At 66.4% G+C, this 57,150-nt stretch carries 56 protein-coding genes and 1 pseudogene (2 of these 57 running past the window's edge); 17 read left to right on the top strand and 40 right to left on the bottom strand.

All coding sequences use genetic code 11. The features are described from left to right. Positions 1-1,127: the 3' portion of a sialidase family protein gene (locus tag EV191_RS14665; RefSeq protein WP_132877594.1), read on the top strand. 64 nt of this gene lie to the left of the window's left edge; only the last 1,127 of its 1,191 coding nucleotides appear in the window; the start codon falls outside the window, past its left edge; its stop codon occupies positions 1,125-1,127. A gap of 51 nt (positions 1,128-1,178) precedes the next feature. Then, the gene (gene rfbA / locus EV191_RS14660) at positions 1,179-2,060 is read left to right on the top strand and encodes a glucose-1-phosphate thymidylyltransferase RfbA (RefSeq protein WP_132877593.1); all 882 of its coding nucleotides are present in this window, start codon (positions 1,179-1,181) and stop codon (positions 2,058-2,060) included. Between the two features lie 15 nt (positions 2,061-2,075). On the opposite strand, the gene htpX is transcribed toward rfbA, so the two are convergent. Genes htpX through EV191_RS14645 form a run of 3 tightly spaced genes read right to left on the bottom strand, consistent with a single transcriptional unit; the run spans position 2,076 to position 4,307 of the window. Then, positions 2,076-2,945 (bottom strand): zinc metalloprotease HtpX, encoded by an 870-nt coding sequence (htpX, locus tag EV191_RS14655; RefSeq protein ID WP_132877592.1) that lies wholly within the window; start codon positions 2,943-2,945, stop codon positions 2,076-2,078. Positions 2,946-2,993: 48 nt separating this feature from the next. Continuing rightward, a complete protein-coding gene (locus tag EV191_RS14650; protein WP_132877591.1) occupies positions 2,994-3,791 on the bottom strand; it encodes a siderophore-interacting protein in 798 nt (265 codons plus the stop codon). A gap of 54 nt (positions 3,792-3,845) precedes the next feature. After that, positions 3,846-4,307 carry an Lrp/AsnC family transcriptional regulator gene (locus tag EV191_RS14645; protein ID WP_132877590.1) on the bottom strand — a complete coding sequence of 154 codons (462 nt, stop codon included), beginning with the start codon at positions 4,305-4,307 and terminating at the stop codon, positions 3,846-3,848. Positions 4,308-4,381: 74 nt separating this feature from the next. Here EV191_RS14645 and ddaH point away from each other — a divergent pair, with 74 nt between their 5' ends. From ddaH to EV191_RS14625, 4 genes are all read left to right on the top strand, one after another. Then, positions 4,382-5,272, top strand: a complete 891-nt coding sequence (gene ddaH / locus EV191_RS14640) for a dimethylargininase (protein WP_132877589.1) — start codon at positions 4,382-4,384, stop codon at positions 5,270-5,272. 103 nt (positions 5,273-5,375) lie between these two features. Continuing rightward, positions 5,376-6,167 carry an enoyl-CoA hydratase gene (locus tag EV191_RS14635; protein WP_132877588.1) on the top strand — a complete coding sequence of 264 codons (792 nt, stop codon included), beginning with the start codon at positions 5,376-5,378 and terminating at the stop codon, positions 6,165-6,167. Positions 6,168-6,357: 190 nt separating this feature from the next. After that, positions 6,358-8,259 carry a 2-oxoacid:acceptor oxidoreductase subunit alpha gene (locus EV191_RS14630; RefSeq protein ID WP_132877587.1) on the top strand — a complete coding sequence of 634 codons (1,902 nt, stop codon included), beginning with the start codon at positions 6,358-6,360 and terminating at the stop codon, positions 8,257-8,259. Then, positions 8,256-9,320 (top strand): 2-oxoacid:ferredoxin oxidoreductase subunit beta, encoded by a 1,065-nt coding sequence (locus EV191_RS14625; protein WP_132877586.1) that lies wholly within the window; start codon positions 8,256-8,258, stop codon positions 9,318-9,320. Before EV191_RS14630 ends, EV191_RS14625 begins: the two co-directional genes overlap by 4 nt. Positions 9,321-9,327: 7 nt before the next feature. On the opposite strand, the gene EV191_RS14620 is transcribed toward EV191_RS14625, so the two are convergent. The 19 genes and pseudogenes from EV191_RS14620 to EV191_RS14530 all read right to left on the bottom strand — a co-directional run bounded on the left by EV191_RS14620 (position 9,328) and on the right by EV191_RS14530 (position 31,893). Beyond that, positions 9,328-10,593 (bottom strand): cytochrome P450, encoded by a 1,266-nt coding sequence (locus EV191_RS14620; RefSeq protein WP_132877585.1) that lies wholly within the window; start codon positions 10,591-10,593, stop codon positions 9,328-9,330. A 73-nt stretch (positions 10,594-10,666) separates the two neighbouring features. Further along, on the bottom strand, positions 10,667-11,902 hold the full coding sequence (locus tag EV191_RS14615) for a sunset domain-containing protein (RefSeq protein ID WP_132877584.1): 1,236 nt from the start codon (positions 11,900-11,902) through the stop codon (positions 10,667-10,669). Between the two features lie 246 nt (positions 11,903-12,148). Continuing rightward, positions 12,149-13,195, bottom strand: coding sequence for a polyprenyl synthetase family protein (locus EV191_RS14610; RefSeq protein WP_424565467.1), 1,047 nt, complete (start codon positions 13,193-13,195; stop codon positions 12,149-12,151). Positions 13,196-13,441: 246 nt separating this feature from the next. Continuing rightward, the gene (gene nuoN / locus EV191_RS14605) at positions 13,442-15,025 is read right to left on the bottom strand and encodes an NADH-quinone oxidoreductase subunit NuoN (protein ID WP_424565466.1); all 1,584 of its coding nucleotides are present in this window, start codon (positions 15,023-15,025) and stop codon (positions 13,442-13,444) included. Positions 15,026-15,041: 16 nt separating this feature from the next. After that, on the bottom strand, positions 15,042-16,598 hold the full coding sequence (locus tag EV191_RS14600; RefSeq protein ID WP_132877583.1) for an NADH-quinone oxidoreductase subunit M: 1,557 nt from the start codon (positions 16,596-16,598) through the stop codon (positions 15,042-15,044). Then, a complete protein-coding gene (gene nuoL / locus EV191_RS14595; protein ID WP_132877582.1) occupies positions 16,598-18,508 on the bottom strand; it encodes an NADH-quinone oxidoreductase subunit L in 1,911 nt (636 codons plus the stop codon). Before nuoL ends, EV191_RS14600 begins: the two co-directional genes overlap by 1 nt. Before the next feature lie 13 nt (positions 18,509-18,521). Then, positions 18,522-18,821 carry an NADH-quinone oxidoreductase subunit NuoK gene (nuoK, locus tag EV191_RS14590; RefSeq protein WP_132877581.1) on the bottom strand — a complete coding sequence of 100 codons (300 nt, stop codon included), beginning with the start codon at positions 18,819-18,821 and terminating at the stop codon, positions 18,522-18,524. Beyond that, entirely contained in the window at positions 18,818-19,717 is a 900-nt protein-coding gene (locus EV191_RS14585; protein ID WP_132877580.1) for an NADH-quinone oxidoreductase subunit J, read from the bottom strand. Before EV191_RS14585 ends, nuoK begins: the two co-directional genes overlap by 4 nt. Further along, positions 19,714-20,274 carry an NADH-quinone oxidoreductase subunit NuoI gene (gene nuoI, locus EV191_RS14580; protein ID WP_132877579.1) on the bottom strand — a complete coding sequence of 187 codons (561 nt, stop codon included), beginning with the start codon at positions 20,272-20,274 and terminating at the stop codon, positions 19,714-19,716. The genes EV191_RS14585 and nuoI overlap by 4 nt, the downstream gene beginning before the upstream one ends. Continuing rightward, complete coding sequence (gene nuoH / locus EV191_RS14575; RefSeq protein ID WP_132877713.1) at positions 20,261-21,592, bottom strand: NADH-quinone oxidoreductase subunit NuoH; 1,332 nt, start codon at positions 21,590-21,592, stop codon at positions 20,261-20,263. The genes nuoI and nuoH overlap by 14 nt, the downstream gene beginning before the upstream one ends. Before the next feature lie 5 nt (positions 21,593-21,597). Further along, entirely contained in the window at positions 21,598-24,111 is a 2,514-nt protein-coding gene (locus EV191_RS14570; RefSeq protein WP_132877578.1) for an NADH-quinone oxidoreductase subunit G, read from the bottom strand. After that, on the bottom strand, positions 24,108-25,418 hold the full coding sequence (nuoF, locus tag EV191_RS14565; RefSeq protein WP_132877577.1) for an NADH-quinone oxidoreductase subunit NuoF: 1,311 nt from the start codon (positions 25,416-25,418) through the stop codon (positions 24,108-24,110). The genes EV191_RS14570 and nuoF overlap by 4 nt, the downstream gene beginning before the upstream one ends. Next, positions 25,415-26,200, bottom strand: a complete 786-nt coding sequence (gene nuoE, locus EV191_RS14560; RefSeq protein WP_132877576.1) for an NADH-quinone oxidoreductase subunit NuoE — start codon at positions 26,198-26,200, stop codon at positions 25,415-25,417. Before nuoE ends, nuoF begins: the two co-directional genes overlap by 4 nt. Further along, positions 26,197-27,513, bottom strand: a complete 1,317-nt coding sequence (locus EV191_RS14555) for an NADH-quinone oxidoreductase subunit D (RefSeq protein ID WP_132877575.1) — start codon at positions 27,511-27,513, stop codon at positions 26,197-26,199. The genes nuoE and EV191_RS14555 overlap by 4 nt, the downstream gene beginning before the upstream one ends. Then, complete coding sequence (locus EV191_RS14550) at positions 27,510-28,274, bottom strand: NADH-quinone oxidoreductase subunit C (RefSeq protein WP_132877712.1); 765 nt, start codon at positions 28,272-28,274, stop codon at positions 27,510-27,512. Before EV191_RS14550 ends, EV191_RS14555 begins: the two co-directional genes overlap by 4 nt. Before the next feature lie 199 nt (positions 28,275-28,473). Further along, a pseudogene (locus EV191_RS14545) lies at positions 28,474-29,019 on the bottom strand (NuoB/complex I 20 kDa subunit family protein); the annotation flags it as partial. Next, positions 29,010-29,381 carry an NADH-quinone oxidoreductase subunit A gene (locus EV191_RS14540; protein WP_132877573.1) on the bottom strand — a complete coding sequence of 124 codons (372 nt, stop codon included), beginning with the start codon at positions 29,379-29,381 and terminating at the stop codon, positions 29,010-29,012. The pseudogene EV191_RS14545 and the gene EV191_RS14540, both read right to left, overlap by 10 nt. Before the next feature lie 469 nt (positions 29,382-29,850). Continuing rightward, positions 29,851-31,134: a geranylgeranyl reductase family protein gene (locus tag EV191_RS14535; RefSeq protein WP_132877572.1), complete on the bottom strand. Its 1,284-nt coding sequence runs from the start codon at positions 31,132-31,134 to the stop codon at positions 29,851-29,853. Between the two features lie 75 nt (positions 31,135-31,209). Further along, positions 31,210-31,893 (bottom strand): demethylmenaquinone methyltransferase, encoded by a 684-nt coding sequence (locus EV191_RS14530; RefSeq protein ID WP_132877571.1) that lies wholly within the window; start codon positions 31,891-31,893, stop codon positions 31,210-31,212. 176 nt (positions 31,894-32,069) lie between these two features. On the opposite strand from EV191_RS14530, the gene EV191_RS14525 reads away from it, so the two are divergent. Beyond that, positions 32,070-32,900, top strand: coding sequence for an inositol monophosphatase family protein (locus EV191_RS14525; RefSeq protein ID WP_132877570.1), 831 nt, complete (start codon positions 32,070-32,072; stop codon positions 32,898-32,900). Positions 32,901-32,910: 10 nt separating this feature from the next. Here EV191_RS14525 and EV191_RS14520 read toward each other — a convergent pair whose 3' ends face one another. Then, positions 32,911-33,387 (bottom strand): DUF3592 domain-containing protein, encoded by a 477-nt coding sequence (locus EV191_RS14520; RefSeq protein WP_243658963.1) that lies wholly within the window; start codon positions 33,385-33,387, stop codon positions 32,911-32,913. Positions 33,388-33,441: 54 nt separating this feature from the next. After that, on the bottom strand, positions 33,442-34,941 hold the full coding sequence (locus tag EV191_RS14515) for a M1 family metallopeptidase (RefSeq protein ID WP_132877569.1): 1,500 nt from the start codon (positions 34,939-34,941) through the stop codon (positions 33,442-33,444). A gap of 155 nt (positions 34,942-35,096) precedes the next feature. On the opposite strand from EV191_RS14515, the gene EV191_RS14510 reads away from it, so the two are divergent. Beyond that, positions 35,097-35,882, top strand: a complete 786-nt coding sequence (locus tag EV191_RS14510) for a LamB/YcsF family protein (protein ID WP_132877568.1) — start codon at positions 35,097-35,099, stop codon at positions 35,880-35,882. A gap of 96 nt (positions 35,883-35,978) precedes the next feature. Here EV191_RS14510 and menD read toward each other — a convergent pair whose 3' ends face one another. Continuing rightward, on the bottom strand, positions 35,979-37,751 hold the full coding sequence (gene menD, locus EV191_RS14505) for a 2-succinyl-5-enolpyruvyl-6-hydroxy-3-cyclohexene-1-carboxylic-acid synthase (RefSeq protein ID WP_132877567.1): 1,773 nt from the start codon (positions 37,749-37,751) through the stop codon (positions 35,979-35,981). 203 nt (positions 37,752-37,954) lie between these two features. Here menD and EV191_RS30100 point away from each other — a divergent pair, with 203 nt between their 5' ends. Both EV191_RS30100 and EV191_RS14500 read left to right on the top strand, forming a co-directional pair. Next, a complete protein-coding gene (locus tag EV191_RS30100; protein WP_165912957.1) occupies positions 37,955-38,125 on the top strand; it encodes a hypothetical protein in 171 nt (56 codons plus the stop codon). Positions 38,126-38,159: 34 nt separating this feature from the next. After that, positions 38,160-39,032 (top strand): 1,4-dihydroxy-2-naphthoate polyprenyltransferase, encoded by an 873-nt coding sequence (locus EV191_RS14500; RefSeq protein ID WP_132877566.1) that lies wholly within the window; start codon positions 38,160-38,162, stop codon positions 39,030-39,032. Positions 39,033-39,073: 41 nt separating this feature from the next. Here the strand turns inward: EV191_RS14500 and EV191_RS30095 are convergent, their stop codons facing one another. The 3 genes from EV191_RS30095 to EV191_RS14490 all read right to left on the bottom strand — a co-directional run bounded on the left by EV191_RS30095 (position 39,074) and on the right by EV191_RS14490 (position 40,602). Then, positions 39,074-39,607: a hypothetical protein gene (locus tag EV191_RS30095; protein WP_165912956.1), complete on the bottom strand. Its 534-nt coding sequence runs from the start codon at positions 39,605-39,607 to the stop codon at positions 39,074-39,076. 173 nt (positions 39,608-39,780) lie between these two features. After that, a complete protein-coding gene (locus tag EV191_RS14495) occupies positions 39,781-40,107 on the bottom strand; it encodes a DUF4229 domain-containing protein (protein WP_132877565.1) in 327 nt (108 codons plus the stop codon). A 9-nt stretch (positions 40,108-40,116) separates the two neighbouring features. Beyond that, positions 40,117-40,602 carry an Lrp/AsnC family transcriptional regulator gene (locus EV191_RS14490; protein WP_132877564.1) on the bottom strand — a complete coding sequence of 162 codons (486 nt, stop codon included), beginning with the start codon at positions 40,600-40,602 and terminating at the stop codon, positions 40,117-40,119. A 182-nt stretch (positions 40,603-40,784) separates the two neighbouring features. Between EV191_RS14490 and EV191_RS14485 the strand changes: the two genes are divergently transcribed. Next, entirely contained in the window at positions 40,785-41,012 is a 228-nt protein-coding gene (locus EV191_RS14485) for a BldC family transcriptional regulator (protein WP_132877563.1), read from the top strand. 96 nt (positions 41,013-41,108) lie between these two features. Further along, positions 41,109-41,300, top strand: a complete 192-nt coding sequence (locus EV191_RS14480) for a hypothetical protein (protein WP_132877562.1) — start codon at positions 41,109-41,111, stop codon at positions 41,298-41,300. Positions 41,301-41,586: 286 nt separating this feature from the next. Here the strand turns inward: EV191_RS14480 and EV191_RS14475 are convergent, their stop codons facing one another. From EV191_RS14475 to EV191_RS14460, 4 genes are all read right to left on the bottom strand, one after another. After that, entirely contained in the window at positions 41,587-42,873 is a 1,287-nt protein-coding gene (locus tag EV191_RS14475; RefSeq protein ID WP_424565465.1) for a MinD/ParA family ATP-binding protein, read from the bottom strand. A 316-nt stretch (positions 42,874-43,189) separates the two neighbouring features. Next, complete coding sequence (ccsB, locus tag EV191_RS14470; RefSeq protein WP_132877560.1) at positions 43,190-44,209, bottom strand: c-type cytochrome biogenesis protein CcsB; 1,020 nt, start codon at positions 44,207-44,209, stop codon at positions 43,190-43,192. Beyond that, complete coding sequence (gene resB / locus EV191_RS14465; RefSeq protein WP_424565459.1) at positions 44,209-45,819, bottom strand: cytochrome c biogenesis protein ResB; 1,611 nt, start codon at positions 45,817-45,819, stop codon at positions 44,209-44,211. Before resB ends, ccsB begins: the two co-directional genes overlap by 1 nt. Next, positions 45,816-46,589 carry a cytochrome c biogenesis CcdA family protein gene (locus EV191_RS14460; protein WP_132877559.1) on the bottom strand — a complete coding sequence of 258 codons (774 nt, stop codon included), beginning with the start codon at positions 46,587-46,589 and terminating at the stop codon, positions 45,816-45,818. The genes resB and EV191_RS14460 overlap by 4 nt, the downstream gene beginning before the upstream one ends. Positions 46,590-46,738: 149 nt before the next feature. On the opposite strand from EV191_RS14460, the gene EV191_RS14455 reads away from it, so the two are divergent. Genes EV191_RS14455 through EV191_RS14435 form a run of 5 tightly spaced genes read left to right on the top strand, consistent with a single transcriptional unit; the run spans position 46,739 to position 50,612 of the window. Next, positions 46,739-47,227 carry a hypothetical protein gene (locus EV191_RS14455; protein WP_132877558.1) on the top strand — a complete coding sequence of 163 codons (489 nt, stop codon included), beginning with the start codon at positions 46,739-46,741 and terminating at the stop codon, positions 47,225-47,227. Continuing rightward, a complete protein-coding gene (locus tag EV191_RS14450) occupies positions 47,224-48,447 on the top strand; it encodes a putative T7SS-secreted protein (protein ID WP_132877557.1) in 1,224 nt (407 codons plus the stop codon). The genes EV191_RS14455 and EV191_RS14450 overlap by 4 nt, the downstream gene beginning before the upstream one ends. Positions 48,448-48,450: 3 nt before the next feature. Then, complete coding sequence (locus EV191_RS14445; protein WP_132877556.1) at positions 48,451-49,113, top strand: hypothetical protein; 663 nt, start codon at positions 48,451-48,453, stop codon at positions 49,111-49,113. Then, positions 49,106-50,014, top strand: coding sequence for a hypothetical protein (locus EV191_RS14440; RefSeq protein WP_132877555.1), 909 nt, complete (start codon positions 49,106-49,108; stop codon positions 50,012-50,014). The genes EV191_RS14445 and EV191_RS14440 overlap by 8 nt, the downstream gene beginning before the upstream one ends. 25 nt (positions 50,015-50,039) lie before the next feature. Further along, entirely contained in the window at positions 50,040-50,612 is a 573-nt protein-coding gene (locus tag EV191_RS14435; RefSeq protein WP_132877554.1) for a YbaB/EbfC family nucleoid-associated protein, read from the top strand. Here EV191_RS14435 and EV191_RS14430 read toward each other — a convergent pair. The 8 genes from EV191_RS14430 to EV191_RS14395 all read right to left on the bottom strand — a co-directional run. Beyond that, positions 50,609-51,199 (bottom strand): TlpA disulfide reductase family protein, encoded by a 591-nt coding sequence (locus EV191_RS14430; RefSeq protein ID WP_132877553.1) that lies wholly within the window; start codon positions 51,197-51,199, stop codon positions 50,609-50,611. The genes EV191_RS14435 and EV191_RS14430 overlap by 4 nt on opposite strands. Further along, positions 51,196-51,801, bottom strand: a complete 606-nt coding sequence (locus tag EV191_RS14425; RefSeq protein ID WP_132877709.1) for a histidine phosphatase family protein — start codon at positions 51,799-51,801, stop codon at positions 51,196-51,198. The genes EV191_RS14430 and EV191_RS14425 overlap by 4 nt, the downstream gene beginning before the upstream one ends. Before the next feature lie 20 nt (positions 51,802-51,821). Then, positions 51,822-53,144, bottom strand: a complete 1,323-nt coding sequence (hemL, locus tag EV191_RS14420) for a glutamate-1-semialdehyde 2,1-aminomutase (protein ID WP_243658962.1) — start codon at positions 53,142-53,144, stop codon at positions 51,822-51,824. Positions 53,145-53,181: 37 nt separating this feature from the next. After that, the gene (locus EV191_RS14415) at positions 53,182-53,613 is read right to left on the bottom strand and encodes a hypothetical protein (RefSeq protein WP_132877552.1); all 432 of its coding nucleotides are present in this window, start codon (positions 53,611-53,613) and stop codon (positions 53,182-53,184) included. A 12-nt stretch (positions 53,614-53,625) separates the two neighbouring features. Next, positions 53,626-54,069: a DUF3093 family protein gene (locus EV191_RS14410; protein WP_243658961.1), complete on the bottom strand. Its 444-nt coding sequence runs from the start codon at positions 54,067-54,069 to the stop codon at positions 53,626-53,628. 12 nt (positions 54,070-54,081) lie between these two features. Further along, positions 54,082-54,606, bottom strand: coding sequence for a hypothetical protein (locus EV191_RS14405; RefSeq protein ID WP_132877551.1), 525 nt, complete (start codon positions 54,604-54,606; stop codon positions 54,082-54,084). Between the two features lie 95 nt (positions 54,607-54,701). Continuing rightward, positions 54,702-55,676 (bottom strand): porphobilinogen synthase, encoded by a 975-nt coding sequence (hemB, locus tag EV191_RS14400; RefSeq protein WP_132877550.1) that lies wholly within the window; start codon positions 55,674-55,676, stop codon positions 54,702-54,704. 75 nt (positions 55,677-55,751) lie between these two features. Next, positions 55,752-57,150, bottom strand: partial view of a bifunctional uroporphyrinogen-III C-methyltransferase/uroporphyrinogen-III synthase gene (locus tag EV191_RS14395; protein ID WP_132877549.1) — the 3' portion only. The gene runs 131 nt beyond the window's last position; the window shows 1,399 of its 1,530 coding nt (coding positions 132-1,530); its start codon lies beyond the right edge, outside the window; the stop codon is at positions 55,752-55,754.

The raw sequence follows: 57,150 nt of genomic DNA, 5'->3' as shown, positions 1-57,150 counted from the left end.
ACCCAGTCGCGGCTACCGGTACACCCGAAGCAGCGGATGAGACGGTGCGCGCCGGCGCCTCCGGTGAGCTGCTGCACGAGGGCCAGGGCCGCTACCCTCGGCTGGTTCGCCTGGAACACCAGCCCATCGGTAATGGGCGGATTCTCGCCACGGTGAACAGCAGGGACGGCGAGGGCGACTACAGCCCGATCTATGAAAGCCGTGACGAGGGCGAGAGCTTCCGGAAGGTCGGCGAGGTACGCGATCCGGAGGGCCCGAACGGCCAGTGCTGCGCCACGCTCTACGAACTGCCCCAACAGGTGGGCGAGCTGCGGGCGGGAACCCTGCTGTGGGCCGCCAGCATGGGTCAGCGAGCGGGCGACAATCGGCGAATCGGCATCAAGGTGTGGCAGAGCACCAACCGCGGCCGCACCTGGTCCTTCCTGTCCGAAGTGGACCGGTCGGGTAACCACGACGGCAAGTGGGAGCCGGAGTTCAACGTCGATGCCAACGGCGTGCTGTGGGTGCACTACGCCGATGAGACGGATGCGCCGCAGTACAGCCAGATCCTGGTCCGCAAGGCTTCCACGGACGGGGTGAGCTGGGGCGAGCGCCGCGACACCATGCGGGTGGCACCGGATCCGCTCCGGCCAGGTATGCCGATCGTGCGCAAACTCCCGGACGGCCGCTACTACATGTCCTATGAGATCTGCAACCTGCCGGACCATGCCTGTGGTTCGTACTTCAAGATCTCCGCCGACGGCGCGAACTGGGGCAGCCCCCAGGAACACGGCACCAGGGTGCAGACGCCGAACGGCCGGTACTTCCAGCACGCGCAGACCATCTCGCTCGCGCCCGGCGGCCGCAACGGCACGCGTATCCTGCATATCGGCCAGATCTACACGGAGAGCGACGGCAAACCCGCGCCGGGTAACGGTCAGATGATTCTGGCCAATGACAACTTCGGCAGCGGCGAATGGTACGAGGTCCAAGCACCGGTACATGTGCCGAAACCGCGCAACGACACCTGCCCGAATTTCAGCTCAACCCTGCTGCCGGTCGACAATGGGGAAAACATCCTGCAGATTTCAGCAGACTTCGACTCGGATGGGGTATGCAAGGCATACTTCGACAAGGGTCCCGCCTGACCGGCATACCGCACGGCGCGGTCGACGGGCTATCGGCCTGGGAGGGGCTTCGTGAAGGGAATCGTGCTGGCTGGCGGCAGCGGCACGCGGCTGCATCCGATCACCCAAGCGGTATCGAAACAGCTGCTGCCGGTCTACGACAAGCCAATGATCTACTACCCGATCTCGGTGCTGATGCTCGCCGGGATCAGGGACATCCTGATCATCTCCACTCCTACCGACCTGCCCAACTTCCGCCGCCTACTGGGCGATGGCACGCAGTTGGGGCTGCGACTTGCCTATGCGGAGCAACCCCAACCGAACGGCCTTGCCGAAGCATTCCTGATCGGCGCGGATTTCGTCGCCGATGACGACGTCGCACTGGTCCTTGGCGACAACATCTTTTACGGGCAGGGCTTTTCCACCATGCTGCAGGAGCAGGTTTCCACTTTGGATGGATGCACCCTGTTCGGGTATGCGGTGAAGGATCCGCGCCGGTACGGCGTCGGCGAAGTGGATACCGATGGGCGGCTCGTCTCGATCGAGGAGAAGCCCGCGAATCCCAAGTCCAACAAGGCAATTACCGGGCTGTACCTGTACGACAGTTCGGTTGTGGACATCGCGCGTGGCCTGCGCCCCTCGGTACGCGGCGAACTGGAGATCACCGACGTCAACCAGCACTATCTGACACAACGGCGGGCAAGCCTGGTGAACCTCAGTCGTGGCTTCGCCTGGCTGGACACCGGTACGCATGATTCGCTACTCGAGGCCGCGCAGTTCGTCCAGGTACTCGAGCATCGCACCGGGGTGCGTATCGCCTGTCTCGAGGAAATCGCGCTACGGATGGGATTCATCGACGCGGACTCCTGTTTCGCCCTTGGCTACAAGTTGGCGAAGTCCGGCTACGGCGACTACGTGATGTCGGTAGCCCGCGCGGCTGGCGCCAACGGCTGAGTCTGGTGCTCGCGCTCAGCCGAGCGGTCCGCGCCGGGCCATCTCCTCGAGCCGCCGGATGCGGTCCGGAATCGGCGGGTGGGTGGAGAACAGTCGCGACATCTGCTCGCCAGGCCGGAACGGATTGGCGATCATCAGGTGTGACTGGGAAAGCACCTTCGGTTCCGGGGCAAGTGGTGCGCGCTGTGTTCCGTGCTCCAACTTGGACAGTGCGGAAGCCAGCCCAAGTGGATCGCCCGTGAGTTCCGCGCCGGACTGATCGGCCTGGTACTCGCGGGACCTGCTGACCGCCATCTTCACGACGCCCGCGGCAACCGGGCCGAGCAAGGCGAGCAGCAGCGCGGCGATCGGGCCAGGACCATCGCGGTTGGCCCCGCCGAACATACCCGCGAACATCGCCAGGTTCGCCAGCACGCTGACCACGCTCGCGAGTGCGCCGGCGACACACGAAATCAGAATGTCCCTGTTGTACACATGGGATAGTTCATGACCGAGCACCGCGCGCAGTTCCCGCTCACTCAACAGATCGAGGATCCCTGTCGTGCAGCAGACCGCGGCGTTGCGCGGGTTCCGTCCAGTGGCGAACGCGTTCGGTGCCTGCGTTGGGCTCACGTACAGCCGGGGCATCGGCTGCCGCGCGGTGGTCGCCAGCTCGCGCACGATCCGGTACATCGCGGGCTGCTCCGCTTCGGACACTGGCCGTGCGCGCATCGCGCGAAGCGCGAGCTTGTCCGAGTTGAAGTACGCGTAGCCGTTCATCGCCAGCGCGATCGCCAGCCCGATGAACAATGCCCCGGTGCCGAACGGCGCGCACGCCAGTACGATCAGCCCGCTCAGCCCCCCGAGCAGCAACGCTGTCTTCAATCCGTTGTAGTGCTTGTGCACGGTCGAAACGCCTCCGAGTAAACGACTCGCAACCCACAAGAACAACGGTTAACCGGGTTGCGTGGTTCCACGGCGCCAGTATGCGGTGGGTCGCACCCGATCCCGCGGCAAGCCGCATTCGGTCAGCAGATAGCTACGCAACGCTCGTACCTGCTCCTGCTCCCCCGCCACCCACACCTGCGGTGCCTCGGCGGGCAGCCCTTCGGCTCGTAGGGCCGCGAGCAAGGTGTCCCCCCGGTCCCGCTGAACCCAGGTAATCGCCACATCAGCCGAGCTGGCCAGCTGCTGCCGTTCGGCGGCATCCTCGATCTCCGCGTACACCCGCACCCGCAGCCCGGCCGGCAGCTCGTCGAGAATCGCGCCGATCGCCGGTAACGCGCTCTCGTCACCGAGCAGGACCAGCGCTTCCGCCTGGTGATCCGGCTCGAACGCCGGCGATGGACCCACGAAGATCAACTCATCGCCAACCTCTGCCCTGCGCGCCCATTCCGCGGCTGGCCCGCCATGGTCATGCAGCACGAAGTCGATATCTATCTGGTGCCGCACGGGATCGTGCCGGCGGATCGTGTAGCTACGCATGCTCGGACGGATGCTGGACATTCGCTGGCGCGCGGTCTCCAACGTGAGTGGCTCGGGCAGCTCGGTACCTGGCGGGTAGAAGTACAGCATCACGTGCTGATCGGTGCCCGGACCCGCGAAATCGGCGAGTTCCGGCCCGCCGACGGTGACCCGCGCCATTCGGGGCGTTACTCGAACCACGCTGAGTACTGGTAGTCGCCACAGTTTCGTTGGCTGGCGCCTCGCCCTCGTCCTGATCCGGGCGCCGGGGTTCGCTCGCACGTTCATCACTGGCAATCCTTGCTCGCCGGCTACCGGTCGGGCAACGCAGGTCCGGTATCGCTACTGATCCGCCGGCGCGCGAGTTGGCTCTGGTGAACGTTCCAGCAAGGTGGAAAGCACCACCGTGGACACCGTGCGGTCGATGATGTCCACACCACGCAGGCGTTCCAGTGCGGTCTCCAGGTGGTGGATATCGCCGGCGCGCAACTGCACGATCGCATCGGCCGCGCCGGAGACGGTGTAGGCGGCTACCACCTCCGGCAGCGGCTCCAGGCTTGCCCTGATCCGCGCGGGCGCCACGTTGCCCCTGCAGTGCACCTCGACGAAAGCCTCGGTGCCCCAGCCGAGCGCTTCGGGGTTGACCACGGCGGTGAACCCACGGATCACGCCCGCGTCGAGCAGCCGGTCAACGCGCCGTTTGACCGCGGGTGCGGACAGGCCGACGCTCGATCCGATCTCCGCATAGCTCGCTCGCGCGTTCGCCACCAGGCACGAAACGATTCGCTGATCTAGAGGATCCATACGCAACATTTTGCCGGATAACCCGCAATGTACGACCGTTGAAGGCCACATGATCCTGGCCATACATTCGAACCATGACGTCGATCATCGATGCCCCGCGCACCGAAGCCCAGCCGGCTACGCCCGGTGAGCCCAGCACCCGTCGCTACTTGATGTGCCCGCCCACCTATTTCACCGTCGAGTACTCGATCAATCCGTGGATGAACCCGGATCAGCCGGTCGACGTCGAGCTGGCGATGGCGCAGTGGCAGCGGCTGCGGGACACCTACCAGCAGCTCGGGCACACCGTTGACGAGATCGAGCCGCAGCGCGGGCTGCCGGATATGGTTTTCGCCGCCAATTCCGGCACGGTGATCGACGGCCGGGTGCTCGGCGCCAGGTTCCGCGCGGACGAGCGGGCGCCGGAGGCCGAATACTACCGGCGGTGGTTTGTCGAGCAGGGCTATCGCGAAGTGGTGATGCCGGAGGCCGTGAACGAGGCCGAAGGCGATTTCGTGTGGACCGGCGGCCTGCTGCTCGCCGGATACGGTTTCCGCACCGATAAGGCGGCACACGACGAAGCGCAGGAGGTGCTCGGCGTTCCGGTGGTCTCGCTGCGGCTCACCGATCCGCGCTACTACCACCTGGACACCGCGTTGTTCGTGCTGAACGACGACCCCGTGCGGCCGCGTATCGCCTACTTCCCGGACGCGTTCTCCGCCGGCTCGCGGCGGGTGCTGCGCCGGCTGTTCCCGGACGCGGTGCTGGCCAGCGCGGCCGATGCCGCCTGCCTCGGGCTGAACGGGGTCAGCGACGGCGAGCACGTGGTGCTGCCAGTCGAAGCGACCGAGCTGGCCGAGCAGCTGCGTGCGCGGGGTTATCAGGTACTGCCCGTAGACATCTCTGAGCTGCGCAAAGCGGGCGGCGGACCGAAGTGCTGCACGCTCGAACTGCGCGCCGCACGCACCTCCGATAACCACGTTTAGCCCGCTGAACGCGCGCCCGAATCAACGTTCAGCCCGCTAAACGCGTGTTCTGATCAACGGTTAGCCCGCTGAACGTGGGCGGGACGCATGCCAGGATGCCGGGATGGACTCGGTACACATCGAGCGATCGGGCGCGGTGGCGGTGCTCACCGTGCACGCGCCAGATACGCGCAATGCACTGACCCTCGAGCTATCCGCGCAGCTCGCCGACGCGGTCACTACCTGCGAAACGGATCCTTCGGTACACGCGATGGTGGTCACCGGCACCCCGCCGGCGTTTTGCGCGGGCGCCAATCTCGCCGCGCTCGGCACCGCGACCGAGGACGGCCTGCGACGCATCTACGCGGGCTTCCTCGCGGTCGCGGACAGCTCCCTGCCTACGATCGCCGCGGTCGGCGGGCCCGCGGTCGGCGCAGGGCTGAATCTCGCGCTCGCCTGTGATGTGCGCCTCGCCGGAACGGACGCCCGGTTCGACGCGCGCTTCATGAAGCTGGGTATTCATCCGGGCGGCGGGATGACCTGGATGCTGCAGCGCGCGGTAGATGCCCAGACCGCCGCCGCGATCACCCTGTTCAGCCAGGTCATGGACGCGGACGAGGCCTACCGCGCTGGCCTGGCGCACCGCGTGGTGTCCGGCACGCACGGCGAGTTGCTGGACGGCGCGATCGAACTGGCCGCCGGCGCGGCCGCCGCGCCACGGGAACTGCTGCGCACCACCAAGCGGACGATGCAACACACCCGGACGTTGCCTGACCACGACGCGGCGGTCCGGCTCGAGCTCGCCAAGCAGGTGGAAACCCTGAACTCGCCGGAGTTCACCGAGCGCCTTGCCCGGCTGCGCGCCAGCACAAGCTCGGCCGGTCAACAGGACTCGCCGGCAACCAGACCCGACTAACCAAGCGGATCAGCCACACTTGATCGGTACGTAAACCGGTTCGGATTGTGACCTGTACCGCTTTCCCAGACAGTGACACGCCGAACGCTTAACTTCGAAGTAGGTCTAACATCAAAGGATGGCCTAACCAAGGCTGGCCTTACCGCAGGATAAGCAAAGGCGCAGCGAGAGAAGAGGGATTCGCGAGCCGATGAGTACCAATGTCGACGGCGGCCAGTCGGTAGCCGTCAGCGACGTACGCAAGGTCGACCGTGTCGTTATCCGGTTCGCTGGGGACTCCGGAGACGGTATGCAACTCACCGGAGACCGGTTCACCTCCGAGGCGGCGGCGTTCGGCAACGACCTGGCGACACTGCCCAACTTTCCGGCGGAGATCCGCGCTCCACAGGGCACGCTGCCTGGCGTTTCCAGTTTCCAGCTGCACTTCGCCGACTACGACATTCTGACCCCAGGCGATCGGCCAGATGTGCTCGTCGCGATGAACCCAGCCGCGCTGAAGGCGAATATCGGGGACGTCCCGCATGGCGGGACGGTCATCGTGAACACCGACGAGTTCAACAAGCGGAACCTGGCCAAGGTCGGCTACGAGTCGAATCCGCTCGAGGATGACTCGTTGGACAAGTTCCAGCTGCACCAGGTCGCCATGGGCACGCTGACCCAGGGTGCACTCGCCGATACCGGGTTGGGCAAGAAGGACGCCGACCGGTGCAAGAACATGTTCGCGCTGGGGCTGCTTTCCTGGATGTATCACCGGCCGACCGAGGGCACCGAACGGTTCCTGCGGGAGAAGTTCGGTAAGAAGCCCGAACTGGCCGAGGCGAACATCCTCGCGTTCCGAGCCGGCTGGAACTACGGCGAGACGACCGAGGCGTTCTCGGTCACCTACGAGGTCGCGCCAGCCAAGCTGGCGCAAGGTACCTACCGGCAGATCACCGGCAACACCGCGCTGGCTTACGGCGTGGTCGCCGCCGGACAGCAGGCAAAGCTACCGGTGCTCGTCGGCACCTACCCGATCACGCCGGCAAGCGATGTGCTGCATGAGCTGAGCAAGCACAAGAACTTCGGGATCCTGACCTTCCAGGCCGAGGACGAGATCGCCGGGATCGGCGCCGCGCTCGGCGCCAGCTATGGCGGCGCGCTCGGCGTGACCTCCACCTCTGGCCCCGGTGTCGCGCTGAAGTCGGAAACCATCGGGCTCGGCGTGATGACCGAGCTCCCGCTGGTCGTGATCGATGTGCAGCGCGGCGGGCCGTCCACTGGATTGCCGACCAAAACCGAGCAGGCCGATCTGCTGCAGGCGATGTTCGGCCGCAACAGCGAATCGCCAGTGCCGATTGTGGCGCCCTGCTCGCCGGCGGACTGTTTCGATATCGCACTCGAGGCGACGCGGATCGCCCTGACCTACCGGACGCCGGTCCTGCTGCTCTCCGACGGCGCGATCGCGAACGGCTCGGAGCCGTGGCTGATCCCGGATGTCGCGGACCTGCCGGACCTTTCGGTGCGGTTTGCCACCGAGCCGAATGCGCCAGACGGTTCGGGCGAATTCTGGCCCTATGTGCGCGATCCGGAAACGCTGGCCCGCGAATGGGCTATTCCCGGCACCGCCGATCTGCAGCACCGCATTGGCGGGCTGGAAAAGCAGGACGGCTCGGGCAATATCTCGTACGACCCGGATAACCACGACAAGATGGTTCGCCTGCGGCAAGCGAAGATCGATGGCGTCACGGTGCCGGACCTGACCGTCGATGACCCCAGCAATGGCGAAGCACGCGTGCTCGCGCTCGGCTGGGGCTCGAGCTTCGGCCCCATTGGCGCAGCCTGCCGCCGGGTACGGGCGCGCGGTATGCCGATCGCACAGGCGCATCTGCGTCACCTCAATCCACTTCCGGCGAACCTCGGCGACGTACTCGCCAGCTACGACCGGGTCGTCGTGCCGGAAATGAACCTGGGCCAGCTGGCATTGCTGCTCAGGGCCAGGTACCTGGTGGACGTAGTCAGTTACACCAAGGTCGCCGGCCTGCCGTTCAAAGCCGAAGAACTGCAAGGCGTATTCACCGATATCGTCACCGGAGCCAAGGAGACCAAGGCATGACCGCGATCGACCTGGGCTTGCCCCAGCTTGGCGGGCTCGCCGACGTGCCGACCACCGACGAGCCGCAGAAAGCCAAGGACTACAAGTCCGACCAGGAAGTTCGCTGGTGTCCGGGCTGCGGCGACTACATCGTGCTGAACGCGGTGCAGGCGTTCCTTCCTGAGCTGGGCCTCAAACGCGAGAACATCGTCTTCGTCTCCGGCATCGGCTGCTCCAGCCGCTTCCCGTACTACCTGAACACCTACGGGATGCACTCGATTCACGGGCGTGCGCCGGCAATCGCCACCGGGCTCGCGGTGACCCGCCCCGATCTGAGTGTCTGGGTCGTCACCGGGGATGGGGACGCGCTTTCGATCGGCGGCAATCACCTGATCCACACGCTGCGCCGCAACGTGAACCTGAAGATTCTGCTGTTCAACAACCGGATCTACGGATTGACCAAGGGGCAGTACTCGCCCACTTCCGAGGAAGGCAAGGTCACCAAGTCGACCCCGATGGGATCGCTGGACCATCCGTTCAATCCGATTTCCCTGGCTCTGGGCGCGGAAGCGACATTCGTAGCGCGCGCGTTGGACTCGGACAAGAAGGGGCTGACCGAGGTGTTGCGGCAGGCTGCCGAGCATCGCGGTAGCGCGCTGGTCGAGATCTACCAGAACTGCCCGATCTTCAACGATGGCGCGTTCGATGTGCTGAAGGATCGCGATGAGGCGGCGCGGCGGATCATCCCGCTGACCGACGGCGAGCCGATCCGGTTCGGGCCGGATGGCGAGTACGGCGTCGTACGGTCGGGTTTCGGCGGGCTGGACGTCGCGAAGGTCAGCGAAGTCGGCGAGGAAGGGCTCGTGGTACACGACGCCACAACGGACGACCCGACGTATGCTTTCGCGCTGTCCCGGCTTGGCGACCAGGCGCTCACGCATACCGTTACGGGCGTATTCCGCAACGCGCCGCGCACGACCTACGACGACGCGGCAAGGGCGCAGACCGCACAGGCTGCCGAGGCCAAACCGGCTGACCTGCAAAGCTTGATCCGCGGCAACGACACCTGGACGGTCAGCTAGTTCGCGTTCAGCGGGCTAACCGTTGAAATACCGAAGGGTTGAGCTGGTAGCGGATCGGCAGGTACTTGAGGCCGCCCACGAACGTGGTGACCACCTGCCGCGGTTCGCCGGCCAGCTCAATGTCGCGTAGTCGCGGCAGCAGCGCGGCGAACAGCGACCGCGCCTCCATCCGAGCCAGCGCGGCACCTAAGCAGTAGTGCACACCCGTACCGAAGGCGAGGTGCCGATTCGGGTTACGCGCGATGTCGAACGTGAACGGATCCTCGAACACGTCCTCGTCCCGGTTCGCCGAAGGATAGGAAAGCAGTACCGACTCCCCAGCATGAATCCGCACATCGCGCAGGCTGTAGTCCTCGACCGCGGTACGCATGAACGACTTCACCGGGGTGACCCAGCGGATCATCTCCTCGACCGCGGTCGGCAACAGCGCCGGCTCCGCGCGAAGTTTGGCCAGCTGCTCCGGATGTGTCAGCAAGGCGTGCAGCCCGCCGGCGATGCTGGAACTGGTCGTATCGTGCCCTGCCGTTGCCACGATCACGTAGTACGAGGCGGCATCCAGATCGCTCAGGTACTCGCCGCCTGGCGCCGCATTGGCGATCGCCGAGGCGAGATCATCGGTGGGCGACTGCCGCCGCGCCCGAGTCAACTCGTTGAAATAGTTGAAGAAATCCATCAGCGGCGCCATCAGGTCGGCCTGCGACTCGCCCCGCCGACGGTCCGGATCGGCCCCACCAAACAACTCCTGGGTCAGTTGCAGCATCCGCGGGAAATCGCTCTCCGGCAACCCGAGCAATGACAGGATCACGTAAAGCGGGTAGTGCACCGCCACATCAGCGACGAAATCGCATTTCCCGCCGAGCTCGGCCATCCGATCCACATAGTTCGCCGCGAGCTCATCGACCCGCAGCTGAAGTTTGCGCATTGCCCTGGGGTTGAACCAGTCCGCGCCGATCGCCCGGTAAACCTTGTGATCCGGATTGTCCATGTGTACCAGCGAACGGATGTACTCACCTTGTTGCTCGCGAAGATCATCCATCTCCTTGCGGGTAAGTACCGAACGCGGCGAGTTCCGGAATATTTCGTGGTTACGCTCGACTTCCTGGACATCCGCATGTTTGGTGATCGCCCAGAACGGGTAGGCCCACTCGGGTTCAGCCCAGTGCACCGGCGAATCACGACGCAGCATCGCGCAGGCCTCGTGCAGCCGGTGTTCATTCGCATAAGAGTTTGGATCGCCAAGAATCGCGGCGGCAGCGGCAAGATCGGTCGCCATATTCGAACCCCTCGTCCGTGCTACGCGAACCGGTTCGACCCGCGTGCGGCAAGGGTAGCGGCCGGGAAAGCACTCAGGCGAGCGGTCGGAAACCCACTCGCTCCGCGTCTTCCGCGCTGCGGAACCATACTTCGGCAACGATCCGGCTGAACTCCGGCGAATCCGCGGTACAGTAGCGCAGCGCGGTAACGCTCGCCTTCACCGCGAATTCCTCCGATGGCCGCGCCCCACCCGGCAATGGCATAGCCGAGCCTTCGCCGAAAGGCCCTGGCGCAACATGCGCGCCGGGCGCTGGCTGCGCCTGGGCGACTTGCGGCGCCTCGACCGCGCCCGCTTGCTGGTTATCCGATCGCGCGCGCTTTGGCGGCGTCACCGGCTCGAAAAGTGAGCCGCTCACGGCCCGCTGACTGTCCTCGGCTGACTCCCGACGTGCCATCGGCCGCATCGAAGGCTGCACCGGCTGAATCGGCTGCGCCGGCTGTGGCTGATCGAAATCACTCTGCGCCCGGCGCGGCTGCCGCTTTGGCAGGACCATGGTCTGTTCCGCGTCGTCTTCGGGCGGGGCCACACCCGGGCGTCGAGGCAGGCCGGCGAACGGGTCGCTCGGCTTCGCTTCTTGTGCGTCGCCGCCTGGATCCGCCGAATCGAGGGGTTTCCCGTCGGCCTGATCCGGCGAATCGAAAAGCCTACTGCCGCCCAGCCTGCTGGAAATCGATGGCTCCGGATCCGCGGGGGTGTCCGCTTCGCTGGCGTCCTGCGGCTCCTCCGCCTGGTCGGTCGCCACCTCGGCGAACCAATCCCGCGCATCGGCAGGGCGCTCAGCCGCGGGCGCCGGAACCGCATCCTCCGTGGACTCGGACGTCGCTGGCTCTACGTCAGGCTCGACGGCCCCTTGCTCGACGGCCCCTTGCTCGACAGCCCCTTGCTCGACCGGCTCTGGCTCGGCAGCCAGCTCTTCCTCGGGCACCGGCTCCGGCGAATGGGTCTCGGTGGTCTGCGGCCTACCTGGCGGCTCGGGTGGCTCGGCCGCCAAACCGTGCAGTTGTTCGACCGGTTCCGGGCCGGCGGCCTGCCAGTCCGGATCATCCCATTCGTCGTACCCGCTCAATGGGTGGTGCTCGAAACGCTCCGCGACGGGAGCGGCTGACGCTGGCGCGGACGCCGGCTGGGACTGGTTGGCCTCGGCCAGCGAACGCTCCAGTTGCTTGATCCGACCACGTGCCGGCAACACCAGCATCAGCCAGGTCAGCAGCACGCCGACCAGGAACGCGAGCAGGCTCCATAGCCAGACCTGGCCGAATATCGGCATTCCGACTCCTTTCCACTGTCCCGCTCGCCCGCAGCAGCCCGGTGGACCCGCAGCAGCCCGGTGGACAGGGTGCCGATCCGGCAAACCACCTTAGTAGGCGAGCGTGACGCAGCGCTTCGCGTTACGCCACCACATCGGCCGACATCATGCCGGGTAACCGATCATCACCCGCACCGGGGAGACCAATCGCGGACATGATCCTACCTCTGAGTAGATATACCGACACGGCACCAATGCTTCGGATACTCAGTGTGTGCGGGCCACCAGGTGATCAGCCATCGCATACAGCGCCTGCCGGGCCGAACACTCCGGGAGCACGGCCAGCTCAGCGCGTGCTTGCTCGGCATAGTCCGCGAGCGTCACCCTTGCCCGTTTGAGCCCCTGCGAGTCGCGCAGCAGGGCGAGCGCCTCATCGACCTCCGCGTCGTCGGTGATCGGGCCAGCCAGCAGGTCGGTGAGCCGTCCCTGGCCGCCCTCTTCGGCGAGCGCATAAAGCATCGGCAGCGTGCGCACACCTTCCCGCAAATCCGTGCCCTGCGTTTTTCCGGACTCCGTCGCCGGCGATGCGATGTCAATCACATCGTCCGAGATCTGGAAGGCCGCGCCGACGATCTTGCCGTACCGGTAGAGCGCATCGGTCTGTGCCGCATCCGCCCCGGAGAACATGCCGCCGTAGCGGCCCGAGGTGGCGATCAGCGAACCGGTCTTCTGATCGATCACGCTCAGGTAGTGCTCGACGGGGTCCTCATCCGCGGCAGGGCCCACGGTCTCGCGCATCTGGCCGGTTACCAGCTCACCGAAGGTTTCCGCGATGATGCGGGCGGCGTCCGTGCCCAGATCGGAGACCAACCGGGAAGCGTGCGCGAAAAGGAAATCGCCGGTGAGAATCGCGATCGTGTTGTCCCAGCGCGCGTTCACACTGTCGGCACCGCGCCGCATGGTTGCCTCGTCCATCACATCGTCGTGATAGAGCGTGGCGAGGTGCACCAGCTCAACCGCGGCGGCAGCGGTGACCACATCCTTCGTGCATCCATCCGCGAACTGCGCGGCAAGCAGCGTGAACAACGGACGAAAGCGTTTGCCACCGGCCTGCACCAGGTGCGACGCGGCCTCGTCCACGAAGGCCACATCGCTGCGTGCTACCTCCCTGAGCATGGCCTCGACCTCGGCCATCCCGCCCGCTATCGCCTCGACCAGCGCGGTGTCGCCGAACTCCAGCCCCACCGTGCTGCGCAAATCAGTTATCGACAGGCCAGCGGCGGGTGGATCGGCGATGGGCGGATCGCTGCTGATCGAATCCTTCGTCGTCACGGCTGCGGCACTCCCGGCTCGGCTGAACACAACCCCTGCCCAGCGCACACCCGCCGAGCAGGGAATCTCATCTACTCAAGCGTAATGCCCGACTCGGGGACTTCCGCAGCTCGCCCGCCGACTCATGACGTGGGCCGGCTCACGCCAGCCGGCCTCGCCAAAACCAACAGTTAGCCCGCTAAACGCGCCACAAAATCAACGGTTAGCCCGCTGAACGCGAATTTCGAGCTAGGAGGCGAAGCCGCCGCCAGCGGTTGCCCAATCCAGCACCACCGTGGGCAGCACACCGAGCAGCACGGTCACCGCGACACCGAGCGTGATCGCCGCCGTGGTGAAGGTCCCCGGCACGCTGACCGTGGGACCATCCTCGGCCGGCTCGCTGAAGTACATCAGCACGATCACCCGCAGGTAGAAGAACGCCGCGACCGCACTGGCCACCAGCGCGATCACCACGAGCGGCGCCATCCCGTCCTCGATCGCGGCGGAGAACACCACGAACTTGCCGACGAAGCCGGACGTCAGCGGGATACCGGTGAGCGCGAGCAGCAGGAAGGTGAACACCGCGGCAATCAGCGGCGACCGCTTGGCCAGGCCAGCCCACTGGGAAAGGTGGGTCGCCTCGCCACTGGAATCGCGCACCAGGCTCACCACGCCGAACGCGGCCAGCGTGGTGAAGCCGTAGGCAAGCAGGTAGAACATCGTGGCCGAAACACCCTGGTCGGTCAGGGCGATCGTGCCGATCAGTAAGAACCCGGCGTGCGCGATCGAGGAGTACGCGATCATGCGCTTCACGTCGGTCTGGGTCAGCCCCAGGATCGCGCCGATCACCATCGACACGATCGCGACGCCCCACAGCACACCGCGCCATTCCCAGCTCGTCGACTCGAACGCGACGGTGAGCACCCGCAGCATCCCGCCAAACGCGGCGACCTTGGTGCAGGCGGCCATGAACGCGGTCACCGGCGTCGGCGCACCCTGGTAAACGTCCGGCGTCCAGGTGTGGAACGGGCCGACCGATCCCTTGAACAGCAGACCGACCACGAGCAGGCCGAGACCACCGAACAGCAGCGCGTCCGAACGGTCCGTGCCTGCCGCCGCGGTAGCGATATCAGCCAGCTTCACCGAACCGGCGTAACCGTAGAGCAGCGCGAGGCCGTACAGGAAGAACGCCGAAGCGAAGGCGCCGAGCAGGAAGTACTTGACCGCCGCTTCCTGGGAAAGCAAGCGCCGACGCCGCGCCAGCCCGCACAGCAGGTACAGCGGCAGGCTCAGCACTTCGAGCGCGATGAACATGGTCAGCAGATCGTTCGCCGCGCAGAAGGTCATCATGCCGCCGAGCGCGAACAACGCCAGCGGGAAGACCTCGGTCTGCATGCCAGTGGTCTGCGCCTGCGCCCGATCCTGCACGGTGCCCGGTCGGATCGCCGCCTCGGCAACGAAAGCGCCGCCCGGTTCCACCGAGCGATCCGCGATCAACAGGATGGAACCGAAGCCGAGCGCCAGCAGCGTGCCCCAGAGGAACAGCGCGGGCTGATCGATGGACAGCGCGCCGGCAATCGTGGTGATGCCCTCGGTCGGCGCGTCACTCACGTAGTAGGCGAAGGCAAGCCCAGCGCCCACGATAGCGAGAATGGACAGTCCAACCTGGACCGACCAGCGCTGATGCTTGGGCAGCACGGCTTCAAGCAGCACACCGACGGCCGCGGCACCGAAGATGATGATGATCGGCAGGATCGCCAGATAATCGATCTCCGGCGCGCCTCCCTGCCCCGGAGGTTGCCCCTGCTGGGCAAGCAGCCCGCTGGTCAGCACCGAACTGGTGAGCAACTCAGTTCCCTCCTTGCTCGGCCGGCGCTTCGGTCACCGCGGTCACGGTGTCCTGCACCGACGGAGTAATCACGTCGAGTACCGGTTTCGGGTAAATCCCGAGTCCGATGATCAGCACTACCAGTGGGGCGAGTACGCCGATCTCCCGTTTGGACAGATCGGAGATCCCTCGTTTGGCGCCGACTTCAGGAGCGATCGTGGTTCCGGGACCACTGCCCACGCCTACCAGCGCGTTGCCCCGGACCGGGCCCTGCATGATCCGCTGGTAAGCCCACAGCACGTACAGCGCGGCGAGGATCATGCCGACCGCGGCGATGATCGTGTACACCGGTTCCGGGCCGAAGGCGCCAAGCAACACGAGGAACTCGCTGATGAACGAGTTGGTCCCGGGTAGCGCGAGCGAGGCCAAGCCGGCGATGAAGAACATCCCGCCGAGCACCGGGGTGATCTTGGCCATGCCGCCGTAGTCGGAGATCAACCGCGACCCACCCCTGGTGATCACCATGCCGATGACCAGGAACAGCATTCCGGTGGCGAGCCCGTGGTTGAACATGTACAGCACGGCACCGGTCGCGGCCTGATCGCTGAACGCGAAGATACCGAGGCCGATGAAACCGAAGTGGGCGATCGAGGTGTACGAGACGAACCGCTTCATATCGTCCTGGCCGACCGCAAGCAGTGCCGCGTAGATGATCCCGGCGACCGAGAGCACCAGCACCAGCGGCGCCAGTTCCTGGCTCGCCGCGGGGAAAAGCGGCAGGCAGTAGCGCAGGAACCCGAAGGTGCCGATCTTGTCGAGCACGCCGACAAGCAGCACGCCGACACCGACCGGCGCTTCCGCACCGGCGTCCGGCAGCCAGGTGTGCAGCGGCACCAGCGGCGCCTTGATCGCGAAGGCGAGGAAGAACCCGAGGAACAGCCACACCTGCGTCGAGGTGTCCACGGTTTGCATCACTTCGGTGAGCGTCGCCCAGTCCAGCGAGCCCTCACCGAGCTCCCGCGCGCTGACCACGTAGAGCCCGATCACCGAGGCGAGCATGATCAGCCCACCGAGCAGCGAGTACAGGAAGAACTTCACCGCCGCGTACTGGCGACGCGGCCCGCCGAACCGTCCAATGAGGAAGTACATCGGCACGAGCACGACTTCGAAGAACACGTAGAACAGGAAGACGTCGGTGGCCGCGAAGACCCCGATCATCCCGGCTTCCATGAGCAGGATGAGCGAGTAGAAACCGGCAGCTGAGCGCCCCTCCGGCAGCTTGTCCGCCCAGGAACCACCGATCACGATCGGCACCAGCAGGGCGATCAGCGCCAGCATCACCAACGCGATGCCGTCGATACCAAGGGAGAACTGCACGCCGAAGGCGGGAATCCAGTCCACCGACAGCGTCTGCTGGATCCGCTCGCCGTCCGGGTCATAGCTCAGCCAGGCCGGCACCACCAGCGCCAGCTCGACGAGCGCAATCGCCAAGGCGGCACGCTTGGCAACACGGTCATCGCGCAGGAACGCGACGAGGATGCCGCCGATCAGCGGTAGCAGCAACAATGCCAGCAACATCACGCGAACCTCACCATCAACAGTGCGGCGAGAACGAGAATCGAACCGCCCAGCATGGACAGCGCGTAGGACCGCACGAAGCCGGTCTGCAACCTACGCAATCGCCCGGAACTACCGCCGAGCGTCGCGGCAAGGCCGTTCACCAGGCCGTCAACGCCCTTGTTGTCCACATAGACCAGCGCGCGGGCAAGCCAGGTGCCCGGACGCGCGATCAACGTCTCGTTCAACGCATTGCCGTACAGATCGTTGCGCGCCGCGCGCACCACCGCGGAGACCCGCTCCGGCCGCTCGACCGGGGTTTCCTTGCGGGCCACCAGCAACCAGGCCAGCAATGCGCCGAGCGCGGAAAGGCCAACGGTCAGCGGCGGCACCAGCCCGGGATCGATCGCGGTCTGCTCGGCATGCGCCAGCTCGCCGAGCGAGGGCGCGAGCCAGGTCACCAACCGGTCGCCCGAGTAGAGGAAGAAGCCGGCCCCGATCGATCCGAACGCGAGCAGGATCATCGGCACGGTCATCACGGCAGGCGACTCGTGCGGGTGGAACTCCCGACCATCGCTGGACTTGATGTCCTTCCACCTCGGCTTACCGAAGAAGGTCAGCAGGAACAGGCGGGTCATGTAGAACGCGGTCAGCCCAGCGCCGAGCATCGCCGCACCACCGAACACCCAGCCTTGCCAGCCTGGCTTGCCGAAGGCGGCTTCGATGATCGCGTCCTTGGAGTAGAACCCGGAAAGGAACGGGAAGCCGATCAGCGCGAGGTAGCCGAGTCCAAAAGTGACGGCCGTGATCGGCATCTTTCGCCACAACCCGCCGAACTTGCGGATGTCCACCTCGTCGTTCATCCCGTGCATCACCGAACCGGCACCGAGGAACAGCCCGGCCTTGAAGAAGCCGTGGGTGAGTAGGTGCATGATGCCGAGCGCGTAACCGATCGGGCCGAGCCCGACGGCGAGCATCATATAGCCGATCTGGCTGACCGTGGAGTACGCGAGCACCTTCTTGATGTCGTCGTAGGCACAGCCGATGATCGCCCCGATCAGCAGCGTCACCACGCCAACCAGCGTGACGACCAGCTGTCCGGTCGCGGTCTCGTTGTAGATCGGGTTCGCCCTTGCGACCAGGTACACACCCGCGGTCACCATGGTCGCCGCGTGGATCAGCGCGGAAACCGGGGTCGGACCTTCCATCGCGTCCGGCAACCAGGCCTGCAGCGGGAACTGGCCGGACTTACCGCAGGCACCGAGCAGCAGAAGCAGTCCGATCGCGAGCACCGCGCCGGTCGGGATCTCGCCGACACCGGCGAACACCTCGGAGTACTGGGTGCTGCCCACGTACTTCCACATCAGGAAGATGGCCAGGGCCAGCCCAACATCGCCGACCCGGTTCATCAGGAACGCCTTCTTCGCGGCGGTCGCCGCGGACGGCCGGTCCTGCCAGAAGCCGATCAGCAGATAGGAAGCGAGGCCAACGCCTTCCCAACCGAGGTAGAGCGTCACGAAGCTGTTGCCGAGTACCAGCACGAGCATCGCGGCGACGAACAGGTTGAGGTAGGCGAAGAACTTCCGGCGATCGTCATCGTGCTCCATATAGCCAATGGAGTAGATGTGGATCACCGAGCCAACCCCGGTGATCAGCAGGACGAAGGTCACCGAGAGTGGGTCGATCCGCAGCCCGAAGTCCACTTGCAAAGCGTCGACCGGGATCCAGGAGAACAGGTTCACATCAGCGACCCGCTCCCCCGCTGCCTTACCAGTAGTGGAGAAGAACAGCACCAGCCCGTACACGAACGCCGCGAGCACGGTGGCGCAGCCGAGCAGATGCCCCCAGGCATTCGTCCGACGGCCACCAAGCAGCAGCACCAAGGCGCCCAGCGCGGGCAGCGCGACCAGCAGCCACGATGTCGCAGTCACGTGTGAAGACCTTTCAGTACTTGAGCAAGTTGGTGTCGTCGACCGAAGCCGAGCGTCGGGCGCGGAAGATCGCCATGATGATCGCCAAGCCCACGACCACTTCCGCCGCGGCGACCACCATCACGAAGAAGGCCATCACCTGGCCCTCCAGTCCACCCTCGATACGCGCGAAGGTGATCAGCGTCAGGTTCACCGAGTTGAGCATCAACTCGATGCACATGAAAACCACCACGGCGTTGCGCCTGATCAGCACGCCGACCGCGCCGATGCAGAACAGCAGCGCGGCGAGCAGCAGGTAGTACGTCGGAGTCACGCCTTGTCCCCTTCGCTGTCGGCCCGCTGGCCGTCGGTCCCCTCGCCGCCGGGCGCCTCGGCACCTTCGGCCGGCGTGATCAGCGCATGCGCATCCGCCTCGGGGCCGGTCCCGGAGACCTCGCGGATCTCGTCGCGGAACTCCTCGGCTGCGGCCGAGTCAATGATTCTGGACAGGGATTCCGGGGCGACCGAACCATCCGGCAGCAGTGCTGGCGTGGCCACCGAGTTCGCGGTGGCGAACACGCCGGGCCCCGGCAGCGGGGACGGGCGGTCGTGCTGCCCGCGGAACCGCTCCTCCACCAACTCCCGCTGGGTTTTCTTGGTTTTCTTGCCGCCCGAGTGGGAAAGCAACATGGCACCCACCGCGGCCACGATCAGCAGCGCGGCGGAGAGCTCGAACGGGAAGAGGAAATCACCGAAGATGAGCCGGCCGAGGCCACCGGCGCCCCCGCCTTCCGGCGAGTACGGATCCAGTGGCGCGGCGATCTGGGTGTCGGTCAGCGAGCGGCCGAGCAGGGTCACCACCAGCACGGCCAGGCCAATGCCGAGTAGCCCCGCGGCCAATCGCTGCCCACGAAGTACTTCGACCACCGAATCGGAACTGTCTCTGCCCGCTAGCATCAGCACGAACAGGAACAGCATCATGATCGCACCGGTGTAGACGATGATCTGGGTGAACCCGAGGAAGGTCGCCCGCTGCGTCAGGTAGATCATCGCCAGGCTGAGCATGGTCAGCACCAGCCACAGCGCCGAATGCACCGCATTGCGCGCAAGGATCATGCCGAGCGCGCCGGCCACCGCGGCGGGGCCGAGGATCCAGAAGGCCACCGCCTCACCGGTGGACACCTCCCCGCCCTGCGCCAGGGTGACGGCTTGTGCGAGCACCGCACTCATTGACCGGCCTCCTTGGACTGTCCACTCTGACCGCTCGCGGGAAGCGCTTCGCGGGCGAGCTGCGGGCCCTTGGTGTAGTAGTCCTGCTCGTTGTCCCCGAGGCGCATTGGATGCGGTGGCTGCTCCATGCCCGGCAGTAGCGGGGCGAGCAGGTCTTCCTTGGTGTAGATCAACCGCTGCCGGTCGTCATCGGCGAGCTCGTAGAAGTTCACCATCGTCAGCGAGCGGGTCGGGCAGGCTTCGATGCACAACCCGCAGCCGATGCAGCGCAGGTAGTTGATCTGGTAGTCCTTGCCATACCGCTCACCTGGCGAGTACCGCTCGTCCTCGGTGTTGTCCCCACCCTCGACGAAGATCGCATCAGCGGGACAGGCCCAGGCGCACAGCTCGCAACCGACGCACTTCTCGAGGCCGTCCGGGTGCCGGTTGAGCTGGTGCCGACCGTGATAACGCGGTGCGGTTGCCCGGAAATCCTCCGGGTACTGCTCAGTGACGGTCTTCTTGAACATCGTCGAGAAGGTGACGCCGAAACCCTTGATGGGGTCAAACATTCCCATCGTCTGCCTCCTTGCCGGTGGTGGAACCGGTCAGTTCGGATCGGGTGGCCGACTTGCCCGCGCTGACCTTGCGCCGCGGCTTCGTCGGCACTTGCAGGTCCATCGGTGGTACCGGGTACCCGCTGCCGGTCACCGGGATCTTGTTCGCGTCCTCGGCTACCTGCTTCTCCGGAATGAGCAGGCTGAGCAACACGATGATGACGATCGCTACGGCGCCGACGATCAGGATCTGCGTGGTGGACACCCCGCCATCGGTACGGATCGCCCGGATACCGGCGACGATCACGAACCAGCCGAGGCTGATCGGTACGAGTACCTTCCAGCCCAGCCGCATGAACTGGTCATAACGCAACCGGGGCAGCGTGCCGCGCAGCCAGATGTAGACGAACAGGAAGAGCAGCATCTTGGCGATGAACCAGATGAGCGGCCACCAACCGGTGTTCAGCACCCCGTCGCCGATCGCGGACAACGGCCACGGCGCCATGTAACCGCCGAGGAACAGCGTGGTCGCGAAGGCGGAGACCACCACCATGTTCACGTACTCGGCGAGGAAGAACAGCGCGAACTTCAGCGAGGAGTACTCGGTGTGGAAACCACCGACCAGTTCGGACTCGGCTTCCGGCAGGTCGAACGGCGCACGGTTGGTCTCGCCAACCATGGAGACCACGTAGATGATGAAACTGGGCAGCAGCAACAGTGCGAACCAGCCATTGCGCTGTGCGTCCACGATGTCCCCAGTGGAAAGCGACTGCGCGTAAAGCACCACGGACACGATCGCGAAACCCATCGCGATCTCGTAGGAGATCACCTGGGCCGCGGACCGCAACGCGCCGAGCAACGGATACGGCGAGCCGGATGCCCAGCCACCGAGCACGATGCCGTACACCCCGATGGCCGCGGCTGCCAGCACCACAAGGGCACCGACTGGCAGGTCGACCAGCTGGAGATAGGTGCGCTCACCGAAGATCGAGACTTCCGGCCCCCACGGGATCACCGAGAAGGCGGTGAACGCGGGAATCGTGGAGATAACCGGAGCCATCCAGTAGACCTTGCGGTCCGCGCTGGTCGGGATGACCTCTTCCTTGAAGGCCAGCTTGAGCCCATCCGCGAGGGACTGCAGCCAGCCGCCCGGACCGTTCCGGTTCGGACCGGGCCGGTGCTGCATCCGCCCGACGACCTTGCGCTCCCAGTTGATCATGAAGAGGGTCATGACCACACCGAAGGCGAACAGCACCACCGCCTTCAGCAGGACCAGCCACAATGGATCGTCCGCGAGGACCTCCGCCCTGGTCTGCTCCTGGGCGAGCAACATGTTCATCCGGTTCATGCCTGGCTGCCTCCGCCCCTGAGCACGACCAACGATCCGTGACCGACCCCGAGGTCGCGGCGAATCTTGCCGAACTCGCCACCACCTGGCGCCCACACCACCCCGTCGGGCAGATCAGCGATCTCCACGGGCAGCCGCACCTCGCCGCCACCGTCCACTGCGGCGGAAAGCACGGCCAGCTCGCCCTTGCGCAGACCCGCTTCGGTTGCGGTGTTCGCCGACATCCTGACGCATCGGGTACGCGCGGTACCGGCCAGGGCGGGTTCATCGGCCTGTAGCGATCCGCCGTCCAGTAGTTCCCGCCAGGTGGCGAGTACCGCCTGGTTGGGTTTGCTACGCGTCGGCTGCTCACTCGGTTGCGCGTTCGGCGCGGCGGCCACCGCGGTACCGGCGTAGCCGATCCGCAGCAGATCCTCCGTGGCCGCCTTCGGTGTCTGGGTGAACAGGTCCGCGTCCATCTCGATGGCGAGCGTGTCCAGCACCCGGCAGTCCGGCAAGGTCGCACCGTCCGAACGATGCAGCGCGATCTCGAACGGCCGGTGCCGGCCCTCCCAGTTCACGAAGCTGCCGTCCTTCTCCGGCGCGGCCGCGACCGGCAACACCACATCGGCGAGCTCGGTGACCGCGGAGTGCCGTACTTCCAGGCTCACCACGAAACCGGCGGAGCGCAGCGCGGTCCGCGCGAGCGCGGGATCCGGCAGATCGTCCGGGTCGACCCCGCCAACGAGGAGTCCACCAAGCTCACCGTCCGCGGCCGCGCGCAGGATGTCCGCGGTGTCCTTGCCCTGCTCGGTCGGCAATGCACCGGCCTCGAGGCCCCAGGCCGTTTCCAGCTCGGTGCGCGCCGCCGCATCGGCGACCGCGCGGCCACCGGGCAGCAGGGTGGGCAGCGCGCCGGCTTCGAGCGCCCCGCGCTCACCTGCGCGGCGCGGGATCCACGCGAGCTTGGCCCCCGTCGACTCGGCGAGCCTTGCCACCGCGGAGTAAAGCCCCGGTACCTCGGCTGCCCGCTCACCGACCAGTAGTACCGCGCCGGGCGCGGAAAGCTGGTCACGCACCGCGGAATCGAGATGATCGAGTTCCTTCGGCTCCTCACCCGGTACGGCCGGCAACAGCGTGCCGAAGGTCTTGGTGACCGCGGGCGAGGTCCAGGACGCCAGGTGGAAAACCTTGGTTCCGCTCTTGCGGGCCGCCTTCCGCAGCCGCAAGAAGACGATCGGCGATTCATCCTCCGGCTCGAGCGCCACGCAGAGCACGGCGGGCGCCTGTTCGATCGACGCGAAGCTGACGCCGGTTTCCGGGTTCGTGCCGAGCACCTTGGCGGTGAGGAAGTCCAGTTCCTCGGCCGAATGCGCCCGCGCGCGGAAGTCGATGTCGTTGGTCCGCAACGCGATCCTGGCGAACTTGCTGTAGGCGTAGGCGTCCTCGAGGGTGCTCCGCCCGCTGGCGAGAACGCCGACCCCGCGCTCGCGGGCCGCGGTCAGCCCTTCGGCCGCGACCCGCAGCGCCTCGGTCCACGAGGCGTCCTCCAGCTTCCCGGTCTCCGCGTTACGCACCTGCGGGCGCAGTACCCGGTCGGCCGCGGCGACGTACGGGAAGGAGAAGCGGCCCTTATCGCAGATCCACTCCTCGTTCACCTCGGGATCATTGCTCGCCAGCTTGCGCATGATCTTGCCGCGCCGGGTGTCCACCCGCTCCGCGCAGCCGGACGAGCAGCCTTCGCAGATGCTCGGCGTGGACACCAGATCGAACGGCCGGGACCGGAACCGGTAGGCCGCGCTGGTCAACGCGCCGACCGGGCAGATCTGGATGGTGTTGCCGGAGAAGTAGCTCTGGAACGGCTTGCCTTCGATGGTGTTGGCCGCGGATTCGGCCTCATCGGCGATCGCGGCCGTCGCGGAGGTACCAATCTGCTGACCGGCGCCGCGTTCCAGCAACTCGATGAACGGGTCACCGGCGATCTCGTTGGAGAACCGGGTGCAACGCTGGCAGAGCACGCAGCGCTCCCGGTCGAGCAGCACCTGACTGGAGATCGGCAGCGGCTTCGGGAAGGTCCGCTTGGTGTCCACGAACCGCGATTCGGCACGGCCGTTGGACATCGCCTGATTCTGCAGTGGACATTCGCCGCCCTTGTCGCAGATCGGGCAGTCCAGCGGGTGGTTGATCAGCAGCAGCTCCATCACGCCCTGCTGGGCCTTGTCCGCGACCGGCGAGGTGTGCTGGGTTTTCACCACCATGCCGTCGGCGACCGGAACCGTGCAGGAGGCCTGCGGTTTCGGCATCGGCCGCCCGCCCATCTCCACCTCGACGAGGCACTGCCGGCAGGCACCGGCAGGGTCGAGCAGCGGATGGTCGCAGAAGCGCGGCACCTGGATGCCAAGGCGCTCGGCGGTACGGATGATCAATTCGCCCTGCGGCGCGACGACTTCGAGGCCGTCGATGGTGAGCTTGACGTAGCCCTCGGGGACTTCCAGCTCACCCTCGTGGTTGCGATCCGCGGCCAGGGTCATGATCCAGCTCCAGCGAGTGCGGGTTCGGTCTGCGACGCGCCCTTTGCCCTGTTGCTCTCACACAGCGCGAGGAACTCGTCCTTGAAGTACTTGATGCCACTGGTGATCGGCGAGACGGCGCCGTCGCCGAGCGCGCAGAAGGACCTGCCGAGCACGTTGTCGCACACATCGAGCAGCGTGTCGATATCGGTTTCGGTGCCCTCGCCACGGACCATCCGCTGCAGGATCTGGGTGAGCCAGTAGGTGCCTTCCCTGCAGGGCGTGCACTTACCGCAGGACTCGTGCTTGTAGAACTCGGTCCACTTCATCACCGCCCATGGCACGGACACGGTCTCGTTGAAGATCTGCAACGCCGTGGTGCCAAGCATCGAGCCGGCCTCGGCGGCACCCTCAAAGTCCAGCGGTACATCCAGGTGCTCCGCGGTGAACAGCGGGGTCGAGGAACCGCCCGGGGTCCAGAACTTCAGCGGAATACCGTCTTTCATCCCGCCAGCAAGATCCAGCAGTTCTCGCAGGGTGGTGCCGAGCGGCGCCTCGTACTGGCCGGGACGCTCCACATGTCCGGAAAGCGAGTAGATCTTCGGGCCGGGTGACTTCTCCGAGCCCATCGTGCGGAACCAATCGGCCCCCGCGTTCACGATGTACGGCACGCTGGCGATGGTCTCCACGTTGTTCACCGTGGTCGGCTGCGCGTAGAGCCCGGCTGCCGCGGGGAACGGCGGCTTCAGCCGGGGCTGGCCACGCCGGCCCTCCAGCGAGTCGAGTAGCGCGGTTTCCTCGCCACAGATGTAGGCGCCGGCACCGGCGTGCACCACGAGTTCCAGGTCGAAGCCGGAGCCAAGGATGTTCTTGCCGAGGTAGCCGGCCTGGTATGCCTCCGCGACCGCGGCGTTCAACCTGCGGATGCAGTGCGGCACCTCGCCGCGCACGTAGATGAAGCAGTGATGCGCGCGCATCGCGTACGAGGCGATCACGCAGCCCTCGATCAGCGAATGCGGGTCGGCCATCATCAGCGGGATGTCCTTGCAGGTTCCCGGCTCGCCCTCATCGGCGTTGATCACCAGGTAGTGCGGCTTGTCCTCATTGGGCGGCATGAAGCTCCACTTCACGCCCGCGGGGAAGCCGGCACCGCCACGTCCGCGCAGCCCGGAGTCCTTGACCAGCTGAACCAACTGCTCCGGGCTACCGCGCAGCGCCTTCGGCAGCGCGGTGTAGCCCTCCAGCTGCTCGTAGGTGCGCAGTGTCCACGAGTTCGGGGACAGCCAGCGCTTGGTCAGTACCGGGGTCAACTTGTCCACTTCGGTCATTTCTTCTCCGGCGCTGGTGGCAGGTCGACGTTGTCCGGCATGGCCGGCGCGGTCCAGCCGCGCTCGTTGGCCAACTGCGCGCCGCGCAGCGTCGCCGCCGAGGCGGACGGTCCGCCGACGGCCTCCGCCGCGGTGTCGAAGCCGGCGGCGAGCTGGTACTCCACGCCGCGGAAGTCGGTCAGCGGAGCACCCCTGGTTGGCGCCGGCTTCTCGCCGCGCCGCAGGGCATCCACCAGGTCCACAGCGGACTCGGTGGTCTGGTTGTCGTAGTACTCGTAGTTCACCTGGAGTACCGGCGCGAAATCGCAGGCGGCGAGGCATTCCGCGTGCTCGAGGGTGATCGAGCCCTGCTCGCCAGGGGTACCCGAGGTTTCCTCGTGGCCAAGCGGTTTGTCCTCGCTGCCCAGGTGCGTGCGCAGCTTGTCGTAGATCGCGTCGCCGCCGAGCGCCGCGCACAAGGTGTTGGTGCACACGCTCACCAGGTGCTCACCGCAGGGCTTGCGCTTGTACATGGTGTAGAACGTGGCCACCGCGCTTACCTCGGCGGTGCTCAGCTCGAGCTGGTTCGCGCAGAACGCGATGCCGTGCTGGGACACGTAACCCTGCACCGACTGCACCAGGTGCAACAGCGGCAACAGCGCCGAGCGGGACTGCGGGTAGCGCGCGATGATCTCCCGCGCCGTGGCGACCGTGTCCGCCCCGAACGGAGAATCCTCCGGCAGGCTGTCCACATCGGTCGCGGTTCCCCTGCCCGCGCCGTGCGAAAGCGCATCCGCGGTCATCGGTCGCACCCTCCCATCACCGGATCAAGCGAAGCGACGGCCGCGATCAGGTCGGAGACCAGCGCGCCCTCGGACATCGCGGGCATCGCCTGCAGGTTCACGAAACTGGGTTCCCGGACGTGTACCCGCATCGGTCGGGTGCCGCCATCCGACACCATGTGATAGCCGAGCTCACCGCGTGGCGACTCGATCGGTACGTACACCTGCCCTGGCGGCACCCGGAAGCCTTCGGTGACCAGTTTGAAGTGGTGAATCAGGGACTCCATGGACTGGCCCATGATCTTGCGGACGTGCTCGAGCGAGTTGCCCATCCCGTCCGAACCGATGGTGAGCTTCGCCGGCCAGGCGATCTTGGCGTCGTCCACCATGACCGGTCCTGGCTCCAGCTTGCGCAGGCACTGCTTCATGATCTTCAGCGACTGGTGGATCTCCTCCAGCCGGATCAGGTAACGACCGTAGGAGTCGGCCTCGGTGGTGGTCGGCACCTCGAAGTCGTACTCCTCGTAGCCGAGGTACGGCTCGGTCTTGCGCAGATCCCATGGCAGACCGGCGGAACGCAGTACCGGGCCGGTGATGCCGAGCGCGAGGCAGGCATCCACCGGCAGGTATCCGACGTCCTTGAGGCGCGCCTGCCAGATCGGGTTCCCGGTGAGCAGCTTGTCGTAGTCCGGCAGCCGCTTGTCCATCACCTTGATGAACTCGCTGACCTTCTCCTGGTAGTCCTCGGGGAAGTCCTGGGCGAGCCCGCCCGGCCGGATGAACGCGTGGTTCATCCGCAGCCCGGTGAGGTGTTCCAGCAGGTGTAGAGCTTCCTCGCGCTCCCGGAAACCGTTGGTCATCCCGGTCAACGCGCCCAGCTCCATACCGCCGGTCGCGAGCGCCACCAGATGCGAGCTGATCCGGTTCAACTCGAGGAGCAGCACCCTGCCGATCTGCGCACGGCGCGGCACCTCGATGCCGAGCAACTTCTCCACGCCCATGCAGTAGGCGGCCTCATTGGACAGTGGCGCGAGGTAGTCCATCCGCGTCACGAAGGTGACGCCCTGGGTCCAGGTTCGGTACTCGGTGTTCTTCTCGATCCCGGTGTGCAGGTAACCGATGACCGATCGCATCTGGGTGACCGTCTCGCCCTCGAGTTCGAGGACCAGCCGCAGCACGCCGTGCGTGGACGGGTGTTGCGGCCCGAGGTTCATGACGATCCGCTCGTCACCCGCGGCGTCTTCGAGTACCTCGTCCCAGTCGCCACCGGTAACCGTGTACACCCGGCCCTCGGTGGTTTCCCGAGCGCTGGCATACGGGTCGGCGCTGGTCATGAGTACGCCCTCCGTTCGTCCGGTGGCGGTATTTCGGCACCCTTGTATTCCACGGGAATCCCGCCCAATGGGTAATCCTTACGCTGTGGATGCCCATCCCAGTCGTCTGGCATCAGGATCCTGGTGAGCGCCGGGTGACCGTCGTAGACGATCCCGAACATGTCCCAGTTCTCTCGCTCCTGCCAGTCCGCCGTCGGGTAGACCTCGACAACCGAGGGAATATGCGGATCGTCCACATCGACCGCGACCTCGAGGCGAATCCGCCTGCGGTAGGTCATCGAGGTGAGGTGATAAACGGAGTGCAGCCGCTGCGGGACGTCGACGCCATAGTCCACCGCGGACACGGAGCTGCACAGTTCGAAGCGCAACGAGGGATCCTCGCGCAGCGTCCAGCAGACGCCGACCAGGTGCTCCCGGTGCACGTAGAAGGTGATCTCGCCACGGTCCACGGTGACCTGCTGGATCGCGCTTTCCGCGATTCCCTTGGCCCGCAGCGCTTCAAGCAGATCGTCGGCGAGTTCGTCGAACCAACCGCCGTACGGCCGCTCGGTGGGCGGCGCGACATGCGCCGGCAGCCGCAGCCCGCCGTAGCCACTGGTGTCTCCCGCGTCGCTGACGCCGAACATTCCGGCGCGCGCACGGCCGGCGACCACCGGCTGGTAATCGGCGGGACGCGCGGCGCCTTCGGCCGGTTCCAGGCCAGCGTCCTGGTGTTCGGCGCTGGAGTGCTCGTCGCCGGGGTCGGGTTTACCGGAGCCGATCAGCTTGTCCTCCTCACTCACCGCTACCCCTTTCCGCACTGTCCTTTTCGGCCTCGCTGGACTCGATGGCCCTGGTGCGCAGCACCCCACCGGGTGCCAGCTCAGCGTTCTTGTCCTTGCCGTGCAGCTTGACGAGTTCATGCGCGGGGGTGTCCGCGGTGCGCGGGTCACGTGGCCCCTGGAACAGGTCGGCGTTCTTCTTCGTCGCGTAGCGCACCGAGGAGGGCAGCAGCGGAGTGCGCTCCCCACTGTCCGCCTTGAGCTTCGCGCGGGTCGGGCCGAGCGGCTCGTCGGAGATCTTGTCGTGCAGCTTGAGGATCGCGTCCATCAGCATCTCCGGCCGGGGCGGGCAGCCGGGCAAGTACATGTCCACCGGCACCACGTGGTCCACGCCCTGGACGACCGCGTAGTTGTTGAACATGCCGCCGGAGGAGGCGCACACGCCCATGGCGAGCACCCAGCGCGGCTCGGCCATCTGGTCGTAGATCTGGCGGAGCACCGGCGCCATCTTGTTGGTCACCCGACCGGCCACGATCATCAGATCGGCCTGCCGGGGCGAGGGGCGGAACACCTCCATCCCGAAGCGACCAAGGTCGTAGCGGGTGGCGCCGGTGGTCATCATCTCGATGGCACAGCAGGCGAGTCCGAAGGTCGCCGGCCACAGCGAGGCCCTGCGCGTCCAGTTCACCAGCTTCTCCACGCTGGTCAACAGGATGCCGTTAGGCAGCTTTTCCTCTAGTCCCATTCGAGTCCACCTCGGAGCCACTCGTAGATGTACGGGATCGTGATCGCCACGATGAAGATGAACACGGATACGAAGCCGAACAGCCCGACGGAGTCGGCGGCCACCGCGTAGGGGTAGAGGAAGACCATCTCGATGTCGAACAGGATGAACAGCATGCCGGTGAGGTAGAACTTCACTGGCACCCGGCCGCCGCCGACTACCGGCTGCGGCGAAGGTTCGATCCCACACTCGTAAGGGTCGAGTTTTGCCTTGTTGTACCGACGCGGTCCGACCAGCGGCGCGACGGTCACGGAGAACACCGCGAACGCGCCAGCCACCGCGATCAGCAGTATGAGCGGAACGTATGACTCCAGTCCCGTCATACCGGACTCGCTTTGCGCGAGCTGTCCAGACGCGACAATCGCATCCGCCCCCAGCCGCGCAGTGTCAGGTACCAACACCGTCTCCGCCGTCCTTTCGGCCGCCTTGGCCCGCCGGTCGCTACTCGACGCACCCTAAAGGGTGTTCATCACTGTCGCCCGAGTTAGGAGGACCTAACCCGGACTGGTCACGGCGGCGAGCCCTTCAGCTATCGGCGACTTTGTGAAAGTCTTCACAATCTATCGTGCAAGGTTGTGAAGTGATTCACAAGCCGCCCGCCCAGTGTAGGACGCGTATTCCGGCGTTGTCTGCGGGGTTCGGCTTACCCGGATCTGGCTCGGCTGACCGGAAACGTGCCGGACATAGCCCTCCGCGAAGCGCTGAGCGGCGCCGATGCGCGCGCCGGAGGACCCAGACAAAGGGCACCCTAAGTGACAGAGCACACCAGGGTTTGTTGATCTAGTAAAGGCCTCAGACGCTCGGCGCGAGCCGGGTTGCGGCGGCGATGATCCGATCGACCGCATCGCCGTCCTTGGCGTCGTAGCACCCGCTCATCCCCTTGTACACCAACGGGATGAGCGTCTTTACCCGCAAGCCGTACTTGGTACAAGCACGCATCACGCGCGGATGGCCGATCAGTTTGGCGAAGACATTGCCCAGCCGGTAGTACCCACCCATGAGCTCCTTGAGCGCCTGGGGATAACCGGCGAGCGCACGCTCCCGCGATGGCCCCTCAGGACGGGCGAGTGCCTGCACCACGTGTTCGGCAGCCAGCTTCGCCGACTCCATCGCCGAGGGGATCCCCTCGCCGTTGAACGGGCTGACCATCCCGCCGGAGTCGCCGACGAGCAGCAGTCCGGCGCGGTAGTGCGGGGTGCGGTTGAAGCCCATTGGCAGGCCGGCACCGCCGATCCGCCCGGTGGCGTTCTCCTCGCGGTAGCCCCATTCCTCCGGGGTTCCGTCCAGCCAGGTGCGCAGCAGGGCGCGGTAGTCGGTACTGCGGAAGGCTTTCGAGGTGGACAGCATGCCGAGGCCGACATTGACCGTGCCGTCGCCGAGCGGGAATGCCCAGCCGTAGCCGGGCAGCAACTTCGGCTGCCGCGGATCACTGCGGTCCCACAGTTCGAGGTGTCCCTCGATATACGGCTCGCTGTGTCGAGGGCTGCGGTAGTACCTGCGCACCGCCACACCCATCGGGCGGGTGTCCGATTTCTCGATGCCAACGGACAGCGCCAGCCGCGCGGATACGCCGTCGCAGGCGAGCACCAGCGGCGCCCGGTACCGCACGGGCTCGCGTTCCGGGCCGGATTTGCCGTAGACCCCGGTGATTCGCCCGGTGCGCTCGTCGGTCAGCGCGCCCTGCACGGTGACCCGTTCGAGCAGCCGGGCACCAGCGCGCTGCGCGGTACGGGCGAGCAGCTCGTCGAAATCGTGCCTGGTTCGGGAAACCCCGTACGGCGGGAAGCTGGTCAGCTCCGGCCATGGCAGTTCGAGGAGCAGTTCATCGGTGCGAATGCGCAGTCCTTTGCTGTGCATCCAGCCGGCTTCCTCGCTGGTGTCGATGCCGAGATCGATGAGCTGCTTCACGCCGCGGGGGGTGAGGCCGTCCCCGCACACCTTGTCCCTCGGGAAGGTGGTTTTCTCCAGCAGCAGCACGTCGATTCCCGCGCGGGCCAGATACGTTGCCGCGGTCGCTCCGGCCGGGCCGGCGCCAACCACGATCACCTGGGCGTCCTGCTCTGCGGGCGTGCTCATCGCGCTCCTCGAATGGGGGATTCGAGAACCAGTCTAACGACCTGTTCGCCGGCTGTTCGGCGATGGCTAGCTCGGTTACTTCACCGCATGGTGCAGCGCGACCACACCAAAGGTGAGGTTCAGCCAGGCAACCTCGCGCCAGCCAGCCTCGGCCATCATCTTGCCGAGGGCGCGCTGGTTCGGCCAGGCGAGGATGGACTCCGCGAGATACGAATACGCCTCCGCGTTTGACGCGACCCGTTTGGCCAGCGCCATCAGCAACCGCAGCAGCACCCGCTGGTAAAGCAACCTGATCGGCGCGAAGCGCGGCGTGGAGCATTCGCAGATCACCAACCGCCCGCCCGGCCTTGTCACCCGGTAGGCCTCGCGCAGCGCACTCGACACATCGTGCACATTGCGCAGTCCAAAGGAGATGGTCACGGCGTCGAAGCTGTTGTCCGCGAACGGCAGTCGCATCGCGTCCGCGCCGACCATCGGCACCCGCCGGTGTTTGCCGTTACGCAGCATGCCGATGGAGAAGTCCGCGGCGACGCACCAGGCACCAGAACGGCTGTACTCGACGGTGGACACCCCGGTGCCGGCGGCAAGATCCAGGATCCGCTCGCCCTTTTTGGCATCAAGCACTCTGCCGGTCACCGTCCGCCAGCGGCGATCGAAGCCGAACGTCATGACGGAGTTCGCCCGGTCATAACGCTTCGCGACGCCGTCGAACATCTCGGCGACCTCGCGTGGATCCTTGTCCAGATTCGCCCGCGACATGCTCCGCAGCTTACTTGGTCGATCTGGACACATCGCCCAGCCGACCGCGCACGTCCTCGGCGGGCGCCGGATAATCAACGGTTAGCCCGCTAAACGCGGTATTGCCACGAACAGCTCAACGGACCGTCACCTCACGGTCGCTGCCAGGTCACCGGGCTGGCGCAGGCTAGGGTGGTATGACGCTCTTGTCCGCGCGCCCAGGCAAGCCCGTAGAACCGGGCTTGATCTCCCGAGCACTCGAAGTCGCCGGTCGGCTGGCCAACGATGCCACCGAAGTGATCACGGCGACGGCTGGCCGCGGTGCCCGGCCGGATGTGAAGGAGTCTCCGTTCGACTGGGTCACGGACACCGACCGGACGCTCGAACGGCACACCCGTCGCGTGCTGACCACCGAGTTCGCCGGTATTCCCGTGGTCGGCGAGGAGTTCGGCGCCGACGTCGGGGCGGCCGAGGCGAGGTATCGCTGGGTGGTTGATCCGGTCGACGGCACCGCGAACTACGTCGCGGGTGTGCCCTGGTGCGCCTACAGCCTCGCGCTGGTGGACGGCAGTGGGCCGGTGGTTGGTGTGGTCGCCGACCCGTACCGGGGGCAGATCTACGCGGCGGCGCGCGGCAGGGGCGCGCGGGCCAACGGCAAACCGGTACGGCTGCCGGAACAGGCCGTGACCGGTGGCTCGATCGTCTGCACCGAGTTCGCGCGCGGCACGCCGTGGCCGGGGATGGGCCGGTTCATCGAGCGCGCGGCCCAAGCCCATGCGGCGGTACGGGTGCTCGGTTCGGCCGCGCTCGCGATCGCCCAGGTCGCACTGGGCCATGTGAGCGCCGCGGTGCTGCACTCCTACCACGAATGGGATGTCGCCGGCGCGCTCGCGCTCGCGCTGGAAGCGGGCGCGGTCGTCCAGGACCGCAATGGCTCGCCGGACGCGATCCCTACGGATGGCCTGCTGGTCGCCGCGCCCTCGGTCGCCGAGGAAGTGCGTAGCTGGTGGCAGGACGCCACCGGATAGCCGGCTGGGGCTAGGTAGCCGGGGTTACCGCCGGGCTCGGCGCGGTGGGGCGGCGCAACCACCACAGGATCGGACCGGCGATGGCCCACGTGATCAGCATCGTGCTGCCGACGGGGAGCAGGGTAAGCGACATATTGCGCCCGGCGACGCGCGCCAGCTCCGGGTCCTGCTGGTCGTATTCGATGCGCACGACCTGCCCTTCGGCAAGACCGCCCGGATACAGCACCCCGTTCGGCGGGATGTGCACCATCTCGTCCGGTGTCTGGAACCGCACCAGGGATCGGTCCGAGTCCACCGAGATCACCTCGGCGTTCGCGAACCCGGTTCGCGAACCGATGGCTCGGTCGTTTTGCCATGCGGCGAAAACCAGCGTGATGCACAGGAAACTGAGCGTAGCCGCGGTAACCGTGACGACGAGCGTGACGATCCGCCGTGGCCTGCGGCCACGCAGCTTTTCCCGCACCAACGCCAGCACGGTGCCGAGCATATCGACCACCGGGTGGGCGCCAGCCGGCCGGCGAGCACCCACCCGGGGCAGGGCCTAGTTCTGATGTAGCAGCTCGTGGTTGCGGCTGATCTTCGCGAAGGCTGGCGGTTCGGCCTGTGCCGCACGGCTGCCAGTAGCCGAACCATTCGGCCCGACCGGCGGTTTGCCCGGGGTGAACAGCCAGGTGTCGAACAGCTTGTCCAGCTGCTTGCCGGATATCCGCTCGGCCATCGCGATCATGTCGTGAACCGAACCGGTGCCGTTCGCCCGTTCGGCTGGCCAGGTCCGGAGTAGTTCGAAGAACGCCGCGTCGCCAATCTCGGTGCGCAGGGCCTGCACGGCCATCGCGCCTCGGTCGTACACGGCCGGATGGAACTGGTTCTCCGGCCCCGGATCGCCGGGTTTCACCTGCCAGAACGGGTCATCCGCGGGGTACTGGTCGTAGAGGTACCCGGCGAGTTCGGCCGCAGTACCCTCGCCGAGGTATTCCGACCAGAGGAACTCCGCGTAGGACGCGAACCCCTCGTTGACCCAGATATCCCGCCAGCCGGTTACCGAGACCAGGTCGCCGAACCACTGGTGCGCCAGCTCATGTGCGACCACGTAGGTGTTCGAACTCCCGTCATCGAAGAAGACCTCGTCGTACACCGGGCGGGTTTGGGTCTCCAACGCGAATCCCACACCGGGGCTGACTACCCCGCCGTTCGCCTCGAACGGGTAAGGCCCGAAGTACTCGGAGAGCACCTCGGTGACGTCGACTGTCCGTCCCAGACTCGCCTTCGCCGCCCGCGCGTTGGCCGGGTCGAGCGATCTCGAATAGGCCGTGACCAGTGGCTTACCGTCCGGTGTGGTGTCCTCGATGACCTCGAAGTCGCCAACGGCCAACGTGGTCAGGTAGCTCGCTTGTGGACTTGTGCTCCGCCAGTTCCACCTGGTCCAACCTGGCCGCTTGGACTCCTTGTCCAGTAGCCGACCGTTGGAGATCGCGGACACGTCATTGGGCACCTCGACCGATACGTCGAAGGTCGCCTTGTCCAGCGGATGATCATTGCTCGGATACCACCAGCTGGCGATATGCGGCTGATCCACCGCGAGCGCACCGTCCGGGAGGCGTTTCCACGCGGTGAAACCGTCCACTTGCACGGTGGATGGCACGTCCTGGTACCGAACGGTGATCGTCATCGGCTGCCCCTTGGCGATCGGCCGCTTCGGGGTCACGCGGAGCTCGGCTTCGCCTTCCCTGGCAAACTTCGCGGGCTGGTTGTTGACCCGCACCGAGCTCGTGTCGAGGGCGAAGTCCAGGTAGAAACTGGACAGCGGTTGGGTGGAGGTGGCCAGGATCGTGGTCGTCCCGGCGAGTTCGTCGGTCTTCGGCTGGTAAGTGAGCCGCAGGTCGTAGTAGTCGACGTCGTACCCGCCGTTGCCGGATCCCGGGTAGTACGGGTCGCCGATACCTGGCGCGCCGGGTTCCGTTGCGCTGGCCGTACTGCCGAGCAGTACGACGGCGAGGCCGGTAGCTAGCGCGGTGGTCGCCGCGCGTGCTCGCACCCGCATGGTTGCCTCCCAAGGCGGTGTGGAAACCACAGATGTGAAAACAATGTGATGCAGAGAAACTTAGTGAGGCGGCGAAGCTCCGGCTACCGTCTTAAGGCCGGTTTCGCGCTGGCCCGGATGGCTGTCACCCGCACGGTACGACTCGAACGGACACAATGGACGACACGGTGCGCAATACCCCCACTATCGACCTGAACAGCGATCTCGGCGAGGGGTTCGGGATCTGGGAACTCGGCGACGATCAGGCCATGCTTGGCATCGTGACGAGCGCGAATGTCGCATGTGGCTTCCACGCCGGTGACCCTTCGGTGATGCGCGGGGTATGCGCGCGGGCCGCATCCCGAGGGGTGGCGATCGGCGCGCAGGTGAGCTACCGGGACCTCGCTGGGTTTGGCCGGCGCTATATCGATGTGGATCCGACGACCCTGGCTGATGAGGTGCTCTACCAGATCGCCGCGCTGGATGGCTTCGCGCGTGTGGCCGGTTCGGCGGTGCGGTACGTGAAGCCGCACGGGGCGCTCTACCACGCGTGCGCGCGAGACACGCGGCAGGCGCAAGCGGTGGTGACGGCGGTTCGGGAGTACGGCGGCGCGCTGCCGGTACTTGGGTTACCCGATTCGGAGCTACTCCGGGCCGCTGAGCGAGCCGGGCTACCAGCCGTGCCGGAAGCCTTCGCCGATCGCGGGTATACCCCGGACGGCGCGCTGGTGCCCCGCGCAGAGCCAGGTGCGGTGTTGACCGATGTCGACGAGATCGCGCGGCGCTGCGTGGGGATGGCACTGCACGGCACCGTGCCGGCCGTCGACGGCAGCACGATCCGCTGTCCGGCACGGTCAATCTGCGTGCACGGGGATACCCCCAACGCTGTGGCGATCGCCGCGCGGGTGCACCGCGAACTCACCGAAGCGGGCGTACCCGTCCGCCCGTTCATCGACGACTAACACCCAACTCTCCCACCTGCGAAAACATCGCGTTTAGCACGCTAAACGTTGATTCTGCGCCGCGTTCAGCGGGCTAAACGTTGAGAGAGCGCGCGCTCAGGAGTCGGCGGCCAGCGCGCGCACGGCGCCGTTCACCTCGGCGTACAAGCGTTGATGCAGCCCGCGCAGCGCGTGCCGATCCACCCGGACCTCGACCACGCGCAGCCCCACAGGTGCCCGCAACGCCGCCCGCAGGCCGGCCGCGTCCCGCACCAGCTCGTGCGGCACCCGATAGCCGGCGCACAGCGCCGCCAGATCCGCCCCATGCGGAGTTCCGAACACCCGCTCAAAGCTCGCCGCGTGCTCCGCGGCGCCCTGTTCAAGCAGCGAGAAGATCCCACCGCCGTCGTCGTTGAGCACCACGATGGTCAGATCGGGCGCGGGCTCCTGCCCGCCGACCAGTAGCCCGCCCACATCGTGCAGAAAGGTCAGATCGCCGAGGAACGCGTAACTCGGACCACCGAAGGCGAGTGCCGCCCCGACCGCCGTGGACACGCTGCCGTCGATACCTGCCAGCCCACGGTTGGCCAGCAGCGTCACATCCGTACGCCGCCGCGCGGCGAAGTCCACCTCGCGCACCGGGTTGGACGAACCGAGAAACAGCAGCGAGTCGGCCGGCAGTGCCGCCACCAGATCGCGTGCCACCTGCAGCCCGGTCGGCCAGGACTGCGCGGCGAGCACCCCCTGCAACGCGGCACCGGCCGCCTCGTCGGCGGCGCGCCAGGAAGCGGCGAACTCCCCGCTCGCCCTGTCGGCCAAGTCGGCTTGTTTCTCCAGCAGACTGACCGCTTCCACGCTCAACCACGGCGTCACCGAACGCGCGACGTACTGGGCATCCGCCCAATCTCGGGGTGAGCCGACCACATGCACCTCGGGCGCCTCCGCAAGCAGCCGGGATACACCTCTTGAGAGCGTCGGCCTGCCGACGACCAGCACCGAATCCGGACGGAGCGCCGCGCCGATCCCCGCTCCGGCGGCGTTCAGCAACAGGGTGCCGTGCGGCAGCTCCATCCCGGTGGCATCCGCGGGCGGCTCGACAAGCAGCGGCCAGCCAATCCGGCGCGCCACTTCGGCGGCCTCGGCGACCTGATTGGCGGGGGCATCACAGATCAGCACCAGGGTGCGCGGCTCGAGCCGATTCAGCAGCGCGGCGCCCATGGTGTCCAATATCGACGTTTCGACCTCGTCCAACCTGGTGACTTCGGTCCACACGGCGCCGTCCGGACGGCCCGCAAGCGACTCCGGCCAGTCCGTCTCCTCGTCGGGCACCAGCGGTTCCCGGAACGGCACGTTCAGATGGACGGGCATATCGCGTTCCGCGAGCGCCCGCGCGATCATGCCGCGCCATGCCGCGTTCTGGCCGGCTCGCCGCTCGGCGACCGGGAAGTCGACTGTGGACACAAGCGGTTCGAAGATGCCGTGCTGCACGGTTGTCTGGTTGGCCCCGCTGCCGACCAGCTCGGGCGGCCGGTCCGCGGAGACGACGATCAGCTGCACCGCGGAATGTCGCGCTTCGAGTACGGCCGGGTACAGATTGGCCACCGCCGTACCCGACGTGCACACCACGGCTACCCTGCCCTGCCGAGTGCCTTCCACGTTTTCCATCGCCACGTTCTCCATGGCCATCGTCTTCGCGAGGCCGAGTGCGAGGAACCCCGCGCTGCGCTCGTCGATGCGCACATGCAGCGCTACCCGCCCAGCGGCCTCCGCGCGGTGCAGCGCTATCGCCAGTGGTGCGTTACGCGAACCGGGGCAGCACACCACGTGCCGCACCCCACCCCGGATCAGCTCGTCTACGAGCACCAGGGCGGCTGCGGTAGCCGGGTTCACCGGTCCCGCTCCACTGGCTCAGTCGATGTCACACGAACCATTCTCCCAAAGCTCACTTGCAGGGCCCGCCGGGAAAGGCCCGTGACGTCCAGCACCCTACGAACGTTGGTCGACAAGGCGCCATGGCCGTTTGTACTTTCAGTGCACGCTCTTCCGACTCGCGGAAGTACCCCGCACTGCCGCGCTCGCGGATTGGAGATGCCATGCGTCCTGCCAAAGCAGCCGACCAGCGGCCCCGGTTACGGCTGGTCGCGGCCTTGCTTGCCGCCGCGGCGGCCTCGTTTGCACTGGCCTTCGGTGCCAGCACGGCGAGCGCGGCCGACCAGCCGAGCACGACGGAACACACGCTCGCCAGCGGCACGCTCACCTGGTGACCGGCTACGCCGAGCGGCGTAGCAGGATGGTCGAGTGGCCGAACTCGCACAGTGGATCGAGGGGGCAAGGCCCCGAACGCTACCCAACGCCATCGCTCCGGTACTCGCCGGCGCTGGTGCGGCAGCCGCGCTGGACACCTTCTCGTGGTGGCGTAGCGGGCTGGCGTTGCTGGTCGCCCTCGCACTGATTATTGGCGTCAACTTCGCCAACGACTACTCCGACGGGGTTCGCGGCACCGATGCCGACCGGGTCGGACCGTTGCGCCTGGTTGGCTCGCGGCTGGTGACCCCGAACCGGGTGCTGGCCGCCGCACTCGGGTTCTTCGCGCTCGCAGGCGTAGCCGGACTGGTGCTGGTCGCCGCCACCGGTTACTGGTGGCTGCTTGCCATTGGCGCCGGCTGCATCCTCGGCGCCTGGTATTACACGGGCGGCACGCGACCGTACGGCTATGCCGGATTCGGCGAGGTGGCGGTCTTCTGCTTCTTCGGCCTGATCGCGGTACTCGGCACCCAGTACGTGCACGCCGGCACGGTGAGCTGGCTCGGGGTGCTCACCGCCGTCGCGGTTGGCTCGTTCTCCTCGGCGGTGCTGGTGGCGAACAACCTGCGGGACGTCCCCACCGATACCGAGGCGGGCAAGCGCACCCTCGCGGTCCTGCTTGGCGAGGCACGGACGAGGGTGCTCTACACCTGCCTCATCGCGCTGCCGTTCGCCCTCACCGCGGTCGGCGCGCTGAGCAACCCCTGGCTACTGCTCAGCCTGCTTTCCGGGGTGCTCGCGGGTAAGGCGCTGCGGGTCGTGCGTAGCGGCGCGGGCGGACTCGCGCTGATCCCGGTGCTGCGGGATACCGGACTCGCGATGCTGCTCTGGGCGGCGATCGCGGCGGCCGCGCTGGCCTTCGGCTGACCCCACTTCGACTCACCCCACAGGGCGGCGACGACCGCGCGTCAGCCCTTGCCGCCCGGACGCCCCCGGTTACCTTGGCCGGCGCCGCGCCGGCGGCCAACCACGAACGCGAGGACCAGCAGCACGACCACGGCACCGCCGCCGAGCCACAGGTACATCCGGCTCTGGGTGAACGCACGCATGTCGGCAAAGGTGCCCGTGAAGACCGTGACGTAGTCACCACAGGAAACCTGGGCGGATCCAGAGAACCACGGCTCATAGGTTTCCCGCTGGTAGTTCGGACGATCCCGCTCCGAAGGCCCCACTGAAACGTCGCGCTGGCCGCCCTGCTCCGGCTCGACCTGACATTTGAAGCTTGCCCTGCCGTCCGGCTCGTCCTCTTCGATCAGCAGGGTGCCGCCGGTCCACTCGTAGTAGTCATTGCGGTGATCGGTCAGCCTGCTTCCGCCAAACCCGGCCACCAGCTGCACGCCGAGGCCGGCGATCAACACAAGCGCGGCGAGGATCAGGAACACCCTGCCGAGCGGGTTGAACTTCTTACCGAACGCCCCGAGGCTCGAGAACAAGTTACTCACGGCGCATTTCCTACCACGAAGCGCGCCAGCTCGCCCACGGTTCAACACGGTCCGCGACCAACCGGGCCGGTACCAAAAAGTTACCGGCGTCACGCCCTGGTGCGGGGACCAGCCAACGACGAAACGTAAAGGAACTTTGACTCAAAACGGCCATGCCTTGACCAACCGGAGAGTCAACTCTCAGGATCTTCTTCGTTCTTGGCGGTTTCTTCGCCCCGCTCGCCGGCGTCCTCACCGCGCAACTGAGCGCGCAGCTTGGCCCGCTCCTGTTTGCGCACCTCGGCGCGGGCGGCCAAACCGGCGTTAACTCGCTGGTGCAGCCCCCGAAAAAGCAGCAGGGCCAGCGGAAACGCGGAAATAAAGGCAATCAGCAGCGCGACAAGCAGCGGAACCTGGGCCAGCACCAGCAGTACGCTGATGAGCGCGATCAGTCCAAGGCGCGCGAACAGGTATCTGAACAGGTCGCCCTTCAGCTGACTGGTCTCGCTGGCTTGTGACATAAGCCCAGGTTACGCGGGACTAGCCGGAACATCGCGGGCGGTATGGGCGCCTTGTGCGGTGTTCGGGCGCCCCTCGAATCGGGTGGACAGCACCACGGTCGTCCGCGTGCGGGCAACCCCGTCGATCCGGCGCAGTCGGCCGAGCGCGCGCTCCAGATCGTCCACGCTTGGCAGCCGAACCTTGACTACGAAGGCCTCCTCGCCGGCCACCGCGTAGCACGATTCGACTTCGCTGAGCTGGCCTAACGCGTCGGCGACCGCGTCTTCCTCCGCGCTGTCGGTCAGTTCGATACCGACAAGTGCGGTCACTCCAAGCCCGATCGAAGCGGGGTCAACCTCGGCGTGATACCCGGTGATTACCCCGGAACTCTCCAACTTGCCCACACGTTCATGCACGGCAGAGGCAGAAAGTCCGACAAGCCGCCCCAGCTCGGCGTAGGTTGCCCTACCGTTGAGCCGTAGCGCGTCCACGATCGTTCGGTCGAGCGCATCCACAGCGGGCAGGTTACGCGCTCGAATTCTCCGGCCCGAACTGGTCGCTTTGTCCCATTACTACCTCTTTACCATCAGACAACCGTTCGAGTACCCGGCGGGCGAGATGCAACTATGCGACCGGAAAGCCTGATTCAGCGTGCGGCGAGTAGGCCGAACGCGCCCATAGGTACAAGGAGACGACCATGACCATCGCTGCTGCGAGCCACCAGGTCGAGGAGCACCTGCTCACACCAGGCGAGGTTGCCACGTTGTTCCGGGTCGACCCGAAGACCGTAACCAGGTGGGCAACCGCCGGCCGGATCGGTTCCATCCGGACCCCTGGCGGGCACCGCCGGTTCCGCGAGTCCGAGGTTCAGCATTTGCTCTCGCAGCTGACCACCGAAGCCGGCGAGCCGGCTCGGGTGGAGTAGACCGAGCGACAACCGCCACCCAATACGGCGAAAACCGGCCGAAACAGCTAACCTCGGGGGTACGACCCAATTCGAACCCCTTGGAGGTGGCGGGCGATGCTGTACCTGCTCGCGGCAGTCGGCGCGATAGCGGTTGCCGTACTCCTGTGGCGTTCGTTCGGATCGGAACGTTTGGGTGTGCCCTCCCGTGGGCCGTCCGGCTCGGTGTCCGCACCGGACGACGACCCCGACTTCCTGCGCGAACTGGACGAGCAGAACCGGCGCAAAACCGAGGAAGACGGCAAGTAGCGACTACCCGTACGGGTGCTTACTGCTTGACTTGACGAAGCGGCTGGCCAGGCACTGGTCGGCCGTTTCGCCGTTTCTGGACCTTCGCGCGATCAACGTTTAGCCCGCTGATCGCGATACTCCGCACCCGGCGCCAGCCGCCCACGGCAACCCCGTTTCAACGGTTAGCCCGCTAAACCAAATTACTTGCAGACGCTAATAATTCAACGTTTAGCCCGCTGAACGCGTTTACTTGTACGCGCTAAGGACTCAACGGTCGGCGTGCTAAACGCGATATTTGCGCTGGTCAGCGAAGGGTGCGGCCCTCATTCGGGAAGCCGTCCGCGACCGTGGACGCCAATTCCAGCAGGGCGAGTCTGGTCGCTGGGGCCAACCGGTCCAGCTCGATCTCCGCGCCTTCCTCCAGATGCGGGTCGAACGGGATACGGCAGACCGCCCGGCACCGGTGACTGAAGTGGTCAACCAGCTTGTCCAGGTCGACCGAACCACCCTTCGAGCGCACCGAATTGATCACCGCGACGGACCGCGCGACCAGATCGCCATAGCCGTGCGCATCCAGCCAATCCAGCGTGGCCAGCGCACTGCGGGCGCCATCCACCGAACCGGAGGACACCAGCACCAGCGAATCGGCAAGCCCGAGCACGCCACGCATCGCCGAATGCATCAAACCGGTACCGCAGTCGGTCAGCACGATGTTGTAAAAGTGCTCGAGCAGATCGATGGTGCGCCGGTAGTCCTGCTCGGAATACGCCTCGGATACGGCCGGGTCCTGCTCGCTGGCCAGCACTTCCAGCCTACTCGGACCCTGCGAGGTGTACGAGCGGACATCGCTGTACTTGCGCACCCGGTCCGCGTCCCGCAACAGATGTCGCACGGTGGCGGTGGTCTCCAGCGGAATCTTCTGGCTCAGCGTGCCACGGTCCGGGTTGGCGTCCACCGCGATCACCCGGTCACCCCGCAACGAGGCGAAGGTGGAACCCAGCGTGGTCGTCGTGGTCGTTTTACCCACGCCGCCCTTCAAGCTCAGCATGGCGATCTTGTAGCAGCCCCGCAGCGGCTGGTTCACCCTGCCGATCAGTTCCCTGCGGTGTTGATCGGCAGGGCTCTCGCCAAGGTTCACCAGATGCCCGGTCACCTGGTAAACGGCCTTGCGCCACCCGGACTGCGGCGTGCGCTTCTTCGGTTTGAGCAACTGGGCCGAGCTCAGGTCGTTCGCGCCGAGCGGTTGGCCGCCGTGGCCTCGGGTGGGCCGCTGCGCGGCCGGCTGATGCGGCGCGAGCGGCGGCAACGGCGCCTGCGTCGGATCGCTCTGCTGGTAAGGCTGGTGATGCGGAGCCTGGTGTGAGTAGTCCAGCTGCGGCGGCTGCCCGTGGTACGGCGGCTGCGGCTGATTGCCGTAGTCCTGCGGCGGCTGGCTGCTGCCGTAGTCCGGCACGGGCGGCTGAACCGGCTGCATCGCGGGCGAGGTCGGGCCGGTGAGCTGGGCCTGCGCCGGCTGACTCGCCTGCGTTGGCTCGGCCGCTTGGGTTGCCTGTGTTGGCTCCGGCCCCGGGTTTGCCTGCGTCGGTTCCACGGCCGCATGCCGGGGCGGGGCTTGCTCTTGGTTGGCTGGCTCCGATCCGGCAGCGCCAGCCTCACCCGACTGGCCGGCGCCCTGCCCATCCTGACCAACCGGCGGTAGCGCCGGATGCCTGGCGGAGTCGGTGGGCTCCTCGCCGGCCAGCGGATGTGCCGAGGACGGCTCGGGCGTTGCCTGCTGCTCCTGGCCTGGCTCGTCCCGTGCACCTGTCACCGCTGCCGTCCTCTCTGTACATCACGCGTACTTGACCGAAGTATCCGAACGCGACGGTATCCGTACTCCGGCCCGCGGGTCGAGGAACGCGGCGGAGTTAGCCCACACCAGCGTAAGAATGCAATCCAGCGGTAACCAGATTGACGAAGAACAGATTGAAGATCATCGCCGCGAAGCCCACGGTATTGATCACCGCGGCCCGGATGCCCCGCCAGCCGGCGGTCGCCCTGGAATGTAGGTAGGCCGCATAGATCACCCAGGCGATGAACGAGACGGTCTCCTTCGGATCCCAACCCCAGAACCGTCCCCAGGCTGCCTCAGCCCATACCGCGCCAACGATGATCGCGAAGGTGTAGATCGGGAAGGCGAAGACCGTTGTCCGGTAAGCGATCCGGTCCAGCACCGCCTCGCTGGGCAGCCGGCTCACGAAGCCCGCGAACCGCTGTGGGTTGGCCGCGTTTGCTCGCCGGAAAAGGTAAAGCACGCTGGCCACGCCCGGCACCAACAACAGCCCACTGGACGCGGCCACTGTGGATACATGGATCACGATCCAGTACGAGTCCAGCGCTGGCTGCACCGGGGCGGCAGTGGTGTACAGCGCGGTTCCCGCGATGAACATCAGGATCACCACGGGCAGCAGCACGTACGCGGTGACGTACCTGGCTACCACCTTGCGCAGCACGACCACCCAGGCGATCACCGCGGATACGCAGGTCACCGAGATGAACTCGTACATATTGCCCCACGGCACCCTGCCTGCGGCGAAGCCACGCAACACCAATGAAGCAAGGTGCACCAGGATGCCGAGTACGGTGAGTGCGACCGCCATCCTGCCTACCCGATCTGGCAATGATCGGGCATAGCTGATGGTCGACCAGCTCTCCTCGTCCGTGTCGCTGGTGTCGCGGCCAGTCGCTGCCGCGGTGGATTCGACCGACGAATCGCCCCGGCCGCCGGTGCCGACCAGTTCCCGTTCCCGCTGCCGCTGTACGGCTTGCCGGCGGCTGCGACCAAAGGCCTGTTCGGCAGCGTAGAAGGCGAGCGCGAGCACATAGATCAACAGTGCGGCGCGGAACGAGTAGTCGCTGAAGGTCGACAGGGTCTCGTTGACCGGCATCAGTTCTCCTCCCGATGCGAGACGGCAGCATTATCGAGGAGGTCACCGGCTAGCTTGGTGAACTCCTCGCCATATCCCGCCTGGTCAGTGCGCGCAAGGCCACCAACCTCCACCACAGTACGTGCGGTCCCCTCGCCGGCTTCGGCCGGGGCCACACGCAGCCAGAATCGCCGCCGCTTGACGGTCAGGCTGGCACCGAGGCCAAGCAGCATCGCGCCGGAGAACACGAGGACCCACATCTGGGTGGCGTCCCTGGAAACCTGGATCGAGATCCAGCGATCAATTCCGTCGAAGCTGATCTTGGTGCCGTCCTCCAGGGTGATTTCCTCGCCGGGGCGCATGTTCTCCCGCGCGACCCGCTTCAGCGCGCCCTTGTCCACCTGGGACTGATCGATCACGAAGATGTTCTGCCCGCGCCCCGAGTCGATCCCGAGGTCTCCCTGCATGATGTCCACGGCGACGGCAGGGTCCCGCAGATCTGGGAACGCGGAGCTGAGCACGTTCCCGTCAAACGCGGCGGTCGGTGCGAACAACCCGGTGATGGCCAGCTGCTTTTTCCGCCGCTCTGCCGGATCGGTGATGCCGGGCGGGTCGAACTTCGCCGCGCCTTCGGACAGGTAGGTGGTCGGGTCGACCGGACGCCACTGCGTGTTCTTGGTGCGCTTCTCGCCGTTCGGGAAGGTGACCGTGAAGATCGGCGCGTACCCGTGGTCAAGCAGGTAGACCCGATCGCCCTCGACCCGCAGCGGGTGGTTCACCTCGAGGTCGTATGGCCGCCAGGTACCGGTTTCCAAGTCCTCGCCGGCCTGGTATTCCAGCTTCGCGTGGTACTGCACTGGCTGACCGGTCGGCAGGTACTCGGGGTGAAACTCGTTGACCTTGACGCACAGCGGGGTCAGCTCGGTGCCGTCCACGCTGAGCCCCGGACGGAACGAGTCGAAGGCGTACACCCCGGAGTTGCAGAACTGCGAACCGTTGGCGTGCACGATGACGTTGCCCTCGTACTTGAACATCCCGCCGAGTCCGAATGCGACAACCAGGCCGAGCAGTGCGAAGTGGAATATCAGATTGCCGGTCTCGCGCAGGAACCCGCGCTCGGCACTGATGGTGCGCGCACCGGAGTCCTCGGTGCTCTCGACCGTGCGCCAACCACGCAACCGGGTCCGGGCGGTGGCGATTACCTCGTCCGGGGTGGCTGCCAGCGTCCCTTTCTGGTGGTGCGGCAGCCGATTCATATTGCGCGGAGTGCGGACTGGCTTGGCGCGCAGCTGTCTGACGAATTCGAAGGTGCGCGGTACCAGGCAGCCGATCAACGAGATCATCAGCAGCACGTAGATCGCGGAGAACCACACGCTGCCGTAGATCTCGAAGAACTGCAGCCGATCGAGCAATTCGCCCCACCAGCCGTAGTTCTCGATGTAGTCGGCGACGGCATTGGTGTTCAAACTGCTCTGCGGCAGCAGCGCGCCGGGCAACGCGGCGAGCGCGAGCAGGAAGAGCAGGATCAGCGCGGTGCGCATCGAGGTCAGCCCGCGCCAGCTGTTGCGCAGCAGGGCAAACAGCCTTCTCGGCAGGTTGTTGCGCCGTGGCCGGGTTTCGGTCTCGGTCACAGCGGCAGCTCCACGTCGTTGATGAACGCAACGCGCATCCAGATCATCAGCTCGTTCCAGAGCCCGCTCACCAGCAGTACTCCGACGAGCAGCAGGAGTGCTCCGCCGAAGATCTGGACCTTGCGCCCGTTCCTGCGCAGCCAGCCGGTGGCCCGCACCGCCCAGCCTGCGCTGAACGCGATGAGCATGAACGGCAGCCCCAGCCCGAGGCAGTACACCAGGACCAGCAGGAAACCACGCGCAGCCGTTTCACCGGTGCTGCTGGCGATGGCTAGCACCCCGCCGAGCGTCGGACCGATACACGGCGTCCAGCCGAGACCGAAAACCGCGCCGAGCACCGGCGCGCCGAGCAGCCCACCCCGTGGCGTGCGGTGTATCCGTACATCCCGCTGCAGCCAGGGGATCAGTCCGAGGAACACCAGCGCCATCGCGATGGTGATGACGCCACCGATGCGTTGCAGCAGTAACTCGTTGACCAGGATCGCGTCCGCGAGCCAGACGATGCCGCCAACACCGGCCGCGAAAACTACCGTGAATCCCGCGATGAACAGCGCGGTCGCGCCGACCAGTTTGCCCCTGCCCCGTTTACGCCCCTCGTCCGCGCCGACCGCGGGGGCGTCCGCGCCGACCAGCCCAGCGAGGTAAGCGAGATAGCCAGGAACCAGGGGGACCACACAGGGCGAGGCAAAGGAGATCGCGCCGGCGAGCAACGCTATGCCGGCAGCGAGCAGCAGCGGCCCCGAGGTGGCGAGCTCGGTAACGGCGTTCACGCTTCCCAGCGTAGGTACCCCCAGACCGCATCGGCCGACCGGGTTGGCCGGTATACCCCACAGCCCAGAAAAATGCGCTTATCCGGCGAAATATCCCCAAACGGCCGGACAGATCGGGTTGAATATGTCCGGCTGAGAGGGGGTAGTAGTTGACTGGCTACGCGGTGCACATCCAGGAGCTGGGCAAGCTGATCACCGGCCTGGAGAACGCGTCCGAGGAGATCACCGCGGCGAACAAAACCCTCGCCGCGCAGTCCACACTCGGATTACTTGGCAACGAAACGCTGGCCACGGCTGGCGAGGAGTTCGAGGAAACCTGGGAGTACGGGATCGAGCAGCTCGGCGAGGCCGCCGAAGGGGTGACGGAGCGGCTGGCCGAGGCGAAGCGCAACTACCAGGAACTGGAGGAGACCAACGAGGCGATCTTCAGCGGCAACGGCGACACAGGTTCGCCCCCGCTGATCACCGATAGCAACAGCCAGGGGCTGCCGAGCGGCAGCGGTCAGCCGACCGGCCAGCCCGGTGCGGTGCCGGGGACCGAGGTCGCCGGGCAGCAGGGCCCGACAGGTGATCGTTCGCTGGAGGACACCGGATTCGCGCCACGTAGCATCGCCGACCGGCTGGGGGGTGGCCAGTGACCGTCGCACAGCACGATTACCCAGCGCTGGGCTTCGATCCGGCACCCGGCGACCTCGGCCAGGTGAGCACGGTGGCCACCAAATACGGCACGGTCAGCCGGAGCCTCACCTCGGCCGACGAGTCGCTGCGCGACATCCTCAACCAGCGCGGCATCTGGCAGGGCGAGGCCAGCGAAGCCTTCGCGCGCAAGGTCGACGACCTACCCAGGTACCTGGAAAACGCCGCGCGTTCGATGTCCCAGGCGGCCAGTGCCCTCAGCCAGTGGCAGCAGGATCTCAGCGAGTTGCAACGGCGCGCCCGCGAACTCGAACAGCAAGCCAAGCAGGCACAGCAGCAAGCGCAGCAGGCCCAACAGAACCCTGACCTCAAACTGGCCAACCAGACCTTTTCCGACCAGCAGTCACTGCAGAACGCGCAACGGCTGCTGGACAATGCCGAACAGCAGCTCAACGGCGCCATCACGAACTGCACGAACATTCAGGAGGAGGCCAAGCGGCTCCTCGAGCAGCACACCCAGACCGCCGAACGGGTGGCCGAGCTGCTGCGTAAGGCTATGGAGCTGGCGCCCGAGGAACCGGGGATGCTCGGCTCGATCGTCGGCTTCTTTACCGACCTCGGCGAAGATATCGCCAACGCTGTAATCGACGGCCTTACCGTGGTGGGCCAGGCGATCACGGACTTCATTGAGGACAACGCTCAACTGATCGCGAAACTCGCCGACGTAGTCGGTGATATCGGCACCATAGTCGGCGTCGTCGCAGATTTCCTGCCGCCGCCCGCGGAGCAGATCGCTGGCGCCATCTCTGTTGGCCTTGGTGTCACCGCCCTTGGCGGGCACGGTCTAGCCGCTGCGGCCGGCGCCGACATCCCCCCGGAGACCTTTGCGATCGACGCGATCGGCATTGCCTCCGGCGCGGTCGGGCTAATTCCGGGTGTACCTGGTTCGCTCATGAGGTTCAGTGGAACCGCGATGGTCGCCGGCCAGGCAGGTGGCGAAATCGCTACGGGCGGCGAGGGCGCCACGTTCTTCGACAACCTGGACACCTACTGGAAACCGCGCGACCCTGCACAGGCCGCAATCTACGGCGGAAGCGTACTTAGCCCGGTTGCCGCGCTCTCCGTGCCGTTCGCCAACGCGATCAACGACGGCATCGCGGCGGACAATGCCGGTCAAGCAGAACGCGACCGCCAGCGAGCCGAGGAACGGGTGTGGCAATAACCGATGACCGAACCAACCACCACCCCGCAAATCCTGATCGACACCCCGCCCGGCTTCGCCGGGCTGCCGTTGACCGCCGACGCGATGCGGAACGAGGCGGCCGTGCACGACCTGGCGCGGCGGATCGCCGAACACGACGGTCAACACTCGCCCGAGCAGCTGGCCAGCTACCTCGGCGTGTTCACCCAGACAATGGGGGCGAACAACATCCGGCTGTTCGGTAGGTTCGCCGTTGGCGGTGAGGAACCCGCGCTGGCCACCCTCGCGCTGGCCGTTGCTGAGCTCGCCGACCCGGAATCCGAGGACGCCGAACGCTGCCGTGCTCACCCCACCAAGGCGGCCGAGGCGCTCGTGACGCAATTCCGGCAACGGCATCCAGACGCGCATGTACAAGTCGTACGGCTCAATATCGGCCCGGCTCTTGGCGCAGTCGTCGCGGGGGACTATGTCCTTCCGCCCGAGCTGACCGGCCAGGAAACGAGCGTGCGGCGGCCGGTGATCCGTGCGGAGTTCCAGATCCCCGCACCCGATGGCGCAAAGCTCATCACGATGAGCCTGACGACCGACAACGAGGACGGCTGGCCGGCGATCGCCAGGGAATCCGTACGGATCGCCAACACCATCCGCTATCAACAGCCTGTTGCGCAGGACACGGTCGATGGATGACTCCGCCCTGGTGATTCTGATCGTTATCGCGGTCACGTTGCCGATACTTGTCTTCGGGCTCGTCTGGATCCTGCGCCACGGATTGCGAAACAGCGAAGTACTTAAGCAGCGCAGCCTGATCCGCCACCAGCATTTCGCCGGGTACCCCGAGGTCGTACTGGACCCTGCGGTGTGGCGGCTGGGTGTCAACGAGATCCGCAATACCGCCGCCGAGCAGGGTTACCAGGAAATCCCCACGGCCGGCGCCCTGCTGGTATTCCGGTTAGCCGCGCCCACCGACCCGGCACGTGCGTCCGGAATATCGACCACGACACCCCCCGACGTAGCCAAGCGACTCGCCTCCACGGCGCGATTCGTCTGGCTCAGCTCAGCGGATGCCCGGACATCCGCACAGGACATCGTTGCGGCGGCAACCCGGCACGGCTGGTATCCACGCATCGTAGGCACCACCGCCTACGACTCCATCGTCCTGGCGACCAAGGAACCGGTGCGACATCTCCGCGAAGTACGCCAGCTACCCCGCGCAAGGCGGATGCGCGCGGCAGTCATCCACTGGAGCTGCATCGGAGTGGCCCTAGTTTGCTTGTTTCCTGCGGGCTTCCTCGCAAACGCGGGCGGGCACATCATGTGGATCATCAGCGGGCTGCTGTTCACGACCTCGCTGTGCGCACTAGGGCTGACCGAGCTGCCCTACATACGGGGCAAGCCCGCGCAGCTCACCAGGTTGCTCTCCGAGTTCGACGGACGCGGCCTGGTCACGATATCGGTCGGTCGGCTGAAGATCCCCGACGCGGTGGTCGGCCAGATCGCCAATCAACTCGGCTACTCGTTCGGCAAGACCGGGCTAGGCAGCCGGATTGAAGGCAGGACCCGCAAAGTCAAGTTCTTCCGACGTCCCTGAACCACTGTCCGAAAAGGAGAACACTGTGGCGCAACCGAGCAACCCGCAGCTGATCGAGGAAATGCGCTGGCAGCTGGAGAAGATCGCGAACCGCAAGGCGGACAACGACCGGCTGATTCGCCAGCTGGACACCGCGGACGGCGAGCTGGCCGCGCTTTCCGTTTCCGTGAACTCTCCGGACGGCGCGGTATCCGTGCAGGCGGGACCGGGCGGCGTGATCACCGATATCGCCGTAACGGAAGCCGCGCTCCGCACGGACGCGGCCGAGCTGTCCCGGATACTCACCGCCACCGTGCGCGCGGCGATCGGCAAAGCGGCCGAGGGCCAGCTGAATATCGTGCGGCAACACGTCGACGGTGTCGACGCCACCGAAGTGCTCGGCCCGCAAGCGCGCCTACTCGAACGACACGGCCCGCCCGCCGCCGAACCAACCCCAAAACCCGCCGAGCCAGCCGGCGCCGTGGATGAGCCGACACCGTCCTATCTCACCAGAGATGTCGGCACCCAGGAGAGCACGCCCGCGCCGACCGAGCAGCCAGCCAGCAAGGCCGATGCCTTCCTGCTCAACCTCGGCCCGGACGACTACGACAATCGCTAGCGCTGGTCCTCGGGCGCCGGATCGGCCGCGAGCTCCCGAACCTTGGGCATGAGATCGCTTTCCAGCTGCTCGGTCAAATACACCGCAGCCACCCGATGCTGCCGGTCAAGCAGGATCGTCGAGGGCACCGCATTCCGCGGATACCCCTTCAGCGGAAGCAGCGAACGGCCCGCATTGTCGAAGATCGACGGGTAGGTAACCCCGCGATCCCGCAGGAAGTCCTGTGCCGCACCGCGATCGTCCCGCACATCGATGCCAAGCACGGTCACACCATCGTCCTTGGTCTTCCGGTACAGGCTTTCCAGCTCCGGCACCTCACTGCGGCAGGGCCCGCACCAGGTACCCCAGACGTTGATCAACAGCACCTGGCCGGCGAAGTCGTCCGTGGAGATCTCGGTGCCCTCGTCGAACAAACTGTCCCCGGTGAGTGGCGGTAGATCCTGCCGCTCGGACTCGGGGTAGAAGATCTCGGTTTTCCCATCCGGCGCGACGAACTCGAAATTCCCGCCGGAGGCCGGCGCGTTGTCCCCGACGGTGCAGCTGGCCAACAGCAACATGGCGAGTAGCGCGAGCGCGGCCGTCCTCATGCGCCGGTCACCCGTGGATCAGTGGCACCAGCCGGCTCGGTGTAGACGATCCTGGCAAGCTGCTCGTCCTCGAAAACCAGGCTGGTCAGTGAGGCCAGCGAGCACTGCCTGCGGCGCGGATCGTGCCACAGCCGCCGGCCTTCCAGGAAGCGGCGCAGTGTCCACACGGGAAGCTGATGCGAGACGCACACCGCTTCCCTACCCGCCGCGGCCTGCCGCGCGCGGGAAACCGCGGCGAGCATCCGATGCGCGATCCGCAGATACGGTTCACCCCACGATGGCCGGAACGGGTTACGCAGCTTGGACCAGTGCCGTGGTTGGCGCAAAGCCCCGTCACCTACCGCGACCCGTAGCCCTTCGAACTCGTTCGCCGCTTCGATCAGCCGTTCGTCACTGAGCACGTCCAACCGGTGCGAGTCCGCGATCGGCTGCGCGGTCTGCTGAGCCCGTTCCAACGGCGAGGCGAGCACCATCGCCACATCGTGACGGGCGAGATGTTCGGCCACGGTTAAGGCTTGTTCCTTGCCGCGCGCGGAAAGCTGGTACCCAGGCAGCCGCCCGTACAGGATGCCGTCCGGGTTGTACACCTCCCCGTGCCGCATCAGATGCACGATCGTGGTCGTCACGCTGGCTCCTCGGCGGTGGCGGCGGCCTCGGCCGCGGCGGGCAGCGCCTCGGCAATCACGTCGAATGCCGCATCATCCATCGCGGCGTTCACGAAGAACGCTTCGAAGGCGCTCGGCGGGGCGTACACCCCGCGCTCCAGCAGCGCGTGGAAGAACGGCGGGAACCGCCAGGTCTGCGCGGCGCGGGCGGACTCGAAGTCCCGCACCGGCTGCTCGGTGAAGAACACGCTGACCAGGTTGCCCGCGTACTGCACGGTATGCGGCAGTCCCACCGCGGACAGGCTCGCGGTGAACAGCTCGCCCAGTCGACGCGCGTTGCGGTCCAGCGCGCGGTACACCTCCTCGTCCGCATTGCGCAGGGTGGTCAGTCCCGCGGCGATCGCGACCGGGTTACCGGCAAGGGTGCCCGCCTGGTAAACCGGGCCGAGCGGGGCGAGCTGGGCCATGATCTCCGCGCGCCCGCCGAACGCGGCCGCCGGCAACCCGCCGGACATCACCTTGCCGAAGGTGTACAGGTCGCCGGCCACCCCTTCGAGGCCGTACCAGCCAGCACGGGAAACCCGGAAGCCGGTCATCACCTCGTCCATGATCAGCAGCGCGCCGTTTTGTTCGGTGATCTCGCGCAGCGCGGCGTTGAAACCGGGTTCCGGGGCCACCGCGCCCATATTGCCCGCGGCCGCCTCGGTGATCACACAGGCGATTTCCTCGGGGTTGTCCGCGAAGGCCGCGCGCACCGCGGCAATATCGTTGTACGGCACGACGATCGTGTCGCCGGCCTGCGCGCCGGTCACTCCTGGGCTGGTTGGCAGGCCGAGCGTGGCCACCCCCGAGCCGGCCTGGGCAAGCAGCGCGTCCACATGTCCGTGGTAACAACCGGCGAACTTGATCACCTTGCCGCGCCCGGTGGCCGCCCTGGCCAACCGGATCGCGCTCATGGTCGCCTCGGTACCGGAATTCACCAGCCGGACCTGCTCAACCGGTGCCACCCTGGCGATAATCTCTTCGGCCAGCTCCACTTCCCCAACGGTTGGGGTACCGAAGGAGAGCCCAGCAGCGGCCGTGCTGCGCACCGCCTCGATGACCGCGGGGTGGGCATGCCCGAGAATCATCGGTCCCCAGGAGCTCACCAGGTCCACGTACTGGTTGCCATCCGCATCGGTCAGGTAGGGGCCCTGCGCGGAAACCACGAACCGCGGGGTGCCGCCAACCGAGCTGAAAGCCCGTACCGGGGAGTTCACGCCGCCTGGGGTCGCCGTACGTGCGCGGTCGAACAGCGCGGCCGAGTGGATGGGATTCGTCGCCTCAGATTTCGCCGTCACGCCGCCCAGTCTGGCAGGTCGGCTCAGGTGGCCTCGCTCACCCGTCCAGCTGGCGATTCTGCTCCGCGCGCGAGCTGGGCCGCTTCGACCGTGTCCGCAGTGCCAGCACCAGTTGCCGGACGGCGTCAAGCAGGAACAGGCCGGCCAACCCGCCGATGCCGATCGCCGAGGCGATCCAGTTCCCGTAGTACCTGGTGAACTCGTTCGTGACTACCCGACCATCCGGCAGTTGCTGTTCCAGCACGCTGACCCGTACCCCATTGCGCCATGCCCAGATCGCGGCCCAGATGAGCAGCCCCACGACGACGAGCTCGCCGAGTGCGACGAACGCCCGCCACGGCTGATGCAGGGATCCGCCACTTCTTGAGCTGGTACCCCGATGTGAGCCGGCCTGCCGGTCGGCATCCTGGGCGCCGCTCGTCGCCGCCAGTGGCGCGGTGGACTCGATGTTCTCCTGCGGGACACTCACCCGGCTAGCTTCTCACGGTTCGACAAGCGAACGCAGCGCAGCCTGAAGTGACACACCGTCACGTGCCCAGGCAAGCACCACACTCCCGTCATCCAGCTCGATCGGAACCCCGGTGTACTTGCGCGGCACGGCAATGCCGCCGCCGAGCACTCTGGCCCCCACCGGGGTGCCGACCTCGGATACCGCGGTGATCCGCTCGACCGGGAGTGATTCGCCGCCCTGGCGCAACGTTCGCGCGGTGAGCCGTACCCGCAGGAACCGACGTCGGGCGTTGATCCATACCGCGCAACCGGCAAACAGCGCGATGCCCGCAAGGACCCAGGCGAAGGTATGCACCCTGCCGGTCAACGCCTCGGCGCCAACGCCGAGCGCGACGAACAGCGGTGGCCAGACCAACGGCCACCAGCTCGAACCCGGCTCGGCGTAAACCGCCGGCTGCTCGTCATCGACCAGCACGGTGCTACGCGCTCAGCGACGGTTGTGCGGGAAATAGTCGCGGGTGCTCGCGGTGTACAACAGCGCGATGGCCACCACGGTGAGCAATCCGCTGAACAGCCCGATGATCGTGCCGAACAGCAGCTGGAAGAGCACGGTGACGATGGTGAAGCCGAGTAGCCAGTTACGCGCCGAGCGGTTGCCATCGCGCATCTTGTACGCGAAAAGCACGTAGAACACGGCGAGCACTACGGAGCCGATGAACAGCGACCAGAGCAGCGTGTTCGCCCCATCCGCGATCTGCTCCGGGGTGATATTCGGGTCATTGTTGCGGTCAACCGCGTCCTGGATCATCCCGTCCTTGGCGGTAAACGCCAGGCCGGAGCCGACGACGGCGAATACCGCCGCGCCGATCCACAGCCAGAACGAGTAGTTCACCAGCTTCGGCGGCGCGGTGCCCGGTCCCTGCGCGGCGGCTTCGTCCGCTGTCGGCATTACCGGAGCCTCCCTGCGCTTGCGCGTCGACCCCTGGTTGCCCGGATCGCCTGCATTCGTCACATCTCTCACGTTATGCCCGCGTACCGGGCAGTGTCCAACTGGGCGGGGCCGACCTGTCCAACTGGGCAGGGCAGACCTGTCCAACCGGGCAGGGCTCAGCTGTCCAGCCAACCGGCCGCGTCAACGGCCCAGTAACTCAGGATCAGCTCGGCGCCTGCCCTGGTGATCGAGGTGAGCGATTCGAGCACGGTCCGCTCCCTTTCCAGCCACCCGTTGCGGGCAGCCGCTTCGATCATCGCGTACTCCCCGGAGACCTGGTATGCGGCGACGGGCACGTTGGACAGTTCGGCCACCGCGCCGATCACGTCCAGATAGGCCATTGCCGGCTTGACCATCACCAGATCCGCGCCTTCGGCAAGGTCGAGTTCGGTCTCCCGCAACGCTTCCCGGACATTGCCGGGGTCCTGCTGGTAGGTCTTGCGATCACCGCTGAGTTGCGAGTCCACCGCTTCGCGGAACGGACCATAGAAGGCGCTGGCGAACTTCGCCGAGTACGCGAGGATGCCGGTTTCGGTGCAGCCAGCTTCGTCAAGGCCCTCCCGGATCACCCCGACCTGGCCGTCCATCATCCCGCTCGGGCCAACCAGATGCGCGCCGGATTCGGCCTGCAGTACGGCCATATCCACGTACCTGGCGAGCGTGCCGTCGTTGTCCACCGTGCCGTGCTCGTCGAGCACCCCGCAGTGCCCATGATCGGTGAACTCGTCGAGGCAGGTATCGGCCATCAGCACGGTGCTGTCGCCAAGTTCGGCCCGCAGCGCGCGCAACGCGACATTGAGGATGCCGTCCGGGTCGGTGCCGCCCGAACCGACCGCGTCACGCTCGGCTGGCACCCCGAAAAGCATCAGCCCGCCGACGCCGGCCCGCACCGCCGCCACCGCCGCTTCGCGCAGGCTGTCCATGGTGTGCTGCACGACGCCGGGCATGCTGGTGATCGGCCGTGGTTCGGTCGCCGCCTCGGCGACGAACATCGGCAGGATCAGCTTCTCCGGACGCACCGCGGTCTCGGCGACCAAGCGGCGCAGTGCCGGAGTGCTACGCAGCCTGCGTGGTCGATGCTGCGGGTACACGTTGGACACCTCGGTTTCCGTCGAAACTGGCGACTTCCGGCCTGATCATTGACCGGAAGCCGCCAGTACGAAACGTTAGCGGCGGGCGCGCTTTGCCTTCCGCGGCGGCGGCAGCGCACCTTCGGCACGCAGTTTGGCCGCATGCTCGGCGAGCGAGTCGACCAGCAGCGGAATCTGCGGCTGCTCGGGCTGCACATCCACCCGTAGCCCGAACTCCCGCGCGGTTTCCGCAGTCTTCGGGCCAATGCAGGCAACCAGGGTGCGCGCATGCGGCTTACCCGCGATACCAACGAGATTGCGCACCGTGGACGCGGAGGTGAAGCACACCGCGTCGAAGCCGCCCGTCTTGATCATCTCGCGAGTCTCGGCCGGCGGCGGGGCAGCGCGCACGGTCCGGTAGGCGGTGACGTCGTCGATCTCCCAGCCCTGCTCGCGCAGCCCGGCGGCCAGTGTCTCGGTGGCGATATCGGCGCGCGGCAGCAGTACCCGATCCACCGGGTCAAGCACGTCGTCGTACGGCTGGAACACCGCGAGCAGTCCCTCGCTCGACTGGTCCTCTTCGGGCACCAGCTCGGGCAGGATGCCGAAGGAGCGCACCTTTTCCGCGGTTGCCTCACCGACGCAGGCGATCTTCACGCCGGAGAACGCACGAGCGTCCAGGCCGAACTCCTCGAACTTTTCCCATACCGCGCGGACCGCGTTGGTCGAGGTGAACACCACCCACTGGTAGCGACCGTCCACAAGGCCCTTGACCGAACGCTCCATCTGCGCGGGGCTACGCGGCGGCTCAACCGAAATGGTCGGTACCTCAGAAGGGATCGCGCCGTGACCACGAAGCCGATCACTCATCTCGCCGGCCTGATCCTTGGTGCGCGGCACCAGCACCTTCCAGCCGTACAGTGCACGCGATTCCCACCAGGACAGTTTGGACCGTTCGGCGACCGCGTTGCCCACGGTCACGACCAGTTGTCCGGGCAGCTCGCCGGCATCCTGCGACAACGAGGCCAGTTTGGACTCCACGGTGCGCTGGCCGGTGCCGGTGCCGTCCGCGGTCACCGCGACCGGCGTCTGCGGCGCGAGGCCATGCTCGACGAGCGCGGAGGCTGCCTCGGCGAGATGTCCCGCGGTCGCGTGCAACACCAGTGTTCCTGGCGTTGCCGCCAATCCACGCCAGTCCACTTCCGAGCGAACGTCAACCTCGGTGTGTACCGAACCGAGCGCCACCCCCGCGTAGGCGGGTACCGCGGTGCCTGGCGCGACACCGGGCACCACGTCGAAGATGGCGCTGGTCTTGGCAACCGCGTGGACTTCGGCCACTACGGCGGACTGGGTGAGCGGGTCGCCGGCGACCAGCCGAACAACCAGCCGGCCGGCCTTGGCCTCGGCGGCCAGATCCTTGGCCACATCACCTGGCTCGCCAACGGCGGGACGCACCTCGGCGTCTCCCCCGGTCACCGCGAGCGCGCCAGCTGGC

It is taken from the genome of Tamaricihabitans halophyticus (assembly GCF_004340875.1).
In the GTDB taxonomy this organism is placed as follows: Bacteria; Actinomycetota; Actinomycetes; order Mycobacteriales; family Pseudonocardiaceae; genus Tamaricihabitans; species Tamaricihabitans halophyticus.
Note: the sequence above shows the minus strand (reverse complement) of the source record. Positions and strands in the feature narration are given on the sequence as shown.

Coding starts and splice junctions, on each gene's coding strand:
- EV191_RS14650 (WP_132877591.1), bottom strand. CDS start 3,791: ATGAACGTGCGAGCGAACCCCGGCGCCCGGATCAGGACGAGGGCGAGG.
- EV191_RS14645 (WP_132877590.1), bottom strand. CDS start 4,307: ATGGATCCTCTAGATCAGCGAATCGTTTCGTGCCTGGTGGCGAACGCG.
- ddaH (WP_132877589.1), top strand. CDS start 4,382: ATGACGTCGATCATCGATGCCCCGCGCACCGAAGCCCAGCCGGCTACG.
- EV191_RS14635 (WP_132877588.1), top strand. CDS start 5,376: ATGGACTCGGTACACATCGAGCGATCGGGCGCGGTGGCGGTGCTCACC.
- EV191_RS14630 (WP_132877587.1), top strand. CDS start 6,358: ATGAGTACCAATGTCGACGGCGGCCAGTCGGTAGCCGTCAGCGACGTA.
- EV191_RS14625 (WP_132877586.1), top strand. CDS start 8,256: ATGACCGCGATCGACCTGGGCTTGCCCCAGCTTGGCGGGCTCGCCGAC.
- EV191_RS14620 (WP_132877585.1), bottom strand. CDS start 10,593: ATGGCGACCGATCTTGCCGCTGCCGCCGCGATTCTTGGCGATCCAAAC.
- EV191_RS14615 (WP_132877584.1), bottom strand. CDS start 11,902: ATGCCGATATTCGGCCAGGTCTGGCTATGGAGCCTGCTCGCGTTCCTG.
- EV191_RS14600 (WP_132877583.1), bottom strand. CDS start 16,598: ATGTTGCTGGCATTGTTGCTGCTACCGCTGATCGGCGGCATCCTCGTC.
- EV191_RS14585 (WP_132877580.1), bottom strand. CDS start 19,717: ATGAGTGCGGTGCTCGCACAAGCCGTCACCCTGGCGCAGGGCGGGGAG.
- nuoI (WP_132877579.1), bottom strand. CDS start 20,274: ATGGGAATGTTTGACCCCATCAAGGGTTTCGGCGTCACCTTCTCGACG.
- nuoH (WP_132877713.1), bottom strand. CDS start 21,592: ATGAACATGTTGCTCGCCCAGGAGCAGACCAGGGCGGAGGTCCTCGCG.
- EV191_RS14570 (WP_132877578.1), bottom strand. CDS start 24,111: ATGACCCTGGCCGCGGATCGCAACCACGAGGGTGAGCTGGAAGTCCCC.
- nuoF (WP_132877577.1), bottom strand. CDS start 25,418: ATGACCGAAGTGGACAAGTTGACCCCGGTACTGACCAAGCGCTGGCTG.
- nuoE (WP_132877576.1), bottom strand. CDS start 26,200: ATGACCGCGGATGCGCTTTCGCACGGCGCGGGCAGGGGAACCGCGACC.
- EV191_RS14555 (WP_132877575.1), bottom strand. CDS start 27,513: ATGACCAGCGCCGACCCGTATGCCAGCGCTCGGGAAACCACCGAGGGC.
- EV191_RS14540 (WP_132877573.1), bottom strand. CDS start 29,381: ATGACGGGACTGGAGTCATACGTTCCGCTCATACTGCTGATCGCGGTG.
- EV191_RS14535 (WP_132877572.1), bottom strand. CDS start 31,134: ATGAGCACGCCCGCAGAGCAGGACGCCCAGGTGATCGTGGTTGGCGCC.
- EV191_RS14530 (WP_132877571.1), bottom strand. CDS start 31,893: ATGTCGCGGGCGAATCTGGACAAGGATCCACGCGAGGTCGCCGAGATG.
- EV191_RS14525 (WP_132877570.1), top strand. CDS start 32,070: ATGACGCTCTTGTCCGCGCGCCCAGGCAAGCCCGTAGAACCGGGCTTG.
- EV191_RS14520 (WP_243658963.1), bottom strand. CDS start 33,387: ATGCTCGGCACCGTGCTGGCGTTGGTGCGGGAAAAGCTGCGTGGCCGC.
- EV191_RS14515 (WP_132877569.1), bottom strand. CDS start 34,941: ATGCGGGTGCGAGCACGCGCGGCGACCACCGCGCTAGCTACCGGCCTC.
- EV191_RS14510 (WP_132877568.1), top strand. CDS start 35,097: ATGGACGACACGGTGCGCAATACCCCCACTATCGACCTGAACAGCGAT.
- EV191_RS30100 (WP_165912957.1), top strand. CDS start 37,955: ATGCGTCCTGCCAAAGCAGCCGACCAGCGGCCCCGGTTACGGCTGGTC.
- EV191_RS14495 (WP_132877565.1), bottom strand. CDS start 40,107: ATGTCACAAGCCAGCGAGACCAGTCAGCTGAAGGGCGACCTGTTCAGA.
- EV191_RS14485 (WP_132877563.1), top strand. CDS start 40,785: ATGACCATCGCTGCTGCGAGCCACCAGGTCGAGGAGCACCTGCTCACA.
- EV191_RS14480 (WP_132877562.1), top strand. CDS start 41,109: ATGCTGTACCTGCTCGCGGCAGTCGGCGCGATAGCGGTTGCCGTACTC.
- ccsB (WP_132877560.1), bottom strand. CDS start 44,209: ATGCCGGTCAACGAGACCCTGTCGACCTTCAGCGACTACTCGTTCCGC.
- EV191_RS14445 (WP_132877556.1), top strand. CDS start 48,451: ATGACCGAACCAACCACCACCCCGCAAATCCTGATCGACACCCCGCCC.
- EV191_RS14440 (WP_132877555.1), top strand. CDS start 49,106: ATGGATGACTCCGCCCTGGTGATTCTGATCGTTATCGCGGTCACGTTG.
- EV191_RS14430 (WP_132877553.1), bottom strand. CDS start 51,199: ATGAGGACGGCCGCGCTCGCGCTACTCGCCATGTTGCTGTTGGCCAGC.
- EV191_RS14425 (WP_132877709.1), bottom strand. CDS start 51,801: ATGCGGCACGGGGAGGTGTACAACCCGGACGGCATCCTGTACGGGCGG.